Source organism: Spirillospora sp. NPDC048823 (assembly GCF_043198445.1).
Classification (GTDB): Bacteria; Actinomycetota; Actinomycetes; order Streptosporangiales; family Streptosporangiaceae; genus Spirillospora.
Map to the genome: position 1 here is coordinate 55,775 of NZ_JBICUT010000016.1, position 53,669 is coordinate 109,443.

The 53,669-nt window shown below is 70.1% G+C and carries 56 protein-coding genes and 4 pseudogenes (2 of these 60 running past the window's edge); 25 read left to right on the plus strand and 35 right to left on the minus strand.

From position 1 onward, the window contains the following. Window positions 1-114, plus strand: the 3' portion of a protein-coding gene (locus tag ACGFK0_RS29920; RefSeq protein WP_392910815.1) for an enoyl-CoA hydratase-related protein. It extends 672 nt beyond the left edge of the window; only the last 114 of its 786 coding nucleotides appear in the window; its start codon lies beyond the left edge, outside the window; the stop codon is at window positions 112-114. 29 nt (window positions 115-143) lie between these two features. On the opposite strand, the gene ACGFK0_RS29925 is transcribed toward ACGFK0_RS29920, so the two are convergent. From ACGFK0_RS29925 to ACGFK0_RS29935, 3 genes are read right to left on the minus strand one after another with little or no spacing between them, the layout of a single operon-like run. After that, window positions 144-719 (minus strand): DNA-3-methyladenine glycosylase I, encoded by a 576-nt coding sequence (locus ACGFK0_RS29925; protein ID WP_392910817.1) that lies wholly within the window; start codon window positions 717-719, stop codon window positions 144-146. Between the two features lie 9 nt (window positions 720-728). Beyond that, window positions 729-1,178 carry an SRPBCC family protein gene (locus ACGFK0_RS29930; RefSeq protein ID WP_392910819.1) on the minus strand — a complete coding sequence of 150 codons (450 nt, stop codon included), beginning with the start codon at window positions 1,176-1,178 and terminating at the stop codon, window positions 729-731. Next, window positions 1,175-1,627, minus strand: coding sequence for a hypothetical protein (locus tag ACGFK0_RS29935; RefSeq protein WP_392910821.1), 453 nt, complete (start codon window positions 1,625-1,627; stop codon window positions 1,175-1,177). The genes ACGFK0_RS29930 and ACGFK0_RS29935 overlap by 4 nt, the downstream gene beginning before the upstream one ends. Before the next feature lie 73 nt (window positions 1,628-1,700). Between ACGFK0_RS29935 and ACGFK0_RS29940 the strand changes: the two genes are divergently transcribed. Then, window positions 1,701-2,018, plus strand: a complete 318-nt coding sequence (locus tag ACGFK0_RS29940) for a hypothetical protein (RefSeq protein WP_392910823.1) — start codon at window positions 1,701-1,703, stop codon at window positions 2,016-2,018. Between the two features lie 14 nt (window positions 2,019-2,032). Here the strand turns inward: ACGFK0_RS29940 and ACGFK0_RS29945 are convergent, their stop codons facing one another. Together ACGFK0_RS29945 and ACGFK0_RS29950 are read right to left on the minus strand one after the other, a co-directional pair. Then, on the minus strand, window positions 2,033-3,400 hold the full coding sequence (locus ACGFK0_RS29945) for an alkaline phosphatase PhoX (protein ID WP_392910825.1): 1,368 nt from the start codon (window positions 3,398-3,400) through the stop codon (window positions 2,033-2,035). A gap of 106 nt (window positions 3,401-3,506) precedes the next feature. After that, window positions 3,507-4,328, minus strand: coding sequence for an inositol monophosphatase family protein (locus tag ACGFK0_RS29950; protein WP_392910827.1), 822 nt, complete (start codon window positions 4,326-4,328; stop codon window positions 3,507-3,509). 197 nt (window positions 4,329-4,525) lie between these two features. On the opposite strand from ACGFK0_RS29950, the gene ACGFK0_RS29955 reads away from it, so the two are divergent. Together ACGFK0_RS29955 and ACGFK0_RS29960 are read left to right on the plus strand one after the other, a co-directional pair. Beyond that, complete coding sequence (locus ACGFK0_RS29955; protein ID WP_392910829.1) at window positions 4,526-5,551, plus strand: SDR family oxidoreductase; 1,026 nt, start codon at window positions 4,526-4,528, stop codon at window positions 5,549-5,551. A 52-nt stretch (window positions 5,552-5,603) separates the two neighbouring features. Further along, window positions 5,604-7,409, plus strand: coding sequence for a thiamine pyrophosphate-requiring protein (locus ACGFK0_RS29960; protein ID WP_392910831.1), 1,806 nt, complete (start codon window positions 5,604-5,606; stop codon window positions 7,407-7,409). 90 nt (window positions 7,410-7,499) lie between these two features. Here the strand turns inward: ACGFK0_RS29960 and ACGFK0_RS29965 are convergent, their stop codons facing one another. The 5 genes from ACGFK0_RS29965 to ACGFK0_RS29985 form a co-directional block, all read right to left on the minus strand. Then, window positions 7,500-8,102 carry a TIGR00730 family Rossman fold protein gene (locus tag ACGFK0_RS29965; RefSeq protein ID WP_392910833.1) on the minus strand — a complete coding sequence of 201 codons (603 nt, stop codon included), beginning with the start codon at window positions 8,100-8,102 and terminating at the stop codon, window positions 7,500-7,502. A 17-nt stretch (window positions 8,103-8,119) separates the two neighbouring features. Continuing rightward, window positions 8,120-9,724: an ABC transporter permease gene (locus ACGFK0_RS29970; protein ID WP_392910836.1), complete on the minus strand. Its 1,605-nt coding sequence runs from the start codon at window positions 9,722-9,724 to the stop codon at window positions 8,120-8,122. Continuing rightward, window positions 9,721-10,665: an ATP-binding cassette domain-containing protein gene (locus tag ACGFK0_RS29975; protein WP_392910838.1), complete on the minus strand. Its 945-nt coding sequence runs from the start codon at window positions 10,663-10,665 to the stop codon at window positions 9,721-9,723. Before ACGFK0_RS29975 ends, ACGFK0_RS29970 begins: the two co-directional genes overlap by 4 nt. After that, window positions 10,662-11,330 carry a TetR/AcrR family transcriptional regulator gene (locus ACGFK0_RS29980; RefSeq protein WP_392910840.1) on the minus strand — a complete coding sequence of 223 codons (669 nt, stop codon included), beginning with the start codon at window positions 11,328-11,330 and terminating at the stop codon, window positions 10,662-10,664. Before ACGFK0_RS29980 ends, ACGFK0_RS29975 begins: the two co-directional genes overlap by 4 nt. Window positions 11,331-11,434: 104 nt before the next feature. Further along, complete coding sequence (locus ACGFK0_RS29985) at window positions 11,435-12,499, minus strand: S1C family serine protease (protein WP_392910842.1); 1,065 nt, start codon at window positions 12,497-12,499, stop codon at window positions 11,435-11,437. A gap of 194 nt (window positions 12,500-12,693) precedes the next feature. Between ACGFK0_RS29985 and ACGFK0_RS29990 the strand changes: the two genes are divergently transcribed. Continuing rightward, complete coding sequence (locus ACGFK0_RS29990; RefSeq protein WP_392910844.1) at window positions 12,694-13,173, plus strand: hypothetical protein; 480 nt, start codon at window positions 12,694-12,696, stop codon at window positions 13,171-13,173. A gap of 1 nt (window position 13,174) precedes the next feature. Here the strand turns inward: ACGFK0_RS29990 and ACGFK0_RS29995 are convergent, their stop codons facing one another. Next, on the minus strand, window positions 13,175-13,951 hold the full coding sequence (locus tag ACGFK0_RS29995; protein WP_392911058.1) for a TIGR00730 family Rossman fold protein: 777 nt from the start codon (window positions 13,949-13,951) through the stop codon (window positions 13,175-13,177). 20 nt (window positions 13,952-13,971) lie between these two features. Beyond that, complete coding sequence (gene dapE, locus ACGFK0_RS30000; protein WP_392910846.1) at window positions 13,972-15,048, minus strand: succinyl-diaminopimelate desuccinylase; 1,077 nt, start codon at window positions 15,046-15,048, stop codon at window positions 13,972-13,974. 28 nt (window positions 15,049-15,076) lie between these two features. Here dapE and ACGFK0_RS30005 point away from each other — a divergent pair, with 28 nt between their 5' ends. Further along, the gene (locus ACGFK0_RS30005; protein WP_392911060.1) at window positions 15,077-15,751 is read left to right on the plus strand and encodes a 4'-phosphopantetheinyl transferase family protein; all 675 of its coding nucleotides are present in this window, start codon (window positions 15,077-15,079) and stop codon (window positions 15,749-15,751) included. Here ACGFK0_RS30005 and ACGFK0_RS30010 read toward each other — a convergent pair. Beyond that, window positions 15,744-16,670, minus strand: a complete 927-nt coding sequence (locus ACGFK0_RS30010) for a hypothetical protein (protein WP_392910848.1) — start codon at window positions 16,668-16,670, stop codon at window positions 15,744-15,746. The two genes, ACGFK0_RS30005 and ACGFK0_RS30010, sit on opposite strands and share 8 nt — an antisense overlap. 44 nt (window positions 16,671-16,714) lie before the next feature. On the opposite strand from ACGFK0_RS30010, the gene ACGFK0_RS30015 reads away from it, so the two are divergent. After that, window positions 16,715-17,551, plus strand: coding sequence for a 2,3,4,5-tetrahydropyridine-2,6-dicarboxylate N-succinyltransferase (locus tag ACGFK0_RS30015; protein ID WP_392910850.1), 837 nt, complete (start codon window positions 16,715-16,717; stop codon window positions 17,549-17,551). 49 nt (window positions 17,552-17,600) lie between these two features. On the opposite strand, the gene ACGFK0_RS30020 is transcribed toward ACGFK0_RS30015, so the two are convergent. Together ACGFK0_RS30020 and ACGFK0_RS30025 are read right to left on the minus strand one after the other, a co-directional pair. Next, window positions 17,601-18,374: an MFS transporter gene (locus tag ACGFK0_RS30020; protein WP_392911062.1), complete on the minus strand. Its 774-nt coding sequence runs from the start codon at window positions 18,372-18,374 to the stop codon at window positions 17,601-17,603. Beyond that, window positions 18,308-18,898, minus strand: coding sequence for an MFS transporter (locus ACGFK0_RS30025; RefSeq protein WP_392910852.1), 591 nt, complete (start codon window positions 18,896-18,898; stop codon window positions 18,308-18,310). The genes ACGFK0_RS30020 and ACGFK0_RS30025 overlap by 67 nt, the downstream gene beginning before the upstream one ends. Before the next feature lie 32 nt (window positions 18,899-18,930). On the opposite strand from ACGFK0_RS30025, the gene ACGFK0_RS30030 reads away from it, so the two are divergent. Continuing rightward, on the plus strand, window positions 18,931-19,398 hold the full coding sequence (locus ACGFK0_RS30030; RefSeq protein WP_392910854.1) for a nuclear transport factor 2 family protein: 468 nt from the start codon (window positions 18,931-18,933) through the stop codon (window positions 19,396-19,398). Between the two features lies 1 nt (window position 19,399). On the opposite strand, the gene ACGFK0_RS30035 is transcribed toward ACGFK0_RS30030, so the two are convergent. Then, window positions 19,400-19,879: a carboxymuconolactone decarboxylase family protein gene (locus ACGFK0_RS30035; protein WP_392910856.1), complete on the minus strand. Its 480-nt coding sequence runs from the start codon at window positions 19,877-19,879 to the stop codon at window positions 19,400-19,402. Next, entirely contained in the window at window positions 19,876-20,955 is a 1,080-nt protein-coding gene (locus ACGFK0_RS30040; protein WP_392910859.1) for a dihydrodipicolinate reductase, read from the minus strand. Before ACGFK0_RS30040 ends, ACGFK0_RS30035 begins: the two co-directional genes overlap by 4 nt. Before the next feature lie 263 nt (window positions 20,956-21,218). Here ACGFK0_RS30040 and ACGFK0_RS30045 point away from each other — a divergent pair, with 263 nt between their 5' ends. From ACGFK0_RS30045 to ACGFK0_RS30055, 3 genes are all read left to right on the plus strand, one after another. Next, window positions 21,219-22,769 carry a GMC oxidoreductase gene (locus tag ACGFK0_RS30045; protein ID WP_392910861.1) on the plus strand — a complete coding sequence of 517 codons (1,551 nt, stop codon included), beginning with the start codon at window positions 21,219-21,221 and terminating at the stop codon, window positions 22,767-22,769. 97 nt (window positions 22,770-22,866) lie between these two features. Further along, complete coding sequence (locus tag ACGFK0_RS30050) at window positions 22,867-24,087, plus strand: glycosyltransferase family 4 protein (RefSeq protein ID WP_392910863.1); 1,221 nt, start codon at window positions 22,867-22,869, stop codon at window positions 24,085-24,087. Continuing rightward, window positions 24,066-25,352 carry an MFS transporter gene (locus ACGFK0_RS30055; RefSeq protein ID WP_392910866.1) on the plus strand — a complete coding sequence of 429 codons (1,287 nt, stop codon included), beginning with the start codon at window positions 24,066-24,068 and terminating at the stop codon, window positions 25,350-25,352. Before ACGFK0_RS30050 ends, ACGFK0_RS30055 begins: the two co-directional genes overlap by 22 nt. 8 nt (window positions 25,353-25,360) lie before the next feature. Here the strand turns inward: ACGFK0_RS30055 and ACGFK0_RS30060 are convergent, their stop codons facing one another. After that, window positions 25,361-26,713, minus strand: coding sequence for a hypothetical protein (locus ACGFK0_RS30060; RefSeq protein ID WP_392910869.1), 1,353 nt, complete (start codon window positions 26,711-26,713; stop codon window positions 25,361-25,363). Window positions 26,714-26,889: 176 nt separating this feature from the next. On the opposite strand from ACGFK0_RS30060, the gene ACGFK0_RS30065 reads away from it, so the two are divergent. After that, window positions 26,890-27,252 (plus strand): glyoxalase superfamily protein, encoded by a 363-nt coding sequence (locus tag ACGFK0_RS30065; protein ID WP_392910871.1) that lies wholly within the window; start codon window positions 26,890-26,892, stop codon window positions 27,250-27,252. A gap of 20 nt (window positions 27,253-27,272) precedes the next feature. Here the strand turns inward: ACGFK0_RS30065 and ACGFK0_RS30070 are convergent, their stop codons facing one another. Beyond that, on the minus strand, window positions 27,273-27,437 hold the full coding sequence (locus tag ACGFK0_RS30070) for a hypothetical protein (protein WP_392910873.1): 165 nt from the start codon (window positions 27,435-27,437) through the stop codon (window positions 27,273-27,275). A gap of 167 nt (window positions 27,438-27,604) precedes the next feature. Here ACGFK0_RS30070 and ACGFK0_RS30075 point away from each other — a divergent pair, with 167 nt between their 5' ends. Together ACGFK0_RS30075 and ACGFK0_RS30080 are read left to right on the plus strand one after the other, a co-directional pair. After that, the gene (locus ACGFK0_RS30075) at window positions 27,605-29,833 is read left to right on the plus strand and encodes a hypothetical protein (protein WP_392910875.1); all 2,229 of its coding nucleotides are present in this window, start codon (window positions 27,605-27,607) and stop codon (window positions 29,831-29,833) included. 33 nt (window positions 29,834-29,866) lie between these two features. After that, window positions 29,867-30,529 (plus strand): HAD family hydrolase, encoded by a 663-nt coding sequence (locus ACGFK0_RS30080; protein WP_392910877.1) that lies wholly within the window; start codon window positions 29,867-29,869, stop codon window positions 30,527-30,529. Here the strand turns inward: ACGFK0_RS30080 and ACGFK0_RS30085 are convergent. The 4 genes from ACGFK0_RS30085 to ACGFK0_RS30100 all read right to left on the minus strand — a co-directional run bounded on the left by ACGFK0_RS30085 (window position 30,504) and on the right by ACGFK0_RS30100 (window position 35,139). After that, window positions 30,504-32,012 (minus strand): B12-binding domain-containing radical SAM protein, encoded by a 1,509-nt coding sequence (locus tag ACGFK0_RS30085; protein WP_392910880.1) that lies wholly within the window; start codon window positions 32,010-32,012, stop codon window positions 30,504-30,506. The two genes, ACGFK0_RS30080 and ACGFK0_RS30085, sit on opposite strands and share 26 nt — an antisense overlap. 321 nt (window positions 32,013-32,333) lie before the next feature. Beyond that, complete coding sequence (locus ACGFK0_RS30090) at window positions 32,334-33,167, minus strand: hypothetical protein (RefSeq protein ID WP_392910882.1); 834 nt, start codon at window positions 33,165-33,167, stop codon at window positions 32,334-32,336. After that, on the minus strand, window positions 33,164-33,721 hold the full coding sequence (locus ACGFK0_RS30095; protein WP_392910884.1) for a hypothetical protein: 558 nt from the start codon (window positions 33,719-33,721) through the stop codon (window positions 33,164-33,166). The genes ACGFK0_RS30090 and ACGFK0_RS30095 overlap by 4 nt, the downstream gene beginning before the upstream one ends. 5 nt (window positions 33,722-33,726) lie before the next feature. Beyond that, on the minus strand, window positions 33,727-35,139 hold the full coding sequence (locus tag ACGFK0_RS30100) for a hypothetical protein (protein ID WP_392910886.1): 1,413 nt from the start codon (window positions 35,137-35,139) through the stop codon (window positions 33,727-33,729). 331 nt (window positions 35,140-35,470) lie between these two features. Between ACGFK0_RS30100 and ACGFK0_RS30105 the strand changes: the two genes are divergently transcribed. Continuing rightward, a complete protein-coding gene (locus ACGFK0_RS30105; protein WP_392910888.1) occupies window positions 35,471-36,346 on the plus strand; it encodes a metal-dependent hydrolase in 876 nt (291 codons plus the stop codon). A gap of 304 nt (window positions 36,347-36,650) precedes the next feature. Here the strand turns inward: ACGFK0_RS30105 and ACGFK0_RS30110 are convergent, their stop codons facing one another. Both ACGFK0_RS30110 and ACGFK0_RS30115 read right to left on the minus strand, forming a co-directional pair. After that, window positions 36,651-36,857, minus strand: coding sequence for a DUF397 domain-containing protein (locus ACGFK0_RS30110; RefSeq protein ID WP_392910890.1), 207 nt, complete (start codon window positions 36,855-36,857; stop codon window positions 36,651-36,653). Next, a complete protein-coding gene (locus ACGFK0_RS30115; RefSeq protein WP_392910892.1) occupies window positions 36,854-37,387 on the minus strand; it encodes a DUF5753 domain-containing protein in 534 nt (177 codons plus the stop codon). Before ACGFK0_RS30115 ends, ACGFK0_RS30110 begins: the two co-directional genes overlap by 4 nt. Window positions 37,388-37,817: 430 nt before the next feature. Between ACGFK0_RS30115 and ACGFK0_RS30120 the strand changes: the two genes are divergently transcribed. Further along, window positions 37,818-38,033, plus strand: coding sequence for a hypothetical protein (locus ACGFK0_RS30120; RefSeq protein WP_392910895.1), 216 nt, complete (start codon window positions 37,818-37,820; stop codon window positions 38,031-38,033). Between the two features lie 315 nt (window positions 38,034-38,348). Here the strand turns inward: ACGFK0_RS30120 and ACGFK0_RS30125 are convergent, their stop codons facing one another. After that, the gene (locus tag ACGFK0_RS30125; RefSeq protein ID WP_392910897.1) at window positions 38,349-39,590 is read right to left on the minus strand and encodes a DUF222 domain-containing protein; all 1,242 of its coding nucleotides are present in this window, start codon (window positions 39,588-39,590) and stop codon (window positions 38,349-38,351) included. 218 nt (window positions 39,591-39,808) lie between these two features. On the opposite strand from ACGFK0_RS30125, the pseudogene ACGFK0_RS30130 reads away from it, so the two are divergent. Beyond that, a pseudogene (locus ACGFK0_RS30130) lies at window positions 39,809-40,146 on the plus strand (IS5/IS1182 family transposase); the annotation flags it as partial. Window positions 40,147-40,378: 232 nt separating this feature from the next. On the opposite strand, the pseudogene ACGFK0_RS30135 reads toward ACGFK0_RS30130, so the two are convergent. After that, window positions 40,379-40,910: pseudogene (locus ACGFK0_RS30135) on the minus strand (SUKH-4 family immunity protein). A gap of 164 nt (window positions 40,911-41,074) precedes the next feature. Here ACGFK0_RS30135 and ACGFK0_RS30140 point away from each other — a divergent pair. Next, window positions 41,075-41,666, plus strand: a pseudogene (locus ACGFK0_RS30140) (transposase); the annotation flags it as partial. A 519-nt stretch (window positions 41,667-42,185) separates the two neighbouring features. Then, window positions 42,186-42,317: pseudogene (locus tag ACGFK0_RS30145) on the plus strand (IS5/IS1182 family transposase); the annotation flags it as partial. 35 nt (window positions 42,318-42,352) lie between these two features. Here the strand turns inward: ACGFK0_RS30145 and ACGFK0_RS30150 are convergent. Both ACGFK0_RS30150 and ACGFK0_RS30155 read right to left on the minus strand, forming a co-directional pair. Then, entirely contained in the window at window positions 42,353-43,411 is a 1,059-nt protein-coding gene (locus ACGFK0_RS30150; protein ID WP_392910900.1) for a WD40 repeat domain-containing protein, read from the minus strand. 304 nt (window positions 43,412-43,715) lie between these two features. Beyond that, a complete protein-coding gene (locus ACGFK0_RS30155; RefSeq protein WP_392910902.1) occupies window positions 43,716-44,342 on the minus strand; it encodes a dihydrofolate reductase family protein in 627 nt (208 codons plus the stop codon). Window positions 44,343-44,616: 274 nt separating this feature from the next. On the opposite strand from ACGFK0_RS30155, the gene ACGFK0_RS30160 reads away from it, so the two are divergent. Further along, on the plus strand, window positions 44,617-44,988 hold the full coding sequence (locus ACGFK0_RS30160) for a hypothetical protein (RefSeq protein ID WP_392910904.1): 372 nt from the start codon (window positions 44,617-44,619) through the stop codon (window positions 44,986-44,988). Window positions 44,989-45,125: 137 nt separating this feature from the next. Here the strand turns inward: ACGFK0_RS30160 and ACGFK0_RS30165 are convergent, their stop codons facing one another. The 4 genes from ACGFK0_RS30165 to ACGFK0_RS30180 form a co-directional block, all read right to left on the minus strand. Next, window positions 45,126-45,557 carry a hypothetical protein gene (locus ACGFK0_RS30165; protein WP_392910906.1) on the minus strand — a complete coding sequence of 144 codons (432 nt, stop codon included), beginning with the start codon at window positions 45,555-45,557 and terminating at the stop codon, window positions 45,126-45,128. After that, on the minus strand, window positions 45,544-46,194 hold the full coding sequence (locus ACGFK0_RS30170) for a hypothetical protein (protein WP_392910908.1): 651 nt from the start codon (window positions 46,192-46,194) through the stop codon (window positions 45,544-45,546). The genes ACGFK0_RS30165 and ACGFK0_RS30170 overlap by 14 nt, the downstream gene beginning before the upstream one ends. Window positions 46,195-46,349: 155 nt before the next feature. Further along, window positions 46,350-47,105, minus strand: a complete 756-nt coding sequence (locus ACGFK0_RS30175) for a hypothetical protein (RefSeq protein WP_392910910.1) — start codon at window positions 47,103-47,105, stop codon at window positions 46,350-46,352. Window positions 47,106-47,149: 44 nt separating this feature from the next. Continuing rightward, window positions 47,150-47,605, minus strand: a complete 456-nt coding sequence (locus ACGFK0_RS30180; protein ID WP_392911064.1) for a GNAT family N-acetyltransferase — start codon at window positions 47,603-47,605, stop codon at window positions 47,150-47,152. Between the two features lie 193 nt (window positions 47,606-47,798). Between ACGFK0_RS30180 and ACGFK0_RS30185 the strand changes: the two genes are divergently transcribed. From ACGFK0_RS30185 to ACGFK0_RS30200, 4 genes are all read left to right on the plus strand, one after another. Further along, on the plus strand, window positions 47,799-49,187 hold the full coding sequence (locus tag ACGFK0_RS30185; RefSeq protein ID WP_392910912.1) for a TrkH family potassium uptake protein: 1,389 nt from the start codon (window positions 47,799-47,801) through the stop codon (window positions 49,185-49,187). Continuing rightward, window positions 49,180-49,836, plus strand: a complete 657-nt coding sequence (locus ACGFK0_RS30190; protein ID WP_392910915.1) for a potassium channel family protein — start codon at window positions 49,180-49,182, stop codon at window positions 49,834-49,836. The genes ACGFK0_RS30185 and ACGFK0_RS30190 overlap by 8 nt, the downstream gene beginning before the upstream one ends. Window positions 49,837-49,950: 114 nt before the next feature. Further along, window positions 49,951-50,079 carry a hypothetical protein gene (locus ACGFK0_RS30195; RefSeq protein ID WP_392910918.1) on the plus strand — a complete coding sequence of 43 codons (129 nt, stop codon included), beginning with the start codon at window positions 49,951-49,953 and terminating at the stop codon, window positions 50,077-50,079. After that, complete coding sequence (locus ACGFK0_RS30200) at window positions 50,076-50,210, plus strand: hypothetical protein (protein ID WP_392910920.1); 135 nt, start codon at window positions 50,076-50,078, stop codon at window positions 50,208-50,210. Before ACGFK0_RS30195 ends, ACGFK0_RS30200 begins: the two co-directional genes overlap by 4 nt. Window positions 50,211-50,259: 49 nt before the next feature. On the opposite strand, the gene ACGFK0_RS30205 is transcribed toward ACGFK0_RS30200, so the two are convergent. Beyond that, the gene (locus tag ACGFK0_RS30205; protein WP_392910922.1) at window positions 50,260-51,402 is read right to left on the minus strand and encodes an acyl-CoA dehydrogenase family protein; all 1,143 of its coding nucleotides are present in this window, start codon (window positions 51,400-51,402) and stop codon (window positions 50,260-50,262) included. A 77-nt stretch (window positions 51,403-51,479) separates the two neighbouring features. On the opposite strand from ACGFK0_RS30205, the gene ACGFK0_RS30210 reads away from it, so the two are divergent. Next, on the plus strand, window positions 51,480-52,181 hold the full coding sequence (locus tag ACGFK0_RS30210; RefSeq protein WP_392910924.1) for a MerR family transcriptional regulator: 702 nt from the start codon (window positions 51,480-51,482) through the stop codon (window positions 52,179-52,181). Window positions 52,182-52,185: 4 nt separating this feature from the next. Here ACGFK0_RS30210 and ACGFK0_RS30215 read toward each other — a convergent pair whose 3' ends face one another. Beyond that, window positions 52,186-53,669, minus strand: partial view of a polyamine aminopropyltransferase gene (locus ACGFK0_RS30215; protein WP_392910926.1) — the 3' portion only. Its footprint extends 124 nt past the window's final position; only the last 1,484 of its 1,608 coding nucleotides appear in the window; its start codon lies off the right edge, out of view; its stop codon occupies window positions 52,186-52,188.

Below are 53,669 nucleotides of genomic sequence, written 5' to 3' on the forward strand. Positions count from 1 at the left end.
TCGGCGCTGGAGCGGGAGGCGGAGCTTCAGGACGAGTGCGAGAAGACCAGCGACCACCACAACGCGACCGAGGCGTTCCTGAAGAAGCAGCAGCCGGAGTTCGAGGGCAGGTAGGCCGCACCCTGGCGGCCGGGGCTCGGACGTCAGCGGTAGGCGCCGCGGCGGTGGCACCCGGTCAGGTGGTCGTCGACCAGGCCGCACGCCTGCATGAGGGCGTAGGCCGTGGTGGGGCCGACGAAGCGGAAGCCGTGCTTCTTCAGCTCCTTGGCCAGGGCCTTCGATCCATCGGTGTACGCGGGCACGTCCGCCGTGTCCGCGTACACCGGGGCGTCGGGGTCGGCGTGGCGCCAGGCGGTCGCGGCCAGGCCGGCGGGCAGGCCGAGGGCGGCGCGGGCGTTCGCGATCGCCGCCTCGATCTTCGCCCGGTTGCGGACGATCGAGGCGTCGCCCATCAGCCGCTCGACGTCGTCCTGGCCGAACGCGGCGACCTTCTCCGGGTCGAACCCGCAGAAGGCGGCGCGGAAGCCCTCGCGCTTGCGCAGGATCGTCAGCCACGACAGCCCGGACTGGAACGCCTCCAGGCAGAGCCGCTCGTAAAGGCCCTGGTCGTCGCGGACCGGACGGCCCCATTCCTCATCGTGGTAGGCGACGTAGTCGGGTGCCGACAGCCCCCATGGGCAGCGGGCCAGCCCGTCCTCGCCCCGAATCGCGGTGCTCACCCGCCCGTTCTACCTCACGCCTGCGACAGAGCGGCGCTGAGACAGGACGGCCAGGCGCCGGAGGCCCAGGGTCATGAACGCCTTCACGACCGGGCCCGCGACGAGCCATCCGGCCCGTCCGAGCGGCCCGAGCGGCAGGTCGACGCGCTCGGCCCACACGATGCGGCTGCCCGCCCCCTCGGGGACGACCCTGAACCACGCCTCGCCGCGCACCACGCGCCCGGTGTGCCGGACCGCGACGCGGCGGCCGTCCCGCCAGTCGGTGATGACCATCGTGTCGAGGAACCCGACAGGCCCGATGCCCGTCCACGCCTGGAGTTCGTCGCCGGCCTTGTCGCCGCCTTCCGCGCGGGTGAACGGCATCCACTCGGCGTGCCTCGGCCAGTCGGTCAGGACTTCGAAGACGCGTTCGGCGGGGGCGTCCGAGACGGCCTCCGCATGGACGGCGACTTGGCTCATGTCCATTCCTCCTTCGCGTCCTCCTTCACGAAACCGTCGTCGATCGGCTCATCGATCACGGTGTCCTTGCGGAGCAGCGGCGGGGTCCCGTTCACGGGCGGCTCCTCCAGGCCGTGCAGAGCGCCGACGGGGCCCGCGGCGGTGTCGCCCGCGCGGCGGTGAAGGTCATGAAGCTGCTGTTCGAGCGCCGCGACGTGGGCGTCGCGTTCGGCCAGCGCGTCGGCGAGGCGGTGCAGGGCCTCGTCCGTCACCTGCGGCTGGTAGCCCCAGAACGTACGGGGCAGCCGCAGGTAGGCGGCGTCCGCCCCGGTGATGGGGCGGCCGTCGGCGCCGAGCGGGAGCGGCGGATAGTCGGGATGGGTCTCGGCCAGCTCGCCGCCCCTGCCCATGGCGAGGACGACGACGGCGCCCAGCACGGCCACGCCGGCCAGGACGAGGACCACGACCACTATCAGGCTCCGTTCTGCTCACACCCAACTGGAGAGACGTTCCCCAGTCCCCGATCGTGCCACGCTTGGCGGCATGAGGATGCAAGAGCGGAAGGTCCTTTCACCGGACGCGCCGGTTCCGGACGGGGCCGCGGACGCGGGCACGGCGCCACCGGTGAGCCGGGTCGAGCGGCTCACCGCCGGTGACGCCGCGGTGCTCGTCACGCTGGAGACGGACGCGCGGGAGCCCGATCCCGGGTTGCTCGCCGCAGCGTCCGTCTACGCGTGGCTGGGTGTGACTCTGTTCCGGGTGCCGGAGTCGCAGGCGGAGGCGCTTCACGAGGTGCTGGACATGGTGGCGTCCATCCAGGGCACCCGCCCCCCGGCGGTCGCCCGCCGCGGCCTCGCCTGACCCCGGAGCCGGGGCTACCCGCGCAGGCGGTGCCAGGGGCCGGTGACGGCGAACGTCGCGCCGGGGCCGGACTGGCGGTTGAAGAACAGCGTGCGCCCGTCCGGGGAGAACGTGACGCCGGTGAACTCGCTGCCGTTGAGGGCGTTGCGGGCCATCGCGAACGGCTCGTCCTTGCGCGTGGTGCCGACGAGGTACTGCTCGCCGTCGCCGTCCTCGGCCAGGATCACGCCGCCGCCGTACGGGGACACCGTGATGTTGTCCGGGCCGTCGAAGCGGCCGCCCGGCTTGAAGATGAGCTGGAGCTCGACCTCGTTGCGGCGCGGGTCGTAGGTCCAGACCTGGCCCGCGTGGTCGCCGGCGGCGCCGTCCTCCTTGCTGGAGAAGCTGGCGACGAAGTACGCCTTGCCGTGCCCCCACCAGGCGCCTTCGAGCTTCTGGCTCCGCGTGACGTCGCCGTCCTCGAACTGCTTGCGGATGGACGTCTGCTTGGCCAGCGGGTCCGGGACGTCCACCCACCGGGCGCGCAGCCGGGTCCCGGGCTCGGTCACGAGCGACAGGTCCGGGACGCCCGGGACGTTCAGCGCCTCAAGCTTCCCCCCGGCCATGTAGGTGTGGTAGCCGCCGCGGTGTGAGCGGGGAAGGAACCGGAAGAACAGGCCGAACGGCCTGGACGCGTCCTCGGTGAGGTAGGCGGTGTGGGTGTGCGGGTCGACGGCGACGGCCTCGTGGGCGAAGCGGCCGAGCCCGGTCAGCGGGACGGGTTCGGTGCGACGGCCGTGCGGGTCGACCTCGAAGACCCAGCCGTGGCTCTTGCTCTCGCCGCGGATGCCCTCGGTCTCCTCGCACGTCAGCCAGGTGCCCCAGGGGGTGCGGCCGCCGGCGCAGTTCACGGCCGTCCCGGCGAGGCTGACGTACTGCGACAGGAGGTTTCCGCGGCCGTCGACCTCAAGGGTGCTCGTGCCGCCGTTGGCGACCGGGTCGTAGGTCAGCTCGGGCGTCCCCACGGCACGGGTGCCGTTGGTGCCCTGCTCGTGGTTGAGGACCAGCAGCGTGTTGCCGGGCCGGCCGTGGCCGCCCCTGCCGTGGCCCCGGTCACCGTGGCCGTGGCCGGCTGCGGAGAACGTGGCCATCCCGTCGTGGTGGCCGGGGACGACCACGCCGTCGGAGATGGAGTCGCCCTCCTTCGACAGCGTCTTGTACGAGAAACCCTTGGGCAGGTCCAGGACGCCCTTGGGGTCGGGGATGAGCGGGCCGTAGCCGTACGCCTCTCCGGTGTCGGCACCTGCGGACGTCTGGAAGATTCCGTCCAGGCTTCCGGCGAGGGCGATGGACAGCGCACCGGCGGCGCCGCCCTTGACGACTCCGCGACGAGTCACGGACATGGGCACTCCTTCACGTGAGGGGATCACGCCGGAGCCTGGTCGCCGCCCCTGAACCACCGATGAACGATCACCGGCCGGTCGGCAAACCCCCAGGACAATCTTGCATTCAGCGGGCCGCGAGGTCCGCGACCTCGGACACGACGGAGCCGGCCAGGTCGAACCCGCCGACGCACGCCAGGTACCCGGGGGCGTCCCAGTCGTCCCCGCCCGGTTTCCCGCCGAGCGGCAGGTACGTCCCGCCCGCCTGCCTGACGAGCAGCAGCCCGGCCGCGATGTCGTAGGCGTTGATGGACGAGTCGTAGGCGACGTCCGTCCAGCCGGCGGCGACGTGCGCGAGGGTGAGCGCGGCGCTGCCCGGCCTGCGCACGGTGGCGAAGGCGTCCACGAGCAGCCCGTAGCGCCGCAGCGTCTCCGTCCGGTCGCCGGCCAGGTCCCGCGCGCTGGGGTAGGACGTGGCGAGCACGGCGGCCCGGTCGCCGGCCGCGCCGCCGCTGCGGATCGGCTCGCCGTTGCAGGTCGCGCCGTCGAGGGACGCGGTGAACATGTCGTCGCGGATCGGGTCGTACACCACGCCCGCCACCAGTTCGCCGTCCGCGACGGCGGCGATGGAGGTGCAGAAGAACGGCAGGCCGACGGCGAAGTTGGCCGTCCCGTCGATGGGATCGACATACCAGCGGAGGTTCCCGTCGCGTCCCTGTACGCCGCCCTCCTCCCCGACGACGACGCTGCCGGGCGTCTGCTCGGCGAGCACCTCCCGGATGGTCTCCTCCGCGGCGCGGTCGTGCTCGGTGACCGGGTCGTGGAAGTCGGCTTTGAGGTCGACCTCGGGACGGGAGCGGAACGCCGTCCGCAGCCGGTCGCCGGTCGTGCGCGCCGCGAGTTCGGCGATCCCGGCCAGTTCCCGCGAGGCGGGCACGTCGGCGTTCATGCGTCTCCTTCGGTGGCGGTTCCCTCGGTGCGGTCGTCCGAGTGCGGTGGCACGCGGTTTCGACGGTATCCGAGGATTCCCCGGCCACACCGGCCGGGGACGCACCGGCCGGACCACGCCGGCCGGTGCCGCGTTACAGCGTGCCCGGCTCGGGCAGTGGGTCTCTGTGCCGGGACCAGCGCTGCCGTGAGGACGAGATGAGACACAAGATCGATAAGGGCACCGTCGTCGTGGTGACGGGCGCCAGCGGCGGGATCGGCCGGGCCGCCGCCGCGGCGTTCGCCCGCCGGGGGGCCTGGGTCGGCCTTCTCGCGCGAGGCGAGGAGGGCCTGGCGGGCGCCGCCGCCGACGTCGAGTCCGCCGGCGGGCGGGCGCTCCCGATCAGTGTCGACGTGGCCGACATGGCCGGGGTGGAGCGGGCGGCGCAGACGGTCGAGGAGGAGTTCGGGCCCATCGGCGTGTGGGTGAACGTGGCGTTCTCCTCCGTCTTCGCGCCGTTCTGGGAGATCGAGCCGGACGAGTTCAAGCGCACCACGGAGGTCACCTACCTCGGCTACGCCAACGGGACCAGGGCGGCGCTGAGGCGGATGATGCCGCGCGACCGCGGCGTCATCGTCCAATGCGGCTCGGCGCTCGCCTACCGCGGGATCCCCTTGCAGAGCGCCTACTGCGGCGCCAAGCACGCCGTCCAGGGGCTCCAGGACTCGCTGCGCGCGGAGCTGATGCACGAGGGCAGCGGCGTGAAGGTGACGATGGTGCAGATGCCGGCGGTGAACACCCCGCAGTTCGACTGGGTCCTGGCGCGGCTGCCGCGCCGTCCGCAGCCGGTGCCGCCGATCTACCAGCCGGAGATCGCGGCGGACGCGCTCGTCTACGCCGCCGAGCATCCGCGGCGCCGCGAGTACTGGGTGGGCGGCAGCACGGCCGGCACGATCATCGCGAACACGTTCGCGGCCGGGCTGCTGGACCGCTATCTGGCCCGGTCGGCGTTCGCGTCGCAGCAGACGGACAAGCCGACCCGCCCGGACCAGCCGGCGAACCTGTGGGAGCCCGCCGACGACGCGTCCGGCCACGACCACGGAAGCCGCGGCCGGTTCGACGAGCAGTCGCACGCCAGGAGCCCGCAGATGTGGGCGGGGCGGCACAAGTACCTGGTGGGCGCCGCGACGGCCGGGGCCGCGGCGGGCGCGGCGGCGGGCGCGGCGAAGCTGCTGCGGCGCTGACGGGCCGCCCCGGCGAGACGGGCATGACGACACCACCGACGAGGAGAGATCAATGGCTCAGCAAGTCGCCGACTACGTCCTCCAGCGGCTGACCGAATGGGACGTTGAGCGGGTCTTCGGGTATCCGGGTGACGGCATCAACGGCATGCTCGGCGCCTTCGACCGGGCCGAGGGGAAGCCGGAGTTCATCCAGACGCGCCACGAGGAGATGGCCGCGTTCATGGCCTGCGGGCACGCCAAGTTCACCGGCGAGGTGGGCTGCTGCGTGGCGACGTCCGGGCCGGGCGCCATCCACCTGCTGAACGGCCTGTACGACGCGAAGCTGGACCACCAGCCCGTCGTCGCGATCATCGGGCAGCAGAAACGCCTCGCCCAGGGAACCCACTACCAGCAGGAGGTGGCGCTGGAGACCCTGTTCGCCGACGTGTCGGAGTACTGCCAGATCTGCATGCATCCCGGGCAGGTCCGGCATGTCATCGACCGGGCGTTCAAGACGGCGCTGACCACCCGCGGCGTCGCGACCATCATCATCCCCGAGGACGTCCAGGAGTCGGAGGCGATGCCCTCGCCGCCGAAGGAGCACGGGTCGGTGTACTCCAGCGTGGGGTGGAGCCGGCCGCGCGTCCTGCCCGACACCGAGGAGCTGCGCAAGGCCGCCGACATCCTCAACGAGGGCGAGAAGGTCGCCATGCTGATCGGCCAGGGCGCCGCGAACGCGCAGGCCGAGGTGCTCGAGGCGGCGGAACTGCTCGGCGCGGGCATCGCCAAGGCGCTGCTCGGGCGCGAGGTCGTCCCGGACGACCTGCCGTTCGTGACGGGCCCGATCGGCCTGCTCGGCTCCAAGGCCAGCGACGAGATGATGATGAACTGCGACACCCTGTTCATGATCGGCAGCAGCTTCCCCTACGCCGAGTGGCTGCCGGACGAGGGCAGCTGCCGCGGCGTCGAGATCGACATCGACGGCCGCATGATCGGCATCCGCTACCCGATGGACGCCCATGTCGTCGGCGACGCCAAGGAGACCCTCAAGGAGCTGATCCCGCTCCTGCGCCGCAAGGCGGACCGGTCCTGGCGCGGGGAGATCGAGGAGAACGTCCGCAGCTGGAACACCGTCATGGAGAAGCGGGCCGGGCAGAGCTTCGAAGGCAAGATCAACCCGCAGGCCGTCGCGCACGAGCTGTCCCCGCTGCTCCAGGACGGGACCGTCCTCACCGCCGACTCCGGCTCGGCCACCAACTGGTGGGCGCGCCACATCAAGCTCCGCGACGGCATGAAGGCGTCGCTGTCGGGGACCCTCGCCACGATGGGGCCGGGCGTCCCGTACGCGATCGCCGCCCGGTTCGCCTTCCCGGACCGCCCGGTGATCTGCTTCGTCGGCGACGGCGCGTTCCAGATGAACGGCATGAACGAGATGCTCACGGTCAAGCGGTACGCCGACCGCATGGCGGGCTCCCCGCCGCTGATCTTCGCCGTCTTCAACAACCAGGACCTCAACCAGGTCACCTGGGAGCAGCGCGCGATGGGCGGCGACCCCAAGTACGAGGGCTCGCAGTCCATCCCGGACTTCCCGTACGCCGAGTACGCCGAGATGTGCGGGCTGAAGGGCATCTACTGCGACAAGCCGAAGAAGGTCACCGACGCCTGGCGGGAGGCCCTCGCGAGTGACGGTCCCGTGCTGGTGGAGTTCGTCGTCGACAACGAGATCGCGCCGATCCCGCCGCACATCATGAAGGACCAGGCGAAGAAGGCGGTCAAGGCCGGCTTCCGGGACCCGCAGAAGGCCGGCATCGCCGCGCGCGGCTTCCGGCAGAAGCTCACCGAGATGTACGAGAACATGCCGGGCCGCAAGCACGACTGACCGGCCTACCGCAGGACACGGCCCCGGGGGGGCGTGGACGGCCGGGACCACCGCGACCGGGACCACCGGGACCGGCCGTCCGCGGGCCCGTCAGAGCTGGGTCTCCGCGTAGTCCCCGGGGGAGAACTCGATGCGGGGCTGCGAACGCTCCAGAAGGTCGAACGCCTCGGGGACCGTGGCCGTCCAGCCGATCGCGTCCCAGATCCGGTGGCGGGCGAAGCCCTGCGCGGTGAGACCCTCCATCAGCTCGCGGAGCGGGTCGTACACGCCGGTCGGGTCGAGGATGACGACGGGCTTGTCGTGCATGGCGAGGACCCGGGCCGTCCACACCTCGAACAGCTCCTCCAGCGTGCCGATGCCGCCGGGCAGGATGAGGAACGCGTCGCTGCGGCGGTCCATCTCGCCCTTGCGGGTCCGCATGTCGCCGGTGACGATCAGTTCGTCGCTGTCCTCGTCGGAGATCTCGACGCTGACGAGCCCCTCGGGGATCACCCCGACGGTGCGGGCGCCGCCGGCCCGCGCCGCGCGGGCGACGGCCCCCATGCACGACACCCGGGCGCCGCCGCTGACCAGGCTGTGGCCCCGCCGGGCCAGCTCCGTGCCGACCTGCGCGGCGAGGTCGACGTAGCGGCGGTCGATCCTCCCGCTGGACGAGCAGAACACACAGACGGCAAGCGGCTTCGCGGATTCCACCAGGCCAATTTAGCCGGTCAGTGGGCGGACATGTCCCTGCGCCGGAAGCCGGCCAGGCCGAGGGCGGACAGGGCGGCGGTCAGCGCCACGAGCCAGCCGAAGGGCGCGGCGGTGAGCGCGGTGCCGGGAAGCTTCGGGATGTGGGTGAACGGCGACACGTTCATGATCCACTGGTTCAGGTCGAGCGCCGCCCCGAACATGGAGATCACCGCGAAGGCCGCGACGGCGGCCCAGGCGGCGCCGGTGAACCGGGGCGCCAGGCCGAACAGGGCGAGCGCGATCGCCGCGACCAGCCAGACGGCGGGCAGCTGCGCCAGCGCGGCGCCGAGGACACGGGGCAGTTCGCGGCCGACGTCGCCGACGTTCAGTCCGTGCGCCAGGCCCGCGGCGGCGCCGGCGACGGTCATCGCGGCGGCGGGTCCCAGAAGCGAGAACACGAGGTGGCTCGCCGCCCACCGGAGCCGGGCGGTCGCCGTGGCGAGCAGCGGCTCGGCGCGCCGGCCGGCCTCCTCGGTCCGCAGCCGCAGCGTCGCCGACACCGCGTACGCCGCCGCGATCAGGCCGAGGATGCTCATCGACGCGGCGAAGAAGGCGTCGGTGATGCCGGACTGCCCGCCGAGGGCCGTGAAGATCTCCTTCAGTTCGGGGTTGTCCGCCACCATGTCCTTCACGCCGCCCGCGACGCCGCCGTACACGACGCCGAGCGCGGCGAACCCGGCGAGCCAGCCGTACAGGGGACGGCTCTGCAGCCGCCAGCCGAGCCCGAACGGACCCGACAGCCGGGGCGGCGCGTCGGCGGGCCCGAGCTTCGGCGGCATGATCCCCGCGCCCACGTCCCGGCGGGCCGACAGCGCCCCGGCCGCCGCCACCAGGACGGCGATGAGTGCGACGGTCAGCGCAAGCGTCCACCAGCGTTCGCCGCCGTAGGGACGCATCCGCTGCGCCCAGCCGAGCGGGGACAGCCAGCCGAGCCATGTCAGCGCGTTGCCCTCGCCGCCGACGTCGGCGGCCATCCGGACCGCGAAAGCGCCGCCGAGCACGCTGACGGCCACTCCCCTGGCCGCGCCGGCGCCCTCGCTGAGCTGTGCGGTGACGCCCGCGACCGCGGCGAACACGCACCCGCCCGCGGCGAACTGGAGGCCGAAGGCCAGCGACCCGGTGAGCGGCAGGCCCTGCGCCGCCATCCCGGCGGCGAGCAGCACGGCGATCGCGAGGTTCGCCGCCATCGTGACGATGAGAGCGGCGGCCAGGCCCGCGCCGCGTCCGGTCACCGTCGCGCCGAGCAGCTCGCGGCGTCCCGCCTCCTCCTCGGTGCGGGTGTGCCGGATGACCGTGAGGATGCTGATCAGCCCGATCACCACGGGGAGGAACCCGGCGCGCTGGACGATGATGCCGCCGAGATCACTGCTGTACAGCGGCCCGTACAGCGCCAGGAACGTCGGGTTCGTCCCGGTGGTCGCGGCGTACTGCAACCGGTCGGCGTCCGTCTGGAACAGCTGCTCGGTGGCCGCCACGAAGTTGATCGGAATGAGGGCGGCCACCAGAACCCAGGCCGGGAGGATGAACCGGTCACGCCGCAGGATCAGCCGGCTCAGCCCACCGGTTCCGACGAGGCCCCTCATCGTGCGCCTTCTTCGGCTTTTCCGGCTTCGGCTTCTTCGGCTTCTTCGGCCAGTTCGTCCTTGTAGTGCCGCAGGAACAGCTCCTCCAGCGTCGGCGGCCTGCTGGACAGGCTCCGGACGCCGATCTCGGTGAGCCGGCGCAGCGCGTCGTCGAGCCGCGCGGTCTCCACCTCGAACCTGATGGTGGTGCCGTCGACGCGGACGTCATGGGCGCCGGGCATCGCGAGGCCGTCCGGCGGGGACGCGAGCTCGGCGTGGATCGACGTGCGGGTCAGGTGCCGGAGCTCGTCCAGCGTGCCGGACTCCACCGCGGCGCCCCTGCGGATGATCGTCACCTGGTCGCACAGCGCCTCGACCTCGGACAGGATGTGGCTGGACAGCAGGACCGTCCGCCCCTCGCCGCGCGCCTCGCGGACGCATTCCTGGAACACCTCCTCCATCAGGGGATCCAGGCCGGACGTGGGTTCGTCCAGGAGCAGCAGCTCGGCGTCGGAGGAGAGCGCGGCGACGAGGCCGACCTTCTGCCGGTTGCCCTTGGAGTAGGCGCGGCCCTTCTTGCGCGGGTCCAGTTCGAAGCGATCGAGCAGTTCGGCCTTGCGGGCCGCGTTCGTCCCGCCGCGCATCCGGCCGAGCAGGTCGATCACCTCGCCGCCGGACAGGTTGGGCCACAGCGTCACGTCGCCGGGGACGTAGGCGAGACGGCGGTGCAGCTCGGTGGCGTCGCGCCAGGGGTCGCCCCCGAGCAGCCGGGCCGTGCCCGCGTCCGCGCACAGCAGGCCGAGCAGGATCCTGATCGTGGTCGACTTCCCGGAGCCGTTCGGGCCGAGGAAACCGTGCACCTCTCCTTGCCGGACGGTCAGGTCGAGACCGTCCGGGGCGCGGGTCCGGCCGAAGTTCTTGACCAGGCCGGAGATTTCGACGGGGGGCGTGTTCGTGGTCACCGGTTCTCCTCCCGGGAGGGCTGTCCGCCCTCGGCGAGCATGGACTTCAGGGCGGTGCGCGCCTGCTCGGACAGTTCCGGGGTCAGGAGTCTGTCGTCGTAGACGTCCATCATCGCCAGGGCCATCCGGGGATAGCCCTCGCCCATCAGGACGTCGCCGCCCAAGGCGCGTGACAGGTGTTCGTGAAGGACGATCAACCCGAAGTTCATCGCGGTCATGACGGTCGCGTAGGCGTGCAGGTCGTCGGTCTGCGGTTCGTATATCCCGGGCGATCCGCGACTCAGGACCTCCTCGCTGAACTCGACCGCGTCGTCGAACAGCGTGCGTGCGGCCTCGGAGTCGTCGGTCAGGGCGCGGGCCACGTATCGCTGGATGGGCAGGGCGGTCCGCATGGCGATCGCCAGGAAACCGGGGTTGGCCATCCCGCCGCTGAGCGCCTCCTGCTTGACGTCGCGGATGACCTCGATCACGTGCTCGTCGCACTCCCGGCGCAGCGCCTCCTTGGTCCCGTAGTGGTGCTGGACCAGGGCGGGCGAGACGCCGGCGGCCTTCGCGATGCCCCGGATCGTCGCGCCCTTCACGCCCAGCTCGGCGAACTGCAGCAGCGCCGCGTCCCTGATCCGGGCCCGCCCGGTCAGGTCGCCGGGTCGCTCACTTCCTGACACTCTCAACCGCCTGTACGCATGTTCAGTAGCCTGTACGTCTGTACACTGTACTCGCGTACAGGCGAGAGCGTCCAGGGGCTGGTCGTTCAGGGGCTAGTCGCGGGCTAGTCGTTCAGGGGAAGTTCGCCGAGCTTCACCTTGACCTGCCGCTTCGAGCCGTCCGGCTTCTTGATCTCGACCGTCGCGGTCTGGCCGGGCTTGGCACCCGCGAGGACGGTGGTCAGGGCCGTCTGCGTGGGCGTGGCGGTGCCGTTCACCGACAGGATCAGGTCGCCCGCCTCGATGCCCGCCCCGGCGGCGCCGGTGTTCGGCAGGACCTCCACGACGGCGACCGCGGAGGGCCGCCCGGTCTCCGGGTCGACGAGCGTGCGGACCACCACGCCGAGCGCCGCCCGGCCCGAATCGGAGACCTTCCCGGATTTGATGAGCTGCGGAACGATCCGCTTGACCGTGCTGCTCGGCGTCGCGAAACCGATCCCGGGCGCCGCGCCGCCGCCCGAGCCCGTGGCCGCGGCGGTCGGGACGCCGATCACCTTCCCGGTGAGCGTGACGAGGGCGCCGCCGCTGTTGCCCGGGTTGATCGGCGCGCTCGTCTGGATCGCGTCGGCGATCGTCGAGCCGGCGAAGTCGCCCGCACCCTGGGTCGACACCGTCCGGTGCAGCGCGGACACGATGCCGTTGGTCACGCTTCCGGCCAGCCCGAGCGGGTTGCCCATGGCCAAGACCATCTGCCCGACCTCGGCCTTGCTGGAGTCGCCCCACTGCGCCGGTTTCAGCGTGGCGCCGTCCACCTTCAGCACGGCCAGGTCGTCCGGCACGAAGGCGCCCACGAGCCGCGCCTCCCGCGGCGTGCCGCCGCTGGCCGCCACCACCCTGATCTGCTCCGCCCCGGCGACCACGTGCGCGTTGGTGACGACGTGGCCCTGGCCGTCGAACACGACGCCCGACCCCTCGCCCTGGCCCGTCTCGACCTTCACCACGGAGGGCAGCACGGCGTCGACGACCTTCTCGAACTGCTGCTGTACCTCCGCCGCCGCGCCGGTCGCCGGCACCGGAGTCCGTGCCGCCCCCCCGGTCGCCTCCTCGTTACCGCCGTCGCCGCTGCATCCGGCGAGCAGGACGAGCCCCATCGCCGCCGCACACGTCTTGATCGTCGCGTTCCTGTTCACGCTCCACCTCCGGACGGACTTGTTCCCGCCTCCCGGAGAACAGGCATCGAACCGGCCCCGACTTCGCCGAGCACGGACTTCGCCGGGCACGGACTTCGCCGAGCACGGGCTCCGCCGCCCCGCCGAGCCGCCGCGACACCGGCTCGGCGCATGGGTGCGGGATGCGAGGGCAGACGACCTCTGGGGAGGTCGTCATGGGAGCGGACATGCCGGAGAGGGACGCGGGCACGGTCGTGCGCGCGGGGGCGCGCGGACTGGTCGCCGCGATGGCGATGACCGGGGCGCGGACGGTGACCGCCGCCGTCGGTCCGCACGAGCAGAGCCCGCCCGAGGCGATCGTGAAGCAACATCTGCCGGCCCTGCGGAAACTGCCCGACAGGCACCGGGAGGCCCTCACCGAACTCTTCCACTGGACGTACGGCGCGGCTGGAGGCACGGTGTACGGGCTGCTGCCCCGCCGGATCCGGAGCAACCCCCTCAGCGGCCCCGTCTACGGGCTGGTGATCTGGCTCGGCTTCGAGGCCGGCATCGCCCCGGTGCTCGGTGTCAGGCACGTGCACGAGCACGGTTTCGAATGGCGGGCCGTGGTCGCCCTGGACCATCTCCTGTACGGCATCGTCGTCGGCGGGCGGCTGGCCCCCGAGCCCTCGTCCCGCCGCCGGCGAGGCCGGTGAGTCACTCGGCCCCGGTCTCCCCCGCCTCCGCCGCCGCGCGGGCCTCGATGATCTCCTGCTCGGCGCGGGTGTGGCCGTCGACGATGACGCGGACGGCCTCCTCCGGGTCGTCGGTGACGTGGATCAGGTCGAGGTCGTGGGCCGAGATCTTGGCGGACGGGAGCATCGTCGAGCGGATCCACTCGATCAGGCCGCCCCAGAACTCGGTGCCGACGAGGACGATCGGGAACCGGGTGATCTTCCTGGTCTGGACGAGAGTGATCGCCTCGAACAGCTCGTCCAGCGTCCCGAAACCGCCGGGCAGCACCACGAACGCCTGCGAGTACTTCACGAACATGGTCTTGCGGACGAAGAAGTAGCGGAACTCCAGCCCGATGTCGATGTGGTCGTTCAGCTTCTGCTCGAAGGGCAGCTCGATGCCGAGCCCCACCGACAGGCCGCCGCTCTCGTCGCAGCCCTTGTTGGCCGCCTCCATGATCCCCGGGCCGCCGCCGGTGACCACGGCGTAACCGGCCTCGTGCAGCCGGGCGCCGATCTCCACGCCGAGCTTGTACTCCTCGGAGTCCGGCTTGGTGCGGGCGCTGCCGAACACGCTGACCGCCTTCGGCAGCTCCGCCAGCAGGCCGAACCCCTCGACGAACTCCGCCTGGATCCGCAGCACGCGCCACGGGTCGGCGTGCAGCCAGTCGACCGGGCCGCGCGCCTCCAGGAGCCGCTGGTCGGTGGTGGTCTTCGGGACGGCCCGTCCCCGCAGCATGGCGGGCCCCTGCCGTCGCATGGGGGAATCAGGATGCAAGGTCATGGGGCCACGTTAGTAGGCCCCTCCAGCCACGTGCGCATACGTCGCTCGCACTCCGCTATCAGGGGAATCTCGACGTACTCGTCCTTGGTGTGGGCGAGGGTCGGTTCGCCGGGGCCGTAGTTGACGGCCGGGACGCCGAGCTCGGCGAAGCGGGCGACGTCCGTCCAGCCGAGCTTGGCGCGGACTTCGGCGCCGCTGGACGCGACGAACGCGGCGGCGGCCGGATGCGTCAGCCCGGGACGCGCGGCCGCCGCGCTGTCGGTGACCTTCACCTCGAAGCCGCCGAAGATTTCCCGGACGTACGCCTCGGCGTCGGCGGCGGACTTGTCGGGCGCGAACCGGTAGTTCACCGTGACGACGCATTCGTCGGGGATGACGTTGCCCGCGACGCCGCCGCCGATGAACACGGCGTTCAGGCCCTCGCGGTACTCCAGGCCGTCCACGACCGGGCGGGTCGGCTCGTACGCGCGGAGCACGTCCAGGATCGCTCCCGCGGCGTGGATCGCGTTGGAGCCCATCCACGCCCGCGCGCTGTGCGCCCGCTCCCCCTTCGCCGTGACCTCGGCGCGCATCGTGCCCTGGCAGCCGCCCTCGATCTGCGCGCCGGTCGGCTCCATCAGCACGGCGAAGTCGCCGGCGAGGAGATCGGGGCGCGTCTCCGCGAGCCGCCGCAGCCCGTTGCGCTCGGCCTCGACCTCCTCGCACTCGTAGAAGACGTAGGTGATGTCGCGGGTCGGCTCGGTGACGGTGGCGGCGAGGCGCAGCGCGACGGCGACGCCGCTCTTCATGTCCGTCGTGCCGCAGCCGTAGAGCCGGTCGCCCAGCACGCGGGACGGAAGGTTGCCGTTCAGCGGCACGGTGTCGAGATGCCCGGCCAGGACGACCCGTTCGGCACGTCCGAGATCGGTGCGGGCGACGACACTGTCGCCGTCGCGTTCCACCGCCAGATGCGGCAGCGTCCGGAGCGCCTCCTCGACGGCGTCGGCGAGGAGCCTCTCGTCGCCGCTCACCGACTCGATGTCGACGATCGCCGCCGTCAGGTCCGCGACGTCCGAGAAGAGATCCAGGCCCATGCTCAAGTCTTATCATCGCGTCGTGGACATGACTGTGCTGGAGTGCGCCGTCCGCTGGGCTGTCCCGGCCGACGAACCCGGGATGCGCTCCCTCCTGGACGACGCGGAACGCGACCGCTACGAGCGTTTCCGCCGCGCCGAGGACAAGGCCCGCTTCGTCACCGGCCGGTTCCTCGCGCGGACGACGCTGGCCGAGGTCACGGGCCGCGATCCGCGCGGCATCCGTTTCACCACCGACTGCCGCCACTGCGGCGGCACCCACGGCAAGCCCCGGCTCGCGGGCACCGGCGTGGACTTTTCGCTCTCCCACTCCGGTGACCGCGTCGTCCTCGTCCTCGCCGAAGGCGCCGAGGTCGGCGTGGACGTGGAGCGGGAGAGCGACCGCGACATCGACCGGCTCGCCGAGATGATCCTCACCGTCCCGGAGCGGGAGGCGCTCGCGGCCATGCCCGACCGCAGGCGCGGCTTCCACTCGTACTGGAGCCGCAAGGAGGCGCTGCTGAAGGCGACGGGCCACGGCCTGGCCGCCCCGATGACGGCCATCCGCGTCTCCGCGCCCGACGAGCCCGCCGAGGTCCTGTCGTGGGACGGCGACGCGGCCGTCTCCCCCGTCCGCCTGGCCGACCTCGCCCCGGGCCCCGGTTACGCCGCCGCTGCCGCCGTCCTCACCGGCCGCCCCCTCAAGATCACCGAGGTCACTTGACGATGACGCTGTCGCGCGGGGCCGATCCGTCCGGCGTCCAGCCGTCGTGGCCCGCGCCGGCCTCCCAGTGCCTGCCCGCGTAGCGGACCTCGCTGAGCCCGTACACCTGCGCGTGCGTCACCGCCCACGCGGCGACGGCCCAGCCGAACCGCGCGCTGGTCGCCTTCACCGCGTTCCAGGACTCCGGACGCGACGGCGCGCCCGCCGTGAGGGGGCTCGGGCCGCTCACCTGGAGCCGGCTGCCGAACGCGCGGCGCATCTCCCGGATCGCCTCCGGGCGGCGGGACTCGGTCACCTTGTCGGGCGGATACCAGCAGCGCGCGGTGCCCGGCTCGCGTCCCGTGAACGCCAGCGCGAGGACCTGGCCCTCGTCCTCGTGCTGGGCGTAGGCGCCGCCGTCGGCGCTGCGCTGCACCTCCTGCGCCGCGATGTGCAGGTCGTGGTCGAGGTAGCCCTTCACCTTGACCAGGGCGTCGAAGAACTTGCTCGTGGACTGGACGGGGTCGCGGAGCTTGTCGGGGGTGCCCCACCCCTGCGACGGGCGCTGCTGGAACATGCCCACCGAGTCGCGGTCGCCGCCCGGGAGATTGCGAATGTGCGACTCCTGGATCGCGGTCGCGTAGGCGATCACCACGGCCCGCTCCGGCAGTCGCTTGCGGAACGCGACGGCGGCGATCGTGGCGGCGTTCGCGCCCTGCTCCAGGTCGAGCGGCATCTTGCCGGTGCTCGCCGCCACCTCGCAGCCGGACCCGTGCAGATAGGGGCGGGCACGCTGGAACAGCGCATAGCCGCCCACGGTCAGCAGCACGACGATCACCGACAGGCCCGCCGCCCAGCCCAGGCCGCCACGCCGGCGGCGCCCGCCGCCGCCGTCCGCGCCCCCGTCGGGGCGTGTCCTCAACCTTGCCCAAACAGCCACGCGACGAAGGTACCGGGAGATGGCCACCACTAAGCTCAGGAGCCATGACCGAATCGTTCACCAGCCCGATCTCCGGCGGCATCGACGAGTTGTGGGAGCGGCGCGCCGACCTCAGCCCCGAGGACGCCGACGCGCGGGCCGCCATCGTGGCCGCCGTCGACCAGATCGACGCCGGCGAGGCCCGCGTCGCCCACATCGACCCCGCGTCCGACGAGGTCATCGTCGACGAGCGGGCCAAGCGGGCGATCCTGCTGAGCTTCAAGGTCCTCGGCATGGCGCGCTCCCAGGTCGGCGACTTCCGGTACCACGACCGGATCCCGCTGAAGAGCAACCTGGACGGCGTCCGCGTCGTCCCCGGCGCGATCGCCCGCTGGGGCTCCTACCTGGCGCCCGGCGTGGTGCTGATGCCGTCGTTCACCAACATCGGCGCCTACGTCGACTCCGGCACGATGGTCGACACGTGGGCGACCGTCGGCTCCTGCGCCCAGGTCGGCAAGAACGTCCACCTGTCCGGCGGCGTCGGCATCGGCGGCGTCCTGGAACCGCCGAACGCCAAGCCGGTGATCGTCGAGGACGAGGCGATGATCGGCAGCCGCTCGATGATCGTCGAGGGGGCGCGGGTCGGGAAGGGCGCCGTCGTCGGGTCCGGCACGAACCTGTCGGCGTCCATGCCGGTCATCGACGTGGAGACCGGCGAGGAGATCAGCCGTGGCCGCATCCCCGACTGGTGCGTCGCGGTCGGCGGCACCCGCACCAAGGAGTTCAAGGGCGGGACGTTCGGGCTCCCGGCGGTGCTCATCCTGAAGCGCCTCGAAGAGGGCCAGCGGCACGACAAGGCGTCCCTCAACGAGATCCTGCGCGACCACGGCATCAACACCTGACGGGGCGGCCCCCGACGCCGTGCGGATCGGGGGCCGGGCCGTGGTCTTTCTACTTGGCCGGGACGGGTTCCGGGCTCGTGTCCAGGGGCACCTCCTCGGCTTCGCCCGTGGTGTTGGCGGCGCGGAGGGCGACGACGGCGGCGACCAGGAAGACGGCGTCGGCCAGGAGGGCCCGGGAGAAGCCCGACGTCAGCGCCTCGGGCATCGGGGTCCGGTCGGCGAGCAGGTCGCCGGTGCGGGACGCCGCGACCGCGGAGAGGACCGCGAGGCCGAGTGCGCCGCCGAGTTGCTGCGAGGCGTTGAGCAGGGCGGCGGCCAGGGCGGCCTTGTCCGGTGGGACGTTGGCATTGGCAGCGGCAGTGATGGACACGAACGTGAAGCCGAGCCCGAACGAGGCGAGCATCAGGCCGGGCAGCAGGTCGGTGAGGTAGTGGCCGTCCACGGGGATGCGCGACAGCAGGTAGAGGCCGGCCGCGGCGAGCAGCAGGCCCGCGATCATCAGCGGCCGGGTCCCGGCGCGGGGGATCACCTTGGTCGAGATGCCGGCGGCGATGCCGACGCCGAAGCAGAGCGGCAGGTAGGCCGAGCCGGTCTCCAGCGGCGAGTAGCCGAGGACGTTCACCATGTAGAGGCTGAGGAAGAAGAACATCGACAGGAAACCCGCGACGGCGACGAGCTGGGTGACGTCCGCCGCGGCGAGCCCCTTGATCCGGAAGATCGACAGGGGCAGCAGCGGGTTGCGGCCGCGCTGCTCGTTCACCAGGAAGGCGACCAGGAGGGCCAGGAACCGGCGAGGCCGCCGATGGTGCGCGCCGTGTCCCAGCCGGCGTCCGGGGCCTTGACCAGGGTGTAGACGAGCAGCATCATCCCGCCGGTGACCAGGACGGTGCCGAGGACGTCGAAGTTCGCCAGGCGGGCGCTGCGCCGGTCGCCCTCGACGAGGAGGAACAGGCCGGCGATCACGAGCACGCAGACCGGGACGTTGACCAGCATCACCCAGCGCCAGCCCGGTCCCTCGGTCAGCAGCCCGCCGAGGAGGACCCCCGCGGCGGAGGCGCCGCCGGCGACGCCGCCCCAGACGCCGAGCGCCTTGGCGCGGTCGCCGCCCTCCTTGAACATCGTCGTCAGGATGGACAGGGTGCCGGGCAGCATGAGCGCGGCGCCGGCGCCCTGCGCGAGCCGCGCGCCGATCAGGGCCCCGGAGCCGGTCGCGAGGCCGCCGACGACCGAGGACAGCGAGAACAGCACCGTCCCGGCGACGACGACGCGGCGGCGGCCGAGCAGGTCGGCGAGGCGGCCGCCGAGCAGCCTGAACCCGCCGTAGGTGAGCAGGTAGCCGGACGGCACCCTACGTGGGGCCGTGGCTGCCGGAGCCGCTCGTGAGCCATGCCGACTCCGGTGACGCCGCGGAGCGGACGGAGGCGGTGTCGATGGCGATGCTCGTCGTCCTGGAGACGCGCTACCAGGCCGACCCGAAGGTCCAGCGGCAGGTGACCGAGCGGTTCCTCCAGGCGGCGCTCGGCGGCGACCTGGAGTCGCTGCTGGAGATGCTGGCCCCGGACGTGACCCTGTGGAGGGACGCCGGCGGGCGGGCCGGGACGATGCTGCGGCCCGTCCACGGCCGCGACAGGGTGGCCCGCGTCATCGTGGGGACCACGGCCCGCCACCGGCCCGAGAACCTCCACGTCCGCTACCGGGCGGTCAACGGCGACCCGTCGGCGGTGCTGTTCGACGCGGACGCGCCGTTCGGCGTCATGGTCCTCGACCTCGCGCCGGCGGGCGACCGCGTCCAGGGCATCTACGCCGTCGCCAACCCGGACAAGCTCTCCCGCATCGAGGACGAGTGAGTCAGGGCCTGGGGAGCATGCACATGGTGTCGAGGCCGAGGACGTGGTTGAGGCGGCCGAACGCCAGCCAGGAGCCGATGCACATGCTCAGCTCCACGATCTCGCGCTGGGTGTAGTGCGCGGTCATCCGGTCCCAGAACTCTTCGTCCAGGCCGTGGTGGTCGAGGGCGTAGCGGTCGGCGTATTCGGCGGCGAGGCGGGTGCGGTCGTCGAAGGCGGTCGTGGTGCGCCATTCGGTCACCGCGTCGGCGAACTCGTCCTCGACCTTCTGGCCGTCGCGTTCGGTGCGCCAGTCGAGGCAGAACACGCAGCCGTTGATCTGCGCGATGCGCAGCCGCGCGGCCTCGAACTCGCGGAGGCCGAGGGTGGTGTGCTGGTAGACGGCCAGGGAGAGGTTCGCGGCGGCGGGGCCGATGCCGGGGACCATCTCGCCCCACGCGTACTGGATCGGGTCCTTGCCGTCGGGGATGTCGAGGTTCATGGGCGGGTGCCTCCGAGCTTGCCGACGGCGGGACGGACGGGGACGTCGAGCGCGTCGTAGAGCCCGGGTTCGGCGTCCACGAGCCAGTCGACGGCGCCGACGAGGCGTCCGACCGCGGTGGCGTTGCCACCGGCGGCGCGGTTGCCCGCCTCGTCGGTGGCCTCGACCGTGACCTCGATGCGCGGGTCGCCCTCGATGATGACGCGGTGCGCCCCGTCACCGTCCGGCGGCACCGGCCAGCCGGGGGCGCAGGACGGGTGGATGCGGGTGACGTGCTCGATGACGATGCGGGGTTCGCCCTGCACGATGCCCTGCACCTCGAAGCGCACCGCGCCCTGGGTGCCCTTCTCGAAGTCGCCCATGGACTTGGTGGTCACGGTCTCGTCCAGGGGGAGGCGGTCCACGGTCTCGCGGATCTCGTCCAGGTCGACACCTAGCGCGCGGGCCATCAACCGGACCTGCCCGCCCCACACCATGGTGGGGACGGTCGCGGCGAGCATGGGCGGCTCGTAGTCCATCGGCTGGCCCATGCCGACCAGGTACCGGACGGAGTCGGGCTGGTCGTAGGTGGTGTAGTCGAAGATCTCCTGGCAGCGGATCACGTCGATGGTGCCGCCGAGCCCGCTGATCATCAGCGGCAGGACGTCGTTGCCCCAGCCGGGGTCGACACCGGAGACGAACAGTGAGCCGCCGCCTTCGGCGACGGCGTCCAGGACGGCCTGCCGCATCTCGGGCGGGGCGTTGCGCTGGTCGTAGAGCGCGTACAGGGCGGGGGTGACGACGACGGCGCCGGCGCGGATCGCGCGGACGATGTCGGCGAGGGCGTCGTCGGGGCGGATGTCGCCGGACGCCGCGTACACGACGGCCTGCGGGCCGGTGGCCAGGACGGCGTCGACGTCGGTGGTCGCCGCGACGCCGAGGTCGCGGCCGAGGCCGCCGAGTTCGCCGGCGTCCCGTCCGTCCTTGCCGGGGTCGTGGACGATCACGCCGGTGAGTTTCAGCGCGGGATGGGCCTCCACCGCGCGGATGGACAGCCTGCCGACGTTGCCGGTGCCCCAGACGATCGCGGAGATCATGGCCAGAGGCTAACAAGGCCCCGCCCGCTTGCCAAGCAAGCATTTGGTTGACAGCCCGTAACCTGTTGCTACGGGTGCGTGATCAAACAAAAGTTACTTTCAGGTATGTAGTGACTTCGCTCAATTCGAGGGATAGAACCTGTTCCAATCTCGTCCAGAGTGAGGGAGGTCACATGGCTGACTCCACCATGCCAGCCGGTCCATCCACTGCCATCTCACGTCGCACGCTCCTCGCTGGAACCGGTTCTATCGTCGGCCTGGGCATGCTGGGCCGCACCGGCCATGCCCGTGCCGCGGCCACCGCCGCCGCCGGTCCGATCGGCAACGGGGCGCACGTCCCGGCACTGATCGTCGGCACCGGGTACGGCGGCTCCGTCGCCGCCCTGCGGCTCGCCCAGGCGGGCGTCCAGGTCCACATGATCGAGATGGGGATGGCCTGGGACACCCCCGGCTCGGACGGAAAGATCTTCGCCAACACCAGGACGCCGGACTACCGGTCGTACTGGCTCCGGACCAGGACCAAGCAGCCCCTCAGCAACTTCCTGGGCTTCCCGCTCGACAAGGACGTCCCCCGCTACACCGGGATCCTGGACGCCGAGGACTTCAGCGGCATCACCGTCTACCAGGGCCGCGGCGTCGGCGGCGGTTCGCTGGTCAACGGCGGGATGGCCGTCACCCCGGAGCGCAGCCGGTTCGGCTACGTCCTCCCGTCCGTGGACGCCAACGAGATGTACGGCGTCTACTACCCGCGCGCCAACGCCGGGCTCGGCGTCAACCAGATCGACCGGGCCTGGTTCGACAGCACCGACTGCTACCAGTACGCCCGGGTCGGACGTAAGCACGCCGAGCGCTCGGGCTTCGACTTCGTCTACGTGAACAACGTCTACGACTTCGACTACATGGAGCAGGAGGCGGCCGGGAACGTTCCCAGATCGGCGCTGGACGCCGAGATCCTCTACGGCAACAACCACGGCAAGAAGTCCCTGCAGCAGACCTACCTCGCCCGGGCCAAGGCCACCGGCAGGGTCGCCATCTCACCGCTGCACAGGGTGACCTCGGTGTCCCCGGCGTCCGGCGGCGGCTACACGGTCGTCATGGAGCAGCTCAACAGCAGCGGCGACGTCACGGGCACCAAGACCGTGACCGCCGACAGGGTGTTCTTCGCGGCCGGCAGCGTCGGCACCAGCAAACTTCTGGTCAAGCTGAAGGCCACGGGCGCGCTGCCCAACCTGAACAGCGAGGTCGGCAAGGGCTGGGGCGACAACGGCAACGTCATGTGCGGCCGCGCCAACCACATGTGGGACGCGACCGGCAGCCTGCAGTCGTCCATCCCCACGGTCGGCATCGACAACTGGGACGCCGGCGGGGCGTTCGCCGAGGTCGCGCCGCTTCCCACCGGCATCGAGACCTACGCGTCGTTCTACCTGTCGATCACCAAGAACCCGCACCGGGCCGCCTTCTCCTGGAACGCCGGGACGGGCAGAGTCGACCTGAACTGGCAGACCGCGTGGAAGCAGCAGGGCATCGACATGGCAAAGACGATCTTCGACAAGATCAACCAGAAGGAGTGGACGATCTACCGGACCGACCTGTTCGGCACCTACAAGATCTGGGGCGACCACCTCACCTACCACCCGCTCGGTGGAGCGGTCCTCAACAAGGCCACCGACAACTACGGCCGCCTGCACGGCTACTCCGGCCTGTACGCCATCGACGGCTCGCTCATCCCCGGCAACACCAGCGTGAACCCGTTCGTCACCATCACCGCCCTCGCCGAGCGGAACATCGAAAAGATCATCACGACCGATCTGTGACCGTTCCTTTGACGCGCCGTTGACGACGGTCCGGCCACGGGCGCGTGTGGCCGGACGTCCGGTGAATGGCCCGCGGATGCCGGGGAAACGGGTCCCCATGGACATTCCCCGGACTCTGGTGCTCACGGGGCACTTCCCACCGGAGCCGGGCGGGGTGCAGACCTTCACCTGGGAACTGGTGCGCAGGCTCCCCGCCGACCGGCTGCTCGTGGTCGCGCCCGCCTGGCCCGGGGCCGCGGAGTTCGACGCCCGGCTGGACTTCCCCGTCGTACGGCGGCACGGCTACCTGCTGTTCCGCGGGCTGCGCCGGCTCGTCGCCGAGCACGGGACGGACGTGGGCTGGATCCCCGCCGCCGCGCCGTTCGCCATGTACGCGCCGCTGGTGAAGGCGGCCGGGGTGACACGGCTGATCGGCTCCACACACGGCCAGGAACTCGGCTGGTTCCGCGCCGCGCCCACCCGCCGCGCGCTCCGCGCCGCCGCCCGCGCGTTCGACGCGCTCACCTTCCTCACCGCCGTGAGCCGCGACGAGATGTCCGGCGTCCTCGGCGACCGGACGCGGCTGGTCCGGCTCGCCGGCGCCGTCGACCCGGTCCGGTTCCGTCCCGGGCTGGACGGCGCGGCGGTGCGCCGCCGGCACGGGCTCGGGGACGGGCCCGTGATCGTCAGCGTCTCCCGCCTCGTCCGCCGCAAAGGCCACGACCGGCTGCTGGAGGCCTGGCCCGACGTCGTCCGGCGGCATCCGGACGCCCGGCTGGTCATCGTCGGGGAGGGGCCGATGCGGCGGTGGCTCACCGGCCAGGCCGCGCGGCTGGCCCCCGGCACCGTCACGGTGACCGGGCCCGTCTCCGGCGGCGACCTGCCGCGCTACTACGCCGCCGCCGACGCCTTCGTCCTGCCGTGCCGGGACGACCGCCGCGGGCTCCAGGTCGAGGGCCTCGGGCTGTCGGTCCTGGAGGCGTCGGCGGCCGGGCTGCCGGTCGTGGTGGGCCGGTCCGGCGGCAGCCCCGAGTCCGTCCTCGACGGGCGGACCGGGACCGTGATCGACGCGGCGTCCCCCCGCACCCTCACCCGCACCCTGAACGGGCTGCTGGACGACCCGCGCGGCGCCCGCCGCATGGGCGGGGCAGGCCGCCGGTGGGTGTGCGACGAATGGAGCTGGGACCGCGCGGCCGCCCGGCTCGCCGACCTCCTCCGCGGCGCCCCCGCCGAACCCGCCGGAACCGCGGGATCCAGCGCACCGGCGGCCCGGCCCGGAACGGGGCTTCAGGACGCGGCACGGAGGGTGAGCCCCGCATGGGACTCAAGGAGCGGCTGAACCGCCCCGACTTCTGGCGCCTCATGGTCGGCCAGACGGTCTCCTCCCTGGGTGACTGGATGGGCACGCTCGCCCTGATGTACTTCGTGCTGGAGCTGAGCGACTCCACGACGGCGGTCGGCGGCGTCCTGGTGCTGCGCCTGCTGCCCTCGGCGGTCGGCGCCCCGCTCGCGGCGCGGATCGTCACCCACTGGCCGCGGCGCCAGGTGATGATGTACGCCAACCTGGCCATGATGGGCATGGCGTTCGCGCTTCCCATCGTCCCGCTGCTGTGGTGGCTGTACTTCTGGGCGTTCGCCATCGAGCTGGCCGCCCTGGTGTTCCTGCCGGCCCGGGACGCCTCCATCCCCTTCCTCATCGAGGACCCCGGGGAGCGCAAGCACGGCGACGAGCACGACACCGGCACGCTGGAGGTCGCGAACGGCATCACGATGGCCACCTCCTACGGGATGATCCCGGTCGGCGCCGGGGTGTTCGGGCTGGTGCTGTGGACGACCGACGCCCTCGGCTGGGAGGGCCACTGGCGGTACCTCGCGGTGTTCTGGCTGGACGCCCTGACCTATCTGGCGTGCTACCTCGCGATCCGGTCCATCGCCGACCTCGGCCCCGCCCCCGGGGAGCGGCGTCCCCGGGGCCCGATGAAGCAGGAGGGCACGTTCATCGAAGGGCTCCGGCTCCCGGTGGTGCGCGCGGTCCTGCCGGGCATCGCGGTCGTGGCGCTCGGACTGGGCGCGCTGTTCTCCCTCGGTGTGGTGTTCGTCAGGAACATCCTGGACGCGGGCCCGATCGGGTTCGGAACCCTGGTGGCGCTGTTCGGGGTCGGCGCGGTCACCGGCCTGGTGCTCGTCCGCCAGGGGGCGTGGGATCTGATGAAGCAGATCAGGACGGCGACCGTCGTCCAGGGCGTCGTGGTCGCGACGATGGGGCTGATCGCCTCGGTGGCGTGGGCGTTCGCCGGCGCCGTGGTGTTCGGCGCCGCCGCCACCGCCGCCCTCGTCGGCGGCATCACCTACCTTCAGGAAGGACTGGAGGGCTACCGGCGCAATCTCGCCCTCACCGCGTTCCACGCGACCCTGCGGTTCGGCCTGGCCCTCGCCGCGCTGGTGGCCGGCGCGGCGGCCGACCTGCTGCGGCACTGGGACGAGACTCCGCTGGGCATGCAACCGGCCCAGGCGGTGCTGGCCGTGTCCGGCCTGATCGTGATCGCCGGCGCGTTCCTCATCCGGAGACCCCGCGCCCGTTCCGGACACCCGGAATCCGCCTGACCGGGTGGTCAGGGACAGGCGCCGAACAACCTCCGCGTGCCCGCGCCGGCGTCGTAGGCGGCCCGGTCGCTGAAGCGGCACCCGTAGTCGGGATCCGCCACCACCCGCGGCTTCGTGGTCACGTCACCGGCCGGGCGGCTGCCGGTGTCGACCCAGCGGACCAGGTCGTCCCAGGCCGTCCCCGCCTCGGTGGCGGAGAACTCGCAGTGCTGGATCGTGCGGACGGCGCGCTGCACGAGCAGCCGCGACCGGTGGTGCCGCGCCACCTCGGAGGCGTAGATCTGCTCCATGGAGAACGGGACGAACATGTCCCCCAGGCCGTGCAGGCTCAGCACCGGAACCCCCGGCCGCCCGTTGATGCGCGGAATCTGGGAGAGCCGGTTCGACAACCGCGCCGGCAGGTTCTCGGGCCGGACCCGCTGCACGCTCGCGTTGACGTCGAACGGCTCGTTCGGCTCGTACCGGGTGAACAGGTTGGTCGAGAGCTGATCCGGGTTCTCGGCCAGGGTGGCGTCCGGAACGGGCGGGGCCGCGAGCGTGAACGGGAACGCCTTCCAGAACGCGAACGCCTGCGCGTCGCCGGGACGCGGCCCGCCCGTCCGGTTGACGGCGATCGAGCGGAACTGCTTCCCGCGCTCGTTCGTGGTGTCCGGGCCGCCCGGCGTCAACTCCGTCAGCCCGAGATTCTCCATGATCTTCGGGACGGTCACGGTCGCGTACTCGTCGGTCACCGGGTATTCGCGGACGCCGGCCAGATTCTGCGCGACGAGGTTGTAGTCGAGGAAGAAGTCGAACAGCTCATGGTCGCCGAGGACCCCGCACATGGGCAGCGCGCCGTCGTAGTAGCGGGGCCACTGCTCGATGGAGCGCCCGACGACGTGGCCGCCCATCGAAACGCCGACGATGAGGCGCTGCCCGGGCCGTCCCACCTTGTCGGCGAACAGTTCGGCGACGTCCCGCGTGCTCAGCACACCCGCCCGGACGTCGTACCCGTTGCGGTAGTAGGACGACGCCGCCCACGCGTACCCCTGGTCGAGGAGCCGCTGCCGCAGCCCGAACGGCGGCGGCCCGACCCTCAGCACGAACCCCTGGCCGGCGTACCCGTGCGCGTAGAGCACCAGCTTGCCGTTCCAGCCCGGCGGAGTCTCGATGATGTAGGCCGAATGGTTGTGCACGCCCTGCAGCACCCGTGACGGCTTCCCGTCCACCTGCGCGGGCGGCAGCGGCGGATTCTCGATCGTGTACCCGGGAAGCGGCTGGTCGCCCGGTGTCCGGTCGGCATGGGCCGTCCCCGCGGTACCCAGCGGGACGACAAGGGCGAGGACGGTGGCGGCGGATGCGATGAGGGCTCGGATGCGCATGATGCTCCTCTGGAAGATCAAAGGCATTACATACCGTCCGGTCGGTTTGTGGAATGGCGAAGACCACATCCGGCCCCGCCGCCCCCCGGAGCCCCGGCCGCAAAGACGACGTGGTGCGGCCGGGAATGAGATGCTCGATCAAGATGACGACAAGATCAGCGAGGGGAGATCACGTCATGGACTTCAAGCTCGAACTGGTGACGGTGCCCGTCTCGGACGTGGACCGCGCGATGGCCTTCTACACCGAGAAGGTCGGCTTCAACGCCGACCACGACCACCAGGTGAACGAGGAGATCCGCTTCGTCCAGCTGACACCGCCGGGTTCGGCGTGCTCGATCTCCATCGGCACCGGGCTCGGGGCCGACATGACCCCGGGCTCTGTCCAGGGCCTGCAACTGGTCGTCGAGGACGCCGACGCCGCCCGCGCCGAACTGGCCGGACGGGGAGTCGAGGTCAGCGACGTGCACGAGTTCCCGTGGGGCCGCTTCGTCTTCTTCAAGGACCCGGACGGCAACGGCTGGAACATCCAGCAGCCGTAACACCGTCCGCGTGGGCGGTGTCAGGGGTCGCGGCCCTCGGCAACGTCCGGGTCCTCCAGGGGGTCGGAGGTTCCCGGCGGGCGCGGGGGCCGGCGGCCGCGGGTGAGCCAGGCGGACAGGAACGCCGCGACAAGCGGCATCGCGTCACTGATGACCGTGTGGACGAGCTGCCAGTCCATCGACATGCCACTCCTTCGGGGCGTGGTGATACCCCGAGGGTTCCGGGTTGTCCGCGTCGCGTGCCGCACCATTGACGCCCAAACCCGGGAAGATGCGTCGACATGCGTCGAGGGCCTCATTTCCGGGCGGCGGCCGTGCCTAGCATCGCGGGGAGGCGATTGCGAGACCTTCGATGAGTGCTGCGCTGACCCCCGACCCCGTGGAGCGCTGGGTGACCGCTCTGCGGGCGCTGATCACACCCGGCCTCTATGGAGCGGACCTGGAGGCGTCACCCCTTCTGGATCACCCCGCGGTGCGGGCCCGCACCGGCGGCGGCGCGGCGCGCAACCACCGCGCCGAGGCGCTCATCGCCGTCCTCGAAGAGACCGTCGAGACCCGGCTGCGCGCCGACGACAGGGTCGTCGCACGCATGCTCCTCGGCATCGGCGAGTGGTCGGGCCGCCCGGTCACCGAGCGGCACCGGGCCGCGGCCAAGCGGCGGAACCGGCACTGGTCGTGGGAGCGGAACTACCGCAAGGAACCGCTGGTCCGTGATCTGACCAAGATCGTCCTGGCTTTGGGGCGGAGTGTCCCCGGGCACGCTGAGGACGTTCCGGCCGACGCGTCCGATGCCGCGGCGGACGCGGCTCCCGACGGCAGGGTCGCCGCGCTCTCCGCCGAGCTCGTGCGCAGCCTGGGGCGGCGGCGCACCGCCTACCCCCTCGACATGAGCCTTCATCAGCTGCATTCGGCCTCGCTGCTCGTCGAGACGCGGGTGGCCCGCTACCACGAGCGCCGGTGGAGCGGGCAGGCGCTGACACTGGAGCCTGTCCTGCGCGGACTTCGTGAAGGGCGGTCCGCACTGCTGCTCGGCGAACCCGGCGCCGGCAAGAGCGTGGCCCTGTACGAGCTGATGCAGCGGAGCCTGGCACTGGGGCTCCTCCCCTTCCCCGCGCGCGCCAGGGACCACCGCGCTCTCCTCGCCGACCCGGCGTGGCCGGACCTGCAGGACCTGCCGGAGGCGGTCTTTCTCTTGGACGGCCTGGACGAGGTCGCGGACGACCACTCCGACCTGGCCCGTGACGTCATGGAAATGCTCCGGCGCCGCCCGACCCTGGTCACCTCCCGGCTCCGCGAGTACGAGCACGCGTGGTCGCCGCTGCTGGCCGACGCCGGGTTCGACGACGTGTACGTCCTGCTCCCCTGGCGGCAGGACGTCGAGTTCCCCGAGTTCCTCGGACGGCTTCACGGCACGGGGCTTCTGGACGAGCCGGACCGGCTCTACCACGCGACCTCCGAACGGGAGGATCTGCGGAGGCTCGTGGAGCGACCGCTCTACGCCCGCATGCTGACCTTCATCGGCGAGCCCGGAGCACAGGACGTGGCCGACCCCGTGTCGCTCTACGGCGAGTACCTGACAAAGCTCGCCCACGTCGCCGGAGCGTCCGTGAACGCCTCCGCCGGAGGGCCATCGGACGCGCTCGTGACCTGGCAGACGGCGGCGTGGGCGGCGCACTCGTCCGGGGCGATGGCCGGGGACACCGTCGTTCTCGCCGACCTCGTCCGCACACTGCCCGCGACCCTCGACCCCCGGCGCGCCCGCCGCCTTCTCGACTTCATCCTCAACGTCCGGAGCGTCCGGAATCGCGAGGTGGGCGAGTTCCTCCACTACTCCTTCTTCGAGTATCTCGTCGCGGCCCACGTCAGCGACGTCCTCCTTGCCGGGCCGGACGCCGGGAGCATCCATGAGCTGTTCCGCCGCGACCTCACCCGCGAGATCCGGCACCACCTGATCGCCCAGCTCAGCTCGACTCCGCCGCGCGACCTGCGGGAGAGGCTCGCGGAGGCGTACCGGGTGGCGCGGTCGGAGGGCACCACCCGGGAGGTGCTGGCCATCTGCAACCTCCTGGTCTATCTGCTCTCCAGGGCGGTCCCGAACAGTGAGCCGGTGCTGGCCGACCTGCTCGACCGGGAGGACGACCCGTTCCTGTCGGCCGCGGTGCTCTGGGCGCACTGCCATCGCGGCGTCCCCGGCAGCGACCGGCGGTTCCTGGAGCGCCTGGACGCGGACCCGGACTTTCGCGCTCTATGCCGAGGTTATGTTCTCTATTACTACGGCGACATCGAACGCGATGACGGCCCGCCATATCTGGACAATCCGCCGTACTGCTCTTGCACCAACACGCTCCGCACAATAATGGACGTATTCGAGCGTTCCACCTCAACCCACAAGGTGTCCACGCTCCGCATCGGCATCGATCTCTACACTTTCCTGGACGTCCTCGTCGTGCGCGATCTCTCTGTCCCCCGAGAGGGACTCGAACGTCTACGAAGTTTTCACCAGGCCCTCCATAACGAACAGATCGATGCTACGCTGTGGGCTCGCTTGGCGGAGATGATAGAAATACTCCGGTGGCGTTGATGCTCCGCCGCGCGCAAAAGCGAGGTGGTTCTCATGGGAAAGTTGTTCGTCTGGGATCTGCACGGGACGCTTGAGCGTGGCAATCATCGAGCCGTCATCGACATCTCCAATGAGGTCCTCGGACGCTTCGGCCACACCGAGCGCTTCGACCACGCCGACAGCATCGCCCTCTACGGCAAGAAGTGGTACGAGTACTTCACCTGGCTGCTCGGCGAGGACGAGTACGCGCTGGCGATCGAACTCCAGGAAGCCTGCTTCGAATTGTCCGAGAGCAACCCCAATATGCAGTGCAACGGCATCGAGCCGACCCCTCATGCGGCCGAGACGCTGGCAGCGATAGGGCGGCGGCACGACCAGATCGTGATCTCCAACACCCGGCCCGCGACCCTCGCGATCTTTCTGAAGGTCCTGGGCCTGGAGGAGTTCTTCCCGGAGGGCACCGCGTTCGCGGTCGACCAGCACAGCCGGGAGGCCGAACGCACCAAGGCGCACGTCCTCGCCGAGTACCTCGGCCGCGGCGACCACTACGACAGCTACGACGACATCGTGATCATCGGTGATTCGCCGAGCGATATGAGGCTCGTGGAGGTCGGCGGCGGCAGCCGGTACCTGTTCACCCACCCGGGGTTCCGGTTCCGTGAGTGCGAGGCCGACCATCGGATCAGGGATCTCAGGAGACTGCTGACGGCCGTCTGAGACCGCCCGTCCGCAGCTCCACCTCGCGTATGCGGCGCACGAACCCCGGACGCCACGCGGGGGCGTTCCAGTCGTAGCAGTAGGCCCAGGGCGCGACGCCCCGCAACTCCACGCCGGGCGGCGGACGCAGGGCAAGCGGCGACCCGCGGACGATCTCCAGCAGGTTCAGCGAACCATCGACCATCCCGGGCGTCCTGCCGCACAGCTCCACGAACCACTCCAGCTGCCGCTCCGCCTGCTCGGCCGTCTCACCCGGAAGACCGAAGATCAGGTTGATGACGATGGCGATGCCGCTGTCCACGCAGGCCGCCACCACGTCCTCGACGGCCCCCGGGTCCGTCACCTTGTCGAACAGCCGCTGCCCCACCGGATGGACGGTCTCCACGCCGAACTCCAGCGTCGCCAGTCCCGCCTCCGCCAGCCTCGGGGCGTGGATCGCCAGGCTCCGGGTGACCTTGGTCGTGGCGCTCCACCGAGCGCGGACTCCAGCGTCCTCCAGCGCCTCGGCGAGATCCAGCATCATCGGAATCGTGAACAGGGAGTCCTTCACCGAGAACCGGGTGACGCCGTGCTCGACCGCCAGCGCCGCCATCGCGGCAGCGGCCCGTGGCGCGTCCAGGCGGGTCGCGACGGGTTCCACGACCGGGTACGTGCAGTAGGTGCAGCGGCCGTAGGAGCAGCCGCGCGTGAACTGCAGCGGCATGGTCAGCGCTGACGGCCCGTACAGAGCGAGCTGCCCCGGTGCCGCCAGCGGGTGGTAGCCGAACGGCTCACCGGCCGGCGGGGCGGCCGCGACGCCCGGTGCAGGCGGGCACCCATCGCGGACCCGCTCCACGAGCCCGGCGAAGGTCTCCTCCGCGTGGCCGGGCAGCACATGGTCGACGAACTCCTCCAGATACCGCTGGTCCAGGGACATCTCCTCCGCGAGCAGGGTGACGTGGCTGCCGCCCAGAACGGTGACCGAACCCGGCCAGTGCCGCCGGATCAGCCGGGCGAGGACCAGCGCGAGGAAGACCTGGGACGGCCCCATGATGGAGATGCCGACGACCGGTGGCGGCTGCCGAACCCGCCGGAAGATCCGTTCGTCGAGCCATGTCGTCCAGCCGGAGCCCGGCGCCGCGGCCCGCTCGGCGGCCCGGTACAGCGTCTCGAATCCGAAATGCATTCCCGCACGGGCGTCGGCCGTGTCGGGAAGGTGCACCGCCTCTTCGGCGCGCAGGCCCGTGCTGTCGAAGAACCGCTCCGCCGCGAGCGCCAGCAGGGCACGATTCTTTCCATGGTCGCCGAGGACTTCCCCGGGTCGCCCGCCGGCACTTTTTGTAAACTGCCGGAGATATTCGATGTTGAGGTCGCGCACTTCGACCCTCAATCCGCGCTCGGCCGCGGCCCGAGCCAAGATCATCGGGCCGAGCGGCGGATTCGTTTCCGACGGCGAGGGCGGCGGCACGATCACCATTGCGTCGAACACTTCGCCGAAAGCCATGATCTTTGACCTTCCTCCCGCGAGGGGCCACACCGGCACTGTAACGCGGCATGCGATGCACGACCATGGATAAATACTCACTTCTTTATGGAGACTCAGAATCAGACATTGGTCAGGTCCGTAAAGGACGGAGGCATACTTCATGGCGGCCCGGACTTCCGGCCGCCGCCTATCGCTTCGGGCGGACCCGAATGTGCCCGCGCACCATCATCGGTCAACTGCGCCCCGTAGCCCGGTCGGCGTGGCGGAAATCGCGCGTGGCCGCGTGACGGCCGCCCTGGAACATGCCGCGCGCCCCGGCGCCCACCGGCCTGATGACCACTACCCGGAAGAGCGTCCCGGCTCCCGTGGGCGGCCGGGGACGAGGGCGGCGACCAGGGTGCCGGCGGCACCGCCGGCGCAGAGGTAGATCCACTCCCGCTCAGGTACGGCCGACCAGACCGTCGTGCCGGCCCAGAGCATCCCCAGGGCGGCGCCGGCGGCCCTCAGCAGCAGCGGGGACACCGCCACCAGAAGCAGGCCGGCCGCCGAACCGGGGCCGCGCGGCATCAGGCGCGCCCCGAGCACGCCCGCCACGCCCGCCGAGCAGCCGGCCGCCACGAGCGACCAGCGCTCCAGATCGCCGAGCGCGTCGATCGCGTCGGCGGTCACCTCGCCGGAGGGACCGATCAGCAGGTCCGGGGCGAGAGTCCGGGCCAGCACGAACCGGGCGGCGAGAGCGAGCAGCAACGCCGCGGTGGCGGCCGGCACGACCGGTGTGAGGGACGGCCGCGGCACCGCCACCCGGCCGGCGCCGGCCCCGGCGAGCGCCGCCACCGCGATGGCGGCCATCGCGAGGAGGGCGCTGCCCGCCGGCCAGTCGCCCGCCGTCACGAAGAAGATCAGCAGGCCCGCCATCACGATCGCGAGCGCGGCCAGTGCGGCCGAGATGCTCGCCGGGAGTTCGGCGCCCTCGCCGCGGCTGGTCCGGACCGTCCCGAACCAGGTACCGAACGCCGCAGCCGCCAGCCAGGCGGCCGCAAGGAGCGAGGCCGTCCAGGCGGACGGTCCCCCGGACGCGGCCGAGAGCGCACCGAAGCCGGTTCTGCCGGTGGGCGTGCTCATCAGCAGCACCGCGAGAAGCAGGACGACCGCGGCGGCCGGGCCGCCCTTCACGCGGTGATCCTGAACGAGCCGGCGACGCCGTCCATCAACCGCGCGGCCTGATCGGCGCCGGGCGCGATGACGATCATCCGGACGTCGGCCACCGTCCCGGTGCCGAGGTCGACGAACAGATCCACCTGCTGAAGCGTCGTCCAGCCGTCCATGCCGCTCGGGGCGGTGTAGGACTTGCGGACCACCTGCGCGGCGGCGTCCTGCATTGTGAGCCTCCGGCGCTCCAGAAGGCGGAAGTCGCGTGCGGTCCTGCTCTGCGCGACGAACGCGTCCACCATGCGGCCCATCAAACGGTTCCGTTCCTCGGTGAAGACCGACCACGAGGCCTGCGGCGGGCGCTGCGGCGGCTCGGGCCGCAGGACCTCGAAGTCGGCGCCGCGGAAGATCCGTTTGCCCGGGTCCTGCTTCCAGCCCTTCGGATACCCGACGGTGAAGCCCTTGCCGGTGAAGACGGACAGGCCGGGATCGACCGGAGGAAGCTCACGCTCCCCGCCGCAGCCGGGCGCGACGGCGACCAGCAGGACGGCGGCCACGGCCGGGATCAGTCGCGACATGGGTTTCAGTCCCCGCCCCGCTCGCACGAGTACCATCGCCGCCACTCACCGGTGGCCGGGTCGACGTAGTGCGCCTCGTCCAGGGTCATGTTCCGCTCGCTGTGGCTGGAGTTGAAGTCGAACCATTCGATCACCAGGTCCAACTCGGCGCCGCCCTGCACGGTGTGGCCCGTCGCGTTGTAAAGCTGCTGCGTGGTCGTGACGTTCGGGCCGTCCGCGAGTTCCTCGATGGTGAGGGCCCCTTCGATGCGGCCGGCGAAGTCGTCGTCGAAAATGCCCCTCAGTTCGTCCGCGACCTCGCCGCGCTGATCCGGCGGAATCTCGATGGTCGTCGTGTTGACGGTGACGTCGCCGTTCTCGACCATCACGCCACCGCCCGCCCCGCCGCCTCCGCGGTCCGTCTCGAACCCCAGCTGCAGCGATCCGCCCGCCCCGAAACGCCATTCGCTGGTGTTGACCGCGGTGATCTTCTTCGGGTCGCCGTTCTCGTCGTACTCGACATGGATCACGTTGCCGCCGACCCGTTCGTAGGAGATCTCCCGGCCCGCGCCCAGGACGGGACTGGGCGTCAGCTCCACGCCGAGCCGCGCGGTGTCGGTGTCGGTGGCCGCGTAGTACTCGCCGTGGACGCGCTCCCCGCCGGGTTCGATCGACTCCGACGTGCCGAGCAGCCGGCTCTCCTCATGCCGGAGCGAGCCGCTCAGTCCGGTGTCGCCGACGTCGCTGCCCACCGACCCGTCGACCTCGACGAACGCGTTGGTGCCGTCCGCATTGATGATCATCGCGGGGAGGTCCATCTCCTCGGCGATCTGGAGCGGCATCTCCTCGAGCTCGGCCATGGCGTCCTCGTCGTCCAGCATCTCCCAGATGCCGCCGTGCTCCTCGATCAGATCGGTGCCCCGGCGTTGCAGCCGTCCCTGGTACTCCTCCAGCTCCTCCTGGTTCTGGACGGTGACCTGCTGCTGGTTCTCTCCCGTCCACAGCACGCCCCCGCCGACGCTGACCCCCCAGCCGGTGCCGCCGACCCGGCCGCCCAGACCGGCCTCGAGGTCGATGCCCGAGCCCGACGAGTTGCTGGTGGTGACCACGATCGACCCGTCCGCGTTGCTGTCCACCTGCGCGCTGTGCGAATCCTGGTCGCCGAACAGGATGACCTTCCGGCCCGTGGTCGTCTGGTCGATGCCCTGGTGGACGGTGCATGCGCTCAGCGCCGGGGGGCCGGAAGGCGTGCCGGACTCGCACTCTCCACCGAACAGCTTGCAGAGCGCGTCCCCGATTCTGCTGGACGCCGTGTCCATGACGGGTGAGCTGACCAGAACCCCGACCACCACGGCCGCCACCAACAGCACGGCGCCGTACTCCGCGGCGCTCGCCCCACGGTCGGCGACGCGGCCAAAACCCCTGGTGCGCTGCAACATGAGGGAAGCGTGGCCGCGCTTCCGCGGCAGCACGAGGGCCCCCGGACCCAATGTGGCACCCGAGAACAAGGGGCCCCATTCCGGCCCTTTTCCCAGGCTCCTACAGCCGGGTCAAAACACCCCGGGTTTGGGATCCGGCACAATTTGATCTTGAAAAACGTTGCCTCGGTGAGCAAGCGGCGGAAGCCGAAGTCTCGGCCTGTTCCCGGGCGGCTTCCGGCTCGTTCGGCGGTGCCGTCGCCGGGTTGCGGCGAAGTGAGCGCCCGGGTGATTATTGGACTGACTATCCAGCAACGGCAGTGGACGGCCACCGACCCGAGGCGAGGTTTGCATGACCGCTCCTGAACGCCCCGCCCCCGCGCGGCCCGTGCCCGCCAGGACCATGAAGGTGCGCCGTCTGCGGTTCACCTACCCGAAAGGGGCGATGCGCCGCCACTACGCCGACGACGATCTGATCTTGAGCCACGTCGTGGCCGTGCTCTCAGCGACGTTCCCGAGGGGTGAGGACTTCTTCATCCGCTCCGTCCGCGCCTGCTCCGGACAGATCACCGACCCGGAACTGAAGCGGCAGGTCAAGGCGTTCATCGGCCAGGAGGTGGTGCACGGCCGCGAGCACGACACCCTCAACGGGCAACTGCGCAGGATGGGCTACCCCACCCATTGGGTGGACGCCTTCGTCAAGCGCAGCACCGGGCTCGGCCTGCGGCTCATGCCGCCGCGTGCCGCACTCGGCCACACCGCGGCCCTGGAGCACTACACCGCGACGCTCGCCGAGTGCCTGCTCACCGACCCGCGCGCCCAGGCGCTCCTGGGCGACACCGAGGTCCGCAACGTCCTGCTGTGGCACGCCTTGGAGGAGTCGGAGCACAAGTCGGTCGCCTTCGACGTCTACCGTGCCGCCGGCGGCTCGGAGCGCCTGCGCCGCCGCACCATGATCGAGGCGACCGTCGGCCTGTTGGGCGTGACGATCTTCTTCACGATCGTGTCGATGCTCATGGACCCGGCCACCTACAACCCGCGGCGCCTCGCCGCCAGCCTGCGCGCCCTGCGCCACTCGCCGTTCCTGAGCGAGAAGGTCCGCGCCCGCATCCGCGCCTACCAGCGCCCCGGCTTCCACCCCGACGACTTCGATGCCGCCGGCATCCTCACCCGCTGGCGCACCGAACTCTTCGGCCCGGACGGCGCCCTGCTGGACCGCCTCACCTGACAACGGCCTTCGACGACACCCGAACCAGCCCACCGCGAGAACTCCGGAAGCCCAGCCTCCCTTGTCGAGCGGGGCTTGGAGTGGGTTGCATGGACCGACATGAAGGTTGTCGTCACCGGAGGGACCGGAGCACTCGGCGGCCACACCGTCCCGGAACTCGTAGGGGCCGGTCACTCTGTGTCGGCCCTGGCGCGCACAGCGAGCAGATGCCCGCCCAGGCACGCCGACACGTCGGCCTGGTACTGGGGTCTCCTCAGAACTACCCGTTTTCGATCCACGGAGCCGGGACGCCGGCCGGCTATGGCTACCGGTCGTACCGTCCGGCGCGAATGTCACGCGCCAGCGCACCGAATGCCGCCCGCCCGAACGCCAGCTTCGGCCCCTCCGGGTCCTTCGAATCTCTCACAGCCACGACCGACGCGACTCCGGCAACCTCAACGCAGTTGTCCCCTTCGGAGTCGCTGTACGTGCTCTTGCGCCAGTCTCTGGATGACAGGTCGGGGGTGCTCACGTGCCCTCCATGATGGTCCGTATCAGTGCAGCGGATTCCGTTGCCGACAACGCCTCAGATCTTGCCACATTGAACAGGACGGTGAGGTTCTGGACCGCTGTTACGTCAGTGAGCATCTGACCATTTCGGCCGGTGCCCTCAATGTACGCGACGTCTGCTGACCTTTCGAGGGTGAGGATCTGGAATCCAGTCGGCTGAAAGACATACGCACACGCCGGAAGTACTTGGATGGAGATGTTTGGCAATTCAGCCAACTCCAACAGCCGCTTGCACTGTCCAAGACGAACCTCTGATGGGACGTCACGGAGAGCAGACTCTCGAATCAACAGGAACACCATGGGCGCATTGGGAGCCGTCAGCACCGCCTGCCGCTCCATGCGGATCGCGACGAGCTCATCGAGCTTGTCCCTCTGTAGCCCATGGCTGAACACCAATCGGGCGTACTCCTCGGTCTGAAACAGACCAGTGATTAGCACAGGCTCGTAGACGCTGATCTGTGCCGCCTCCTTCTCGGCATTGATCAACGGCATGAACCCAGTAGGGATCAGCCCACGCTTCCGCGCCTCCTGGTGCTTCTCCCACGTGCGGCGAAACATGCCGCCGGTCTGGAAATAGGTGTCCAGGTCGTCGGAGAGGCCCTCGGACGGAGGCTTCTCGAAGGTCTCAACCTTGGCGATTCACTGCGGCGTGCAGCCCAACACGGCCGCGAGTTTGTTCCGGGAGAGGCCAGACGCCTCACGTCGTGCCCGCAGTTCGTTGACGAACATCTCCTGATAGGCGGAGGGGCTGTTGTCACGCGAGGGTGCCATCGGGTGTCTCCCGGGTGTCGGCCCGCTTGTTCGGGGGTGTCACCTGTCTTGTTCGGATGCTCGTCGGGGGGTGAGCGGTTCGTAGCTCACAGTAACCCTCCCCTGCCAGGCTCGTCCTCGAAAAGCCGAACCATTCGCAGGGACCCCGCCCGTGAACGATCAAGAACGCGAACGTCTGCAGGACCAGTACCCGAGCTGGCACATTCGCCGGCCGCCGACGATGGAATGTCTCATAGCCACGCGCCTCGGCCGTCCGCTTACGCAGCGGGAAATCTATTACGGCCTCTGCGCGACCATCGTCGAGGACAGTTACGAGTTGCTCGGCGAGGCCCTCGCCGGCCAGCGTAAGATCGAGGAAACCTTGTGATCTTTGTGCTGGCGATCACCGGTGCCTCGCTCGTGGCCGTCCTCTCGGTGTGGATGCTGATCCTTTTCATCAGCATGGCCCTCGCCGACTCCGGCTACGTCGGTAAACACCGCTGATCTCCCGGAGCGGCTGCCGCGCACGGCGCCTGCGTGCCCCGATCATGCGCCGGACGCCGAACGGTTCCCTCCCCTGGGCCGGCAGCCGCTCCGGGTCCATTCTCGATCGGCCGTCTGACGCGAAGCCGCAAGCCTGATAGCCCCGCGTCGGCAGCCATTTGGATCTTGGCTGGTGACTTCGGGAGCCGCGATGCGAGGATCACGCGGCCTGGGCCCACGGTGGCGGTCGGCTGATCATTGCGGGCATTCCCGTCCCGGACGGACGGAGGCGGTAGACGTAGCGTCCGTCCCGCCCCTGTTCGATGTCCAACCGATCGGGGTGGGTGTGCTTGAACTGGTTGTGCCAGCGACACGCCAGGGCCAGTTGGTCGATGTCCGTCGACGAGCCCAGCACCCAGCCCCGGACGTGGTCAACCTCGCACGAGGTGCCCGGAACTTCGCAGCCATGGACCGCACAGGTCGGATAGAGCGTCTCCAGCACCTGCCGCTGGGGGCCGGTGGCGAAGCGGACTCGTCTTCCCAAGTAGAGCGGGATGCTTCCGCGTCCCAGCAGCAGCGGGGAAACACCGGCGTTGAGAGCGATGCGGCGGGCATGTGCGGCGGGAACGGGGGTGCCGTCGGTGAGGTGACCGGGCGTGGTCCCGCCGGTGAGGGTGTCCAGGTCGCAGATGACGGTGACCTTGGTGGCCCGGTGCCCATCGGCCAAGACGCCCGTCAGCGCCGCCGCCGTCCGCTCGGACAGGTCGCGGCGGTCGTCGGTCCCGGCGGGCTTGGCCAGCGGCCCGAGCGTCCCCTCCCAGACTGCGGCGTCCTCTGCGTTCAGCCATCCCTTGATGTACCGACCACCGTCCAGAGAACGCGTCGAGTCGACCCAGGACCGCTCATAGCCGCGCCGGGAGTCGTCATCGGGAGTCTCGGTGCCGTCGCGTTCGGTGATCACATCGCGGATCCGGCTCCCGAAGGAGGCCACCTTCCCGGCAGAGAAGTCCTGGTCGACCATGCCGAGCAGGATCTCTTCCGCCGCCCGGCAATCGTCGTCATCCAGCCTGGCGACCGCTACCGCGATGGTGGCGGCATACCCGAAGGACAGGGCGCCGGTGCTCCACCGTCCGGTGACGTCGGTCAGGCGGTGCCGCTGCCGGGCCAGGGTAAGCCGTTCCTTGGCGCGGGCATCGCGCATGCCGAGCCGGTTGCGCAGCCATGACTGGGTGGAAGGGAAACCCCACCGCTGCGCCTCACGGCCGGCGTCCACGACGGAGATGAATCCGGCCAAGGCGGCCTCGGTCATGTCACCGGCGGCCGACAGGGTCTCCGCGAGATCCAGGCACGCGGCCGGGGACTCGGGTGCCGCACGCCGGGCGAGTTCGGCGGCGACCTTCGACAGGACGTCCACCAATTCTGAGGTGGAGGCCCGATCAACCCAGCTCTCCGTCGAACACATGTTTGAATGCTATCGCACCGCCCCCGAAGCAGCCACCACGATAAGCCTCGTGAGGGTTAGATTACTGTCACCCAAACAGACAACAAAAGCGTCCAAAACTCCCATTCAGGCATCTAAGAGGCCACGCAGATCGAGGTGGCGGGAGACCTCGGCAGCAGAACGAGCACGGGTCTTGGTGATCAGGGAGTTGCGACACTCTGTGATCATCGAGGAGACCCGTGCCCGCGCTGCCATCATGGCTGACTGAGCCGCTCTGGGACCAGTTCGCGGCCCCGCTGCCCGAGCGGCCGGTGTACCACCCGGACCATCCGCTCGGCTGTCACCGTCAGCGGATCGGCGACCGGATCATCTTCGACAAGCTGCTGCAACTGCTGCGCTTCGGCTGTTCTTACGAAAGCCCCCGCGGCGAGGTCGCCGGACGCTCACCGGTCGACCGCGGCAAACAGGGCCTGAACGCTCGGGTATGACGGACGGATACGGCATTCCCTTGGGCCGCGTCCTGGCCGGCGCCAACCGCCACGACTCCCCCTGCTCGCCCCCCACCCCGGACCGCCTTGTCGAACGCACCCACGCCTGGCAGAACGCCTTTCACCGCAGGGAGTAGTTCCTTCGTAGGGATATCTGAGCTGCTGTGGCTGTGGGCGCTTTGGTTGGCCGGTCAGCGCTTGAGGTGGGCCGGTGTTGCCGTGAGGCGAAGCGCGATGGCTGTCGCAGCGGGTGGGCTTGTAGGTCTGTTCAGCTGAGGTTGGTGTGCCGAGCCCTTGGACGGGGGGTTGCGAACGGTCGGGTCAGGTCAGAATCTTGTTCAGGGTGATGGACCACCAACTGTCGGGCACTTCGAGCGCCGGGGAATCCTGTGCCGTCAGGCGTGACCGGGCTTCCTCGGCCAGCGCCCGGCGTTCCTCACCGTCCGCGTTGCTGCTCTTTGTCTGGTAGACGCCGCACTGGTAGAGGAACTCGATGAAGTCATGGACCGAGCTGTTGATGGTCTCCATTCGCGGGTCACCCTCGGCGAGGGCGAACATCCCGACGAACCAGTTGCGAAAGTCGAGGAAGTACCGCACGTGCTCATCATCGCCGGCACCACCGATCACGAGGAGTCTGGCCGTGGTCACCGGCAAGGTAGTCATGGACGGAGAAGGTCTGCGGCTCGCCCTTCACCCAAGTGTTGAAAATGGGTGAAACCTGTTTGGGGAGGCCGACATCAGCGAGCACCCGCGCGGCGTCCGGATCCACTCCCACCTGGCGAAGCTGATCGTAATCCGCCGATGTGACGTTGGCCTGGCCAAACGTCCTGACAAGATCAAAATACGAGACCATCTTCCGTCCTCACCCGTCCTGGCTCGTTGCACGTCTGGCGATCTGGCGATCTGGCGGTGTCCGCCCGAAACGGCATCACCGGGATTCAAGATCACATTATTGAACAGATCGTCGCTGGCGGTAGCAACTTCCTCAGGGATCGCGTTGACGCCGCCACCGCCGACCAACTGCTGGCCACCACCAAGCCCCTCGCGCCGCGCATGGCCGGCCGCCTGGTCGAGGCGGTCAAGGCCGCGCTGGACGCCCAGACCGTCGTCGTCCCCGGCACCACCGCGGCCGCGACCGTTCTGCCACACCTCGCCCGGTCGCTGCGATCGGTCCATGACCAGCGCAAACAGGTCGCCACCGAAGTGGAGGAGATCCTCGATACGCACCCTCTCGCCAAGGTCCTGATCTCGATGCCCGGCCTCGGGATCAGGACCAGCGCACGAATCCTGCTGGAGATCGGCGACATCTCCGCCTCCCCCACCCCCGGCCACCTGGCCGCCTACGCAGGCCTGGCCCCCGTCACCCGCCGCTCCGGCTCCTCCATCAAAGGCGAACACCCACCCAAAGGCGGCAACAAGAACCTCAAACGAGCCATGTTCCTGTCCGCGTTCGCCTCGCTCTCCGACCCGCTGAGCAGGGCGTACTACAACCGGAAAGAGAGCCGAGGGCAAGAAACACAACGCCGCCCTCATCTGCCTGGCCCGCCGCCGCTCCGACGTCATCTTCGCCATGCTCCGCGACAAACAGCCTTACCAACCCTCACGCACACCGGCGCCATTCAGTGGTGAGGATGCCGACTGCGACCAATACCGCCGCACCCTGCGTCAGATCGCCATCAAAGAGAGACAACGACGAGCCGAGTGGGAGAAGACGTATCCGGCGAGGCGACGGCAGGAGCAGAAGCAACTAAGTGAACTCCCATCAGGTGAGTACACGCGGCTCATGCGGCAGGGACAGCTCCCGCTGCCCGGGTTGCGGGAGGAGTTCTTCGCAGGCAGCACCTACGCGGTTGTCAGATCCGACGGCAGCGAGCCGAGGTGCCATCGCCAGCCCGATCGGCATGCCTCCTGAGCGTGGGGCCTCCGCCCAGGGCGGCGTCTCCTCCTGACCCGGCGGCCACTTGGTGATCGAGGCCGAGCTGCGCCCCAGGCCGACGTCTCGGCGGCCCCCACCCGGACGAAGTCGTCAGGCCTCGGGGATGTAAGCCATGCTCCGCGACAAACAGCCCTACCAGCCCTCACGCACACCGGCGCCCCAGGCCGCTTGACGAATCCCATAGGGACACATTGCTCCGAGCGCCAGGTCAACGTCATCGATGCCTTCTTCGATCTCGCCGACACGATCATCACCGTGCGCAGCCTGATCCGACGGGCATGGACCACCTGCCGCGGGGACGAACGCCCGACCCGCAGACCATGACCGCACGCGGATCCGCGTGACTCTCACAATGACATCTACAACGGAAATTCCCAGAGGTGGACTGAGTCGCAGTGGGCAGTACTGATGATCATGGGGCGGCTGTCGAGATAGGCCACCCGCAGCCCGAGCACCTCGCTGATGTGCCCCCGGAGCGACTGGCCCAGCAACCGGTGCTCGGCCAGGTCCCACACGCAGATGGTCCCGTCCATCGCCCCGGTGACGGCGAACGGACGACCGTAAACGGTGCCGGCGGTCAAGCAGCTGATTTCGTCCCCGGGCACGGTGAGGGGTTCGCCCCACTCGTTGGATTCGGGGTCTCCCAGCACGAGGCTTTGCCCTCCCGCTGCGAGGACCTGTATACGACCGTCCACCGAGGCCAGGGCGAACTCGGTGGACGTCTCGTCTAGGTCGTCGAATTCGGCGAGGTGCCGCTCTTCCTCGATATCCCACACGAGCACGCCACCGTCCCGGCCACCGGCCACCACGACCGGCCGGCCCGCCAACAGTCCCGCCGCGGCAGCGCTACTGGCGCGCGACTTGCATTCCAGTTCCTCAATGTTCACAAGAGAGTCGTAAGGCGAAGGCCGCTCCGGCTCTGTCACGGAATCGTCCTCGTCGTCCTCGTCTTCAAGGTCGCCATCGTCGTCATGCCGGTCCCCCGGCTCGGCAACGGACGGATCCCACAACTCCACGCCCCACGTGCCGGTGAATCCCACGAGCAACCTCGAGCGGTCACCGAAGTCGGCCCTGACCACCGAGGACGTACCGCCCTCTTGTGCGCTCAGCCGTACCTTGCCCGTTTCCAGGTCCCACATGGCGAAGCCTTGGTGGTCACCTCCACCACCGATCACGATCCGACCGTCCACCACCGCGGCACCGATCGAAGTGAGCTCCGTATACGGGAATTCCTCGTCCGGAATGTCGAGCTCGTACTGTGTCCAGCGATGGCTGGCGGGATCCCAGGTGCACGCAAGCCGGTCTCTGTCGGGGCTGCCGACGAGGATCAGCCGACCGTCGAGGGTGACAAGGTCGAAATCGATGATGTGGTGGGGGGACGGAGGCTGACTGGAGAGCAAGGAGGAGTGAACCGACATACCGACACCCTGCCAGCCCCCTCTGACGCTCGGCTCGCCAACGGTCTGCTCGGCACACCGGTACGGGCGGCGTCAAGCCGCCTATCCGCGCGAGTTCTCAGAACAATGCCCGCCAGAAAGGTGAAAGCGCGCCAACGGCTTCGAGCCCTTCCGACCTGCTCGGGCCGGGCAACGAACTCGTCCACTGTCAAGCGCGGCAAGGGCACCGAGCCGTTCAGCCACAGTTCGGCCAGGCGCTCATCTCCGCCGAGGCGCTCTGCTCGTTCCGTGGCCGATACCGGTCCGCTCCCGCTGACTGCCGCACCTACGTCGTGGTGGCGGGTGCGTACCGCGGGCGCCCGCTGGGCCGGTACACCTGGACCGTCACGCCGTTCGAGGTGACTCGCGAGTCGACCAGGTCGAGTGCCGTGTCCGGGCCGGCGTCGGGGAACAGCCGCGTGCCCTGGCCGACGACCACGGGATAGGTGAGCAGGATGATCTCGTCGACGAGCCGGTGGTCGAACAGCCGGCGGACCAGGTCGCCGCTGCCGTGCACCTGCAGTTCGCCCCCCGGCTTGGCCTTCAGTTCGCGGATGGCGGCCACGACGTCACCGGACAGGACGGTCGTGTCCGCCCATTGCGGGTCGGTGAGCGTCGTCGATGCCACGTACTTGGGCCGCGCGTTCAACGCCACGGAGATCGGGTTGTCGCCCTGATCGGCCCCCCAGGAGCCGGTTCCCCAGGAGTCGGCGAAGATCTCGTAGGTCTTCCGGCCGAACAGGAAGGCGTCGGCGCGCTGGTAGACCCGGCCGAGGAACGTCTCGGCCTCGTCGTCGAACAGCGGCAAGGCCCATCCGCCGCGCTCGAACCCGCCCCGAAGGTCCTCGTCCGCCCCGCCGAGTCCCTGCATCACTCCGTCGACGGAGATGTTCGTGATGGTCGTCAGTTTCATGGTCGCGGCTCCGTTCTCGCTGGGTATCGCCGTCGTCCGGTCCGACGTGACCGCGGCGCCGGTCCCACCGGTCGCAGCAGAGTCCGTCCGGCCGAACCTCCTGTGGTTGAGCCGCCCTCGTGGGCGGCCTCTCACTCCTGCTACGAACGGCTCGGCCCGAATTCGACACCGCCCCCGGATGTTTCCAAGACCATGAAAACTTTCACAACCTTCTGGACCGTGTTCGCGTTCTGAGTCAGCCTGTGGGCCTTGACGCCTACGGAGGAGTGCACCCATGTGGCGAACCTTGGCTCGCGCATCGCTGATCGCATCGGTGGCGGCGGTGACGGCGGTGTTGCCGGTGTCGGTGGCGTCCGCGTCGACCCCACAGGAACCCTGGGACTGCCCGGACGCTTCGCTGTGCGGATGGTCGGAGGCCGGGTTCATGGGCAAGGTCACGACGTTCCGGCCGGGAGGCGGATGCTTCGACTCGCCGTTCCCACTGCGGTCCGTCGCCAACACCTTCGGGGGCGGCGTGGGCTACCCCGTCGTCCTGCTGATGTATTCGGGCCAGAACTGCACGGGCAAGCCGCTCGGCTCGGTGACGCGTGGACAGGCACTCCCGTCCCTGCCCGCCGACGGCCTCAGCGTCATGTCCGCTTGGTGAGACCGCCCGCAGTCGTGATCATGGCGGGGTCGGCCGGGTGCGGCGGCTTGGCACGGAAGCCGCCGCCGGCCTCACCCGGTGAACCCGGCTGCCGGGGCTCACACAGGCCACGTGCTGACATGGCACTGCGAGCGTGTCTAACCCTGGAGTCTTCTGTCGGTTGCGACGACCTCAAGGTCGATCTCGCCTTCGCCGTAGGCTCGAAGCAGGCGCCGGACGGCGGTACTGAAGGCCACCCCATCCTGCTCGGCAGCACGTCTTTGTGCGGCATCGTGCTCGGTGCCCCGGTGCAACCAGAACTGACGGGTCTGGGCGAACGGCCTGCCCGTACGACCCGGCGGACCCGAGGGTGGCGACCCCAGTCCCACCAGTCCGGCGCCGTACGCACGGGTGAGGGACTGCACCACCCACTGCATCGTCACCCGCTCCCGGCGTGCGCGCTCCATCGCCGGGGCGTACTCCCGCTCGGTGTCGACGGCGATCGGGTAGCGGTGCCGGCCGAGGCTGTCGACGAGCCGGCCGTCCGGGTCCTTGCGGCGCCCCCCGGACGGCATCTCAATAGCCGGCATGCTCGGGATGGCACGACAGAAGGAACGCGAGCATCCGAGTCGCATCTCGTTCGAGGTAGAAGCGGACCATCTCGGTGTTGAACTCCTGCCGCCGAGCCGCCGGAACACTGATGGCATCGATTCCGTGCATCATCAGATGGCCGTTCATCATGGCTCGCCCGGTCCGTATGTTCCCGTCGAAGTAGAACTGCCGCAGCGCGGCGAAGAGAAAGTAGGCCATGGCCTGTGCGGCGACATCAGCGAGCTCTTCTTTCAGCCACGCCACTCCCTCTGCGTGGAGGGCCCGCAAGTTCGCGCCACCGGGTTCGGTCTCGGGGGGCATGTACCGGCCGTGCTCCCCAAGGCTCACGCCGGGCGTGAGCATGATCGTCCCCTCACCCCTGAAGGCACCGGATTCCAGTGCCTCATCGCGCGCGATGATCCCATGCAGACGGTCCGAGGTCGCCTTGTCCAGGACGAATTCACCGTCGGCGACAAGATCCAGCAACTCGTGTGACGAATCGGCCAGAGCGAGGACCTGACGCTCATCGTTGATCTTTCGGCCACCGACGGTCACCCCCTCCATGAGGGTCTGCACCTCCGGATACGTGAAGGGGTTGCACTCCAGTTGGGCTGCGTCCCACACGAACTCGGGCAATGACCGGCGGTATCGCCAGAGGGCTCGCTCCCGCGAGTGCGCCGTCAGCGCACCGAGTGAATCATCAATGTCTTCGTGATTCCACGCAAAGCCCAACGGACTTTCCACAGCGCCCCTGACCATGACCGACTACCGGTACACCGTACCAACGGACCTTACTGGGGCTGAGTCAAGCGGATGTGGCCGTAGGGGTTGAAGAACAGGTCGTCCTCGTCGTAGCGGGTGCAGGGGCCGGTGCGGAGGATGTGGCGGGGGGCGTCCTCGGTCACGCGGAAGCCGGCGCCGTCCTCGATCTCCTGGGCGCGGGGGTCCGTCAGCAGGTAGATCGCCAGCGCGTCCAGGTGCAGGACCAGGTCGGGTACGCCGTCCTCGGTCAGTTGCTCCCCGGCGACCTCGATCTCCACCTCGGGCGCGCCGAGCAGGTGCATGCCGCAGCTGTAGAGGACCTCGCCGTCGTAGATGGGACGCTTCACCCAGGCGGCCGTGAGCGCGGCGGCGAGGTCCTCGTCCTTGGCGTCGGACGCCTGGTCGTTCAGGCTCAGCCAGCGGTCCCGGCCGTGCGTGATGCCGCTGCTCTCGTTCTTCACCGCGGCGGCACCGGCGCGCAGCAGTGCGGCCGTCGCCGCCAGCAGTCTCCGCGAGGTGTCGGCCGCCAGGTCCCGGGTCATCGGCGCGGACAGCAGGTAGCCGACGGTGTCGTGGGACTCCACCGCATCCCAGTCCGCCTCGTCGAACGACGCCGCCGCCTGGCAGGCCTCGAACGCCTCCGGCATGCGGGGGTCGGGGGCGGCCTCGGAGTACTCGTGGTCGAGGACGAATCCGCCGAAGCCGGCGGCGATCCGTTCCATCTCCGCGAGGCGGAGACCGGAGCCGAGAACGCACAGGACATGGCGAGGGGTCACTTCACTCATTTCCGAACCGTATCGATCATGATCGGCTCCCTGCGCCGGTTCTCCTACAGCTCCCTGGTCATGAAGACGCTGTGAGGGTCGGGCTTGTAGTCCCCGAACGGCTCGCAGTACTCGAATCCGAACTTCTGGTAGAGCCTCCTGGCCGGCGCGAAGAACTCCGCCGACCCGGTTTCCAGGCTCAGCCGGGTGAGGCCCATCAGGGCCGCCTGCGTCAGGATGTGCTCCAGGAGGAGCGACGCTATTCCGCTCCGCTTCCGAGCGGTGGCCGTGCGCATGGACTTCAGCTCGGCGTGGGTCGCGTCCAGCCGCTGGAGCGCGCCGCAGCCCACCACGGCCTCACCGTCCATGATCGACCAGAACGTGACCTCCGGCCTGCGGAGACCGTCGAGATCGAGGGCGTGCTTGCTCTCCAGCGGCGTGATGGCCCGCATCTCCCGGACGTGCTCGTCCAGGAACTCGGCGATCCGGGGACCGGAGAGGTCATCGACTACGACTTTCATCACCCGGCCAAAACTACCGGCTGTCACCGGCGCCCGTCCGGGTTGACCTCGACCGAGGTTGAGGGCGCAGGCTTGTGGTGAGGGGCCTGGACCGGCCGCCGCGCGGACGCCGTACCATCCCAGTTCTGCCATCAGGCATGGCAGTCGGCCTGATGTGTGGTGGTATGTCGCAGGCTGGTCAATCGAGGCGGGGGTGTGCGCGCTGTTTCGGCGGGAGCTGGGGCGGTGGTCGAAGCCGTGGGGGACGGCGCTGCTGGAGCGCTTCCACCATCCGGCGCAGGTCGTCGTCACCGGGTTCGTGGTCACGATCCTCACGGGCACGCTGCTGCTGTCGCTGCCCGTGGCCGCGACGGACGCCGGTTCGACCTCCTTCACGGACGCGCTGTTCACCGCCACGTCGGCGGTGTGCGTCACCGGTCTGGTCGTCCACGATGTCGGTGCGCACTGGTCGACGTTCGGCGAGCTCGTCATTCTGGGGCTGGCCCAGGTGGGCGGGCTGGGGTTGATGACGCTGGCGACCCTCTTCGCGATTCTGCTGTCGGGGCGGCTGGGGCTCCGGGCACGGATGGCGGCCCAGGTGGAGACGAAGACGCTGCGGATGGCCGATGTGCGACGTGTCGTCCGGCGGGTGGTCGTCTTCAGCCTGGCGAGCGAGGCCGTGGTGGCGGTGGTGCTCACCGGGCGGCTGCTCATCGGTTACGGTGAGCCGCCCGGCCGCGCCGCCTACCTGGGCGTGTTCCACGCGGTCTCGGCGTTCAACAACGCCGGGTTCGCGCTGTGGCCCGACGGCCTCGTCCGGTTCGCGGGCGATCCGTGGATCATCCTGACGGTCTGCGCGGCGGTCATCGTCGGCGGGCTCGGCTTCCCGGTGGTGTTCGAGCTGGCCCGGCAGTGGCGGCGGCCGCGGGGCTGGTCGATGCTCACGCGCGTCACGGTGGCCGCCACGGTGGTGCTGCTGGTGGGCGGAACGCTGATGCTGTCGGCGGCCGAATGGAACAACCCCGGCACTCTGGGCGCGCTGCCCAGGTCCGACCGGATGCAGTCGGGTTTCATGATGGCGGTGATGCCGCGCAGCGGCGGCCTCAACAGCGTCGACACCTCGCAGATGCGCCCCGAGAGCTGGCTGGTCACCGACGTTCTGATGTTCATCGGCGGCGGCAGCGCCGGAACGGCCGGGGGCATCAAGGTCACCACGTTCGGGCTGCTGGGTTTCGTGCTGTGGGCCGAGATGCGCGGCGAGGCTCGCGTGAACGTGGGCCACCGCAGGCTGCCGGACGGCACCCAGCGCCAGGCGATCTCGATCGTGCTGCTGGGCATCGGCATGGTCACCGCCGGGACGTTCGTCCTGCTCGCGATGACGTCCCATACGCTGGACCGCGTGCTGTTCGAGGTCGTGTCGGCGTTCGGTACCGTGGGTCTGTCCACGGGAATCACCGCCGAGCTGCCGCCCGCCGGGCACCTGCTCCTGGTCGCGCTGATGTTCGTCGGCCGCATCGGCCCCCTCACCTTCGCCACCGCGCTCGCGCTCCGCGAGCGCACCCGCCGCTACGAACTGCCCGAGGAGAGACCCATCGTTGGCTGAGAACCTCCCCGTCGTGGTGATCGGCATGGGCCGGTTCGGCTCCGCGCTCGCCCTGGAACTGGCCCGGCGCGGCACCGAGGTGCTCGCCATCGACAACCGCCCGAAGATCGTCCAGGGACTGTCGGGGCGGCTGACCCACATCATCGCCGCCGACGCCACCGACATCGACACGCTCCGTGAACTCGGGGTCGACGAGTTCTACCGGGCCGTGGTCGCCATCGGCGGCGACCTGGAGGCCAGCATCCTGACGACCTCGCTTCTGGCGGAGCTGGAGATCGACAACATTTGGGCCAAGGCCGTCACCCACCAGCACAAACGCATCCTGGAACGGATCGGGGCCCATCACATCGTGCTCCCGGAGCACGACATGGGCGAACGCGTCGCCCACCTGGTCAGCGGCCGCATGCTCGACTACATCGAAGTGGACCAGGACTTCGCCCTGGTCAAGGCCCACCCGCCGAAGGAGCTCGTCGGCGTCCCCCTGGGGGAGACGCGCCTGCGGTCCAAGCACGGCGTGACGGTCGTGTCCGTGAAGCCGGTCGGCGAGCAGTTCACCTACGCCACGCAGGACACCATCCTGCAGTACGGCGACGTCATCCTGGTCGCCGGTCCCATCGACAAGGTCGAACGCCTCGCCGAACGCTCCTGAACACATCCGCACACCCCGACGGGCGCGCAGACGTGACCGGCGGCCACGAACACCGGCGATTCCATGCTCGGTATCATCGGTGATACCACCCGTCCCGCGTGGAGGAGTATCCAGATGGCCTTCGCAGCACGTCTTCCCGCCGATCTGGACGCATGGCTCGACGAGGTGGCCTCGGCCGAACACCAGTCCAAGAACGCGATTCTGATCACCGCGTTGGAGGAGTACCGGCAGCGCGACGCATGAGCGTGCGCTACCTGACGGCCGAAGAGATCATCTCGATCGGCCGCCGGATCGTGGACAAGAACCTCAACGTGCGGGACTTCGGGCTGGTCGCGTCCGCTCGAGCCGCTCATTCAGGCCACCGTTTGAGTTGAACGGGCCGCCCGTGCGGGCGGCCCGGACCGCTCCGGCCGCCGCGCGGGGTCAGACGCCGAGGGAGCGGCCGATGATCTCCTTCATGATCTCGGTGGTGCCGCCGAAGATGGTCTGGATGCGGGCGTCCTGGTAGGCCTTGGCGATGGGGTACTCGGTCATGTAGCCGTAGCCGCCGTGGAGCTGGACGCAGCGGTCGACGACCCGCTTGAGCAGCTCGGTGTTCCAGTACTTGAGCATCGCCGCCTCTTCGGCGGACAGCTCGCCCCTGCTCTCCTTGAGGATGCAGTCGTCGGTGAAGGCGCGGGTGACCGTCAGCTCCGTCTTCATCTCGGCGAGGGTGAAGCGGTTGTGCTGGAACTTGCCGATCGGGCGGCCGAACGCCTCGCGGGTCTTGCAGTACTCGAGGGTCTGCTCGAACGCGACCTCGGCGCCCGCCTGGGCGGTGGCGCCGATGGACAGGCGCTCGCGGGCGAGGTTCTGCATCAGGTAGATGAAGCCCATGCCCTCCTCGCCGAGGAGGTTCTCCTTGGGGACGCGGACGTTGTCGAAGAACAGCTCGGCGGTGTCCTGGGCGTGCATGCCGACCTTGTCGAGGTTGCGGCCGCGTTCGAAGCCGTCCATGCCGCGCTCGACGGCGAGGAGGCTGACGCCCCTGGCGCCGGCGGACGGGTCGGTCTTGGCGACGACGATGACGAGGTCGGCGAGGATGCCGTTGGAGATGAAGGTCTTCGAGCCGTTCAGGACGTAGTGGTCGCCGTCCTTGACCGCGGTGGTCTTGATGCCCTGAAGGTCGGAGCCGGCGGCGGGCTCGGTCATCGCGATACCGGTGATGATCTCGCCGGAGCAGTAGCCGGGGAACCAGCGGGCCTTCTGCTCGTCGTTGCAGAGCTGGCGCAGGTAACCGCCGTTGATGTCGTTGTGGACGGCGAAGCCGGGGCCGTGCACACCGGCCTTCGCCAGCTCCTCGTTGAAGATCACGTAGTAGCGGTAGTCGGAGTTGCCGCCGCCGCCGAACTCCTCGGGCATGTCGATGCCGAGCAGGCCCGCCCGTCCGGCGGCCAGCCACACCTCGCGCGAGACGATCCCGTCCTTCTCCCACTGCTCGTGGTGCGGGGCCGCCTCTTTCTCGATGAAGGAGCGCACCATGTCGCGGAACGCCTCGTGCTCGTCGGTGTAGATTTCCCGTCCCATCCGGCGGTCTCCCTCAGTAAGTGTCCGCTGATACAAGATTAATGTAACACTGGCACTGTCACATAGAGGGAGGCGGGATGGAACTCACCGTCGACGAGCTGGCCTCACGCGCCGGGGTCACCGTCCGGACCGTGCGGTTCTACGCCGGGCGCGGCCTGCTCCCGCCCCCGAAGCTGCGCGGCAGGACGGGCCTGTACGGCGCCGACCATCTGGCGCGGCTGGAACTCGTCCGGGAGCTGCAGTCGCTCGGGCTCACGCTGGCCTCGATCGAGAAGCACCTGCAGCGGATCCCGCTGGACGCTCCGGCCGAGGACCTCGCGCTGCAGCGTGCGCTGCTGTCCCCGTGGGCACCGGAACGCCCCGAAGACCTCGGCCGGCACGATCTGGACCGGCGGGCCGGACGCCACCTCGACGACGACGTGCTCAAGCGGCTGGAGGCCCTGGGCGTCGTCGAACTCGTCTCCGAGGACATCGTGCGGGTCCTCAGCCCGGCGCTGCTCGGCATCAGCGCCGAACTGGCCGCGCTGCCGATGCCGCTGGACACGCTGGTCGCCTCGCACGAGGCCGTCGACCGCCACACGACCGCGCTGGCCGCCGAGCTCCAGCGGGTCTTCCAGGACACCGTCGTCCGGCCCTACCGGGAAGGCGGGCGCGCGCCGCACGAGCGGGAACGGCTGATGGAGATGACCGGGAAACTGAAACCCCTGATGATCCAGTCGCTGGTCACGTCGTTCCAGCGGGCGGTCGACAAGGCCATCCGGCAGTCGGTTCCGGACTGAACGCTCAGGCGTCCTTCCACTCCCGCTTCTGGTACTCGACCAGGCGGGGGTGGACGAGCGTGTTGACCTCCACGTCGCGGCTCCGGCGGTCCTTGGGAAAGACCGTCGACGCCTGGAGGAGCGCCTCGTCGAGGAAGCGGAGGTCCGGGACGTCCGGCGCCATCTCCAGCGCCGGGGGCCTGCCGGTCGGGGACGCCATGACGTACCCCCAGTCACCGAAGCTCGGCACGTCCACGTGGTACGGGACCGTCGCGAGACCGGCGGCGGCGATGGACTTCTCGATGCTCCAGAACGACATCGGCGCGAAGTACGGCGAACCCGACTGGACGACCATCCGGCCGCCCGGCGCGAGGATCCGCTTCACCATGCCGTAGAACTCGACGGAGTACAGCTTGGCGGTGGCGACGTCGTCCGGGTCGGGCATGTCGACGATGACCGTGTCGAACCGCTCGTTCAGGCCGCGCAGCCACGAGAACGCGTCGGCCGTGACGGTCGTGACGCGGGGGTCCTCGAACGAGTGCTCGTTGAGGGACGCGAGGGGCGCGTAGGTGCGGGCCAGCTTCAGCACCTCCGGGTCCAGCTCGACGAGCGTCGCGCTCCGGACGCTCTTGTAGCGCAGCACCTCGCGCAGCGCGAGACCGTCGCCGCCGCCCAGGATGAGGACCCGGCCGTGCGGGCCGGACATGATCGGGTGGACGAGCGACTCGTGGTACCGGTACTCGTCCACGGAGGAGAACTGGAGGTCCCCGTTCAGGAACAGCCGCACGTCGGGACGGCCCGACAGCGAGACCTGCCGGGTGACGACGATCTCCTGGTACGGGGTCCGCTCGGTCAGCACGATCGGGTCCCGGTACAGGACCTGGCGGGCGGAGATCTCGAACTCGTCGGCCAGGGCGTAGGTGCCGCCGAGCACCAGCAGCACGGCCGCCATGCCCGTCCAGAGCGCGGCCTTCATGCCGCGGCCGACCTCGCGGCGGAACAGCCACAGCACCACCGCCATCCCGGCCACCACGTTGACCGCGCCGACCAGCAGCGCGCCCCTGATGTGCCCGAAGAGCGGCAGCAGGAAGAACGGGAAGGCGAGCCCGCCGATCAGCGCGCCCACGTAGTCGGCGGCGAACAGGTCGGCGACCGCGGCCCCCGCCTCCTGCCGCCTGATCCGCTGCAGCAGCGTCATCAGCAGCGGCAGCTCCGCGCCGATCAGCGCCCCGACCAGGAACGCGACCACGATCAGCGCCGGGTTGTACAGGCTGAGCCATGCGAACGCCGCGTACAGCGCCAGCACCGACAGCCCGCCGATCAGGGCCAGCGCGCCCTCCACGATCGCGAACGCCGCCACCGGCCAGCGCCGCAGCGGCTTGGCGAGCAGCGACCCGACGCCCATCGCGAAGACCATGACCGACAGCACGATCGACGCCTGGGTGACCGAGTTGCCCATCAGGTAGCTGCCGAGGGCCACCAGCGCCAGCTCGTACACCAGCCCGCAGG

What these genes read in the sequence shown, in the direction of transcription:
- ACGFK0_RS29930 (WP_392910819.1), bottom strand. Translation starts at nt 1,178, where the DNA reads ATGAGCCAAGTCGCCGTCCATGCGGAGGCCGTCTCGGACGCCCCCGCC.
- ACGFK0_RS29940 (WP_392910823.1), top strand. Translation starts at nt 1,701, where the DNA reads ATGAGGATGCAAGAGCGGAAGGTCCTTTCACCGGACGCGCCGGTTCCG.
- ACGFK0_RS29945 (WP_392910825.1), bottom strand. Translation starts at nt 3,400, where the DNA reads ATGTCCGTGACTCGTCGCGGAGTCGTCAAGGGCGGCGCCGCCGGTGCG.
- ACGFK0_RS29950 (WP_392910827.1), bottom strand. Translation starts at nt 4,328, where the DNA reads ATGAACGCCGACGTGCCCGCCTCGCGGGAACTGGCCGGGATCGCCGAA.
- ACGFK0_RS29955 (WP_392910829.1), top strand. Translation starts at nt 4,526, where the DNA reads ATGAGACACAAGATCGATAAGGGCACCGTCGTCGTGGTGACGGGCGCC.
- ACGFK0_RS29960 (WP_392910831.1), top strand. Translation starts at nt 5,604, where the DNA reads ATGGCTCAGCAAGTCGCCGACTACGTCCTCCAGCGGCTGACCGAATGG.
- ACGFK0_RS29970 (WP_392910836.1), bottom strand. Translation starts at nt 9,724, where the DNA reads ATGAGGGGCCTCGTCGGAACCGGTGGGCTGAGCCGGCTGATCCTGCGG.
- ACGFK0_RS29990 (WP_392910844.1), top strand. Translation starts at nt 12,694, where the DNA reads ATGGGAGCGGACATGCCGGAGAGGGACGCGGGCACGGTCGTGCGCGCG.
- ACGFK0_RS29995 (WP_392911058.1), bottom strand. Translation starts at nt 13,951, where the DNA reads ATGCGACGGCAGGGGCCCGCCATGCTGCGGGGACGGGCCGTCCCGAAG.
- dapE (WP_392910846.1), bottom strand. Translation starts at nt 15,048, where the DNA reads ATGGGCCTGGATCTCTTCTCGGACGTCGCGGACCTGACGGCGGCGATC.
- ACGFK0_RS30005 (WP_392911060.1), top strand. Translation starts at nt 15,077, where the DNA reads ATGACTGTGCTGGAGTGCGCCGTCCGCTGGGCTGTCCCGGCCGACGAA.
- ACGFK0_RS30015 (WP_392910850.1), top strand. Translation starts at nt 16,715, where the DNA reads ATGACCGAATCGTTCACCAGCCCGATCTCCGGCGGCATCGACGAGTTG.
- ACGFK0_RS30035 (WP_392910856.1), bottom strand. Translation starts at nt 19,879, where the DNA reads ATGAACCTCGACATCCCCGACGGCAAGGACCCGATCCAGTACGCGTGG.
- ACGFK0_RS30040 (WP_392910859.1), bottom strand. Translation starts at nt 20,955, where the DNA reads ATGATCTCCGCGATCGTCTGGGGCACCGGCAACGTCGGCAGGCTGTCC.
- ACGFK0_RS30045 (WP_392910861.1), top strand. Translation starts at nt 21,219, where the DNA reads ATGCTGGGCCGCACCGGCCATGCCCGTGCCGCGGCCACCGCCGCCGCC.
- ACGFK0_RS30050 (WP_392910863.1), top strand. Translation starts at nt 22,867, where the DNA reads ATGGACATTCCCCGGACTCTGGTGCTCACGGGGCACTTCCCACCGGAG.
- ACGFK0_RS30055 (WP_392910866.1), top strand. Translation starts at nt 24,066, where the DNA reads ATGGGACTCAAGGAGCGGCTGAACCGCCCCGACTTCTGGCGCCTCATG.
- ACGFK0_RS30060 (WP_392910869.1), bottom strand. Translation starts at nt 26,713, where the DNA reads ATGCGCATCCGAGCCCTCATCGCATCCGCCGCCACCGTCCTCGCCCTT.
- ACGFK0_RS30065 (WP_392910871.1), top strand. Translation starts at nt 26,890, where the DNA reads ATGGACTTCAAGCTCGAACTGGTGACGGTGCCCGTCTCGGACGTGGAC.
- ACGFK0_RS30070 (WP_392910873.1), bottom strand. Translation starts at nt 27,437, where the DNA reads ATGTCGATGGACTGGCAGCTCGTCCACACGGTCATCAGTGACGCGATG.
- ACGFK0_RS30075 (WP_392910875.1), top strand. Translation starts at nt 27,605, where the DNA reads ATGAGTGCTGCGCTGACCCCCGACCCCGTGGAGCGCTGGGTGACCGCT.
- ACGFK0_RS30080 (WP_392910877.1), top strand. Translation starts at nt 29,867, where the DNA reads ATGGGAAAGTTGTTCGTCTGGGATCTGCACGGGACGCTTGAGCGTGGC.
- ACGFK0_RS30085 (WP_392910880.1), bottom strand. Translation starts at nt 32,012, where the DNA reads ATGGCTTTCGGCGAAGTGTTCGACGCAATGGTGATCGTGCCGCCGCCC.
- ACGFK0_RS30095 (WP_392910884.1), bottom strand. Translation starts at nt 33,721, where the DNA reads ATGTCGCGACTGATCCCGGCCGTGGCCGCCGTCCTGCTGGTCGCCGTC.
- ACGFK0_RS30100 (WP_392910886.1), bottom strand. Translation starts at nt 35,139, where the DNA reads ATGTTGCAGCGCACCAGGGGTTTTGGCCGCGTCGCCGACCGTGGGGCG.
- ACGFK0_RS30105 (WP_392910888.1), top strand. Translation starts at nt 35,471, where the DNA reads ATGACCGCTCCTGAACGCCCCGCCCCCGCGCGGCCCGTGCCCGCCAGG.
- ACGFK0_RS30115 (WP_392910892.1), bottom strand. Translation starts at nt 37,387, where the DNA reads ATGCCGTTGATCAATGCCGAGAAGGAGGCGGCACAGATCAGCGTCTAC.
- ACGFK0_RS30125 (WP_392910897.1), bottom strand. Translation starts at nt 39,590, where the DNA reads ATGTGTTCGACGGAGAGCTGGGTTGATCGGGCCTCCACCTCAGAATTG.
- ACGFK0_RS30150 (WP_392910900.1), bottom strand. Translation starts at nt 43,411, where the DNA reads ATGTCGGTTCACTCCTCCTTGCTCTCCAGTCAGCCTCCGTCCCCCCAC.
- ACGFK0_RS30155 (WP_392910902.1), bottom strand. Translation starts at nt 44,342, where the DNA reads ATGAAACTGACGACCATCACGAACATCTCCGTCGACGGAGTGATGCAG.
- ACGFK0_RS30160 (WP_392910904.1), top strand. Translation starts at nt 44,617, where the DNA reads ATGTGGCGAACCTTGGCTCGCGCATCGCTGATCGCATCGGTGGCGGCG.
- ACGFK0_RS30165 (WP_392910906.1), bottom strand. Translation starts at nt 45,557, where the DNA reads ATGCCGGCTATTGAGATGCCGTCCGGGGGGCGCCGCAAGGACCCGGAC.
- ACGFK0_RS30175 (WP_392910910.1), bottom strand. Translation starts at nt 47,105, where the DNA reads ATGAGTGAAGTGACCCCTCGCCATGTCCTGTGCGTTCTCGGCTCCGGT.
- ACGFK0_RS30180 (WP_392911064.1), bottom strand. Translation starts at nt 47,605, where the DNA reads ATGAAAGTCGTAGTCGATGACCTCTCCGGTCCCCGGATCGCCGAGTTC.
- ACGFK0_RS30195 (WP_392910918.1), top strand. Translation starts at nt 49,951, where the DNA reads ATGGCCTTCGCAGCACGTCTTCCCGCCGATCTGGACGCATGGCTCGAC.
- ACGFK0_RS30200 (WP_392910920.1), top strand. Translation starts at nt 50,076, where the DNA reads ATGAGCGTGCGCTACCTGACGGCCGAAGAGATCATCTCGATCGGCCGC.
- ACGFK0_RS30205 (WP_392910922.1), bottom strand. Translation starts at nt 51,402, where the DNA reads ATGGGACGGGAAATCTACACCGACGAGCACGAGGCGTTCCGCGACATG.
- ACGFK0_RS30210 (WP_392910924.1), top strand. Translation starts at nt 51,480, where the DNA reads ATGGAACTCACCGTCGACGAGCTGGCCTCACGCGCCGGGGTCACCGTC.